The organism is Mycobacterium sp. 1164985.4 (genome assembly GCF_001668575.1).
GTDB lineage: Bacteria > Actinomycetota > Actinomycetes > Mycobacteriales > Mycobacteriaceae > Mycobacterium.
The window spans coordinates 56,533-112,380 of record NZ_LZMD01000021.1; the positions used below are offsets into that span (position 1 = coordinate 56,533).

Consider the following 55,848-nt stretch of genomic DNA (forward strand, 5'->3'; position numbering starts at 1 on the left):
CGCTCGAGAACCCGCGCTCAGTGCTCGACGAGGTGCGTGCAGGCGCGGGCGATCGCAAGCTCCTCATCGGTGGGAACAACTAGCACCGTCGTCCGAGAGCTGTCGGCCGAAATCCGTCGGGCCTTCTTCTCGGGGCTGGCGTTGCGGGCCTCGTCGAGCTCTATCCCCAGCGGTGCCATCCCGCTCAGTGCGTCGCGCCGCACCGCGGCGTCGTTCTCCCCCACCCCCGCGGTGAATGTGATGACGTCGGCGGTGCCGAGCAGCGCCAGGTACGCGCCGATGTACTTGCGCAGCCGGTGGATGTAGACGTCGTAGGCCAGTTGCGCAGAAGCGTCCCCGTCGTCGATGCACTGGTGGAGCACCCGGAAGTCGACCTCGCCACCGAGCCCACGGACCCCGGAGCGGCGGTTGAGCATCTCCTCGATGCCCTCGACGCCCATGTCGGCCGTGCGCCACAGGTAGAACAGGACACCGGGATCGATGTCGCCGGAACGGGTTCCCATCACCAGGCCCTCCATCGGCGTCAGGCCCATGGAGGTGTCGACCGGGCGGCCCCCGACGATCGCCGACGCGGAGGCACCGTTACCGAGGTGTAGCACGATTTGGCGCAGCGACTCCAGGGGCGCCCCGACGAACTCGGCGGCCTGTTGGCTGACGTACTCGTGCGAGGTGCCGTGGAAGCCGTAGCGGCGGATATGCCACTGCTCGGCGACGTCGCGGTCGATCGCGTAGGTCGATGCGGCCGCGGGCAGGTCGTGAAAGAACGCGGTGTCGAAGACCGCGACGTGGGGCAGGTCGGGCAGCGCCTTGCGGGCCTCCTCGATTCCCACCAGCGCGGGAGGATTGTGCAGCGGCGCAAGGGGTGAGAGCTCGTTGATGCGGGCGACCAGAGCGTCGTCGACGAGAGTCGGCTTGTAGATGTCCGGGCCGCCGTGCACGACGCGGTGCCCGACGGCGATGAGGTCGAGTTCGTCGAGGCGTTTGCCCGCCGCGGCCATCTGGTCGAACGCCGACTGCAGGGCCTCCGCGTGATCGCGTACCTGGCCCTCGCCGATGCGTTCGACGATGCCGTCCACCACCATCGTCTCCGAATCCGGTTCGATGACAGCGAATTTCAGTGATGAAGAGCCCGAGTTGAGGACCAGGACGCTGCGGGCCATCAGAGCGTCTGCGCCTGGATCGCGGTGATCGCCACCGTGTTGACGATGTCCTCGACCAGCGCCCCGCGGGAGAGGTCGTTGACGGGCTTCTTCAGGCCCTGCAGCACCGGTCCGATCGCGATGGCGCCGGCGCTGCGCTGCACGGCCTTGTATGTGTTGTTGCCGGTGTTGAGATCGGGAAAGATCAGCACCGTGGCGCGACCGGCCACCTTCGAGTCGGGACGTTTCGACTTGGCGACGGACGGATCCACTGCGGCGTCGTACTGGATCGGCCCGTCGACCAGCAGGTCGGGCTCGCGCTGCATGACCAATTCCGTTGCCTCCCGAACCTTCTCGACATCGGCACCCGTACCGCTGGTGCCGGTCGAATAGGACAGCATCGCAACCCGGGGTTCGATGTCGAAGCTGGCGGCGGTGCGCGCCGAGGAGATCGCGATGTCGGCCAATTGTTCCGCGGTGGGATCCGGCACGATCGCACAGTCGCCGTAGGCCAGCACGCGATCGGCGAGGCACATCAGGAAGATGCTGGACACTGTAGAGACGTCCGGCAGTGTCCTTATGATCTCGAAGGCGGGCCGAACGGTGTGCGCGGTGGTGTGTTTGGCGCCGGAGACCATGCCGTCGACGAGGTTGTTGTGCACGAGCATGGTGCCGAAGTAGGAGACGTCGTGGATGATCTCGCGGGCCTGCTCGACGGTGACGCCCCTGTGCTTGCGCATCTCGGCGTACTGTTCGGCGAACTTGTCGCACAGGTCGCTGGTCTGCGGGTCGAGCACGGTGGCATCGGAGAGGTCGACACCCAATTCCGCTGCGCGCGAGCGGATCGCGGGCTCCTCCCCGAGGATCGTCAGCTCGGCAACGCCTCGGTACAGCAGCCGACCGGCCGCGGCCAGGATGCGGTCGTCGTCGCCCTCGGGCAGCACGATGTGCTTGCGGTCCGAGCGCGCCCAGTCCAGCAGCTTGTAGGTGAACATCTGCGGTGTGACAACCTCGGGGATCGGGATCGCCAGCTGCGCAAGCAGATCGGCGACGTCGACGTGGGCTTCCATGAGGGCGATGGCGGTGTCGACCTTGCGCACCGAGGTCACCGTGACCCTGCCGCGCGCGGACGCCACCCGGCTGGCCGTTTCAAACGTCCGGAATCTGGTGGCGATGATCGGCAACCGCAGCCCGAGGCCGGCCACCAGCGCGGCGATCGAGGGGTGCAGTTCGAGTCCGCCGTTGAGGATGATGCACGACAGCGACGGAAAGCCCTCGGCGGCATGGGCGCTCGCGAGCGCGAGCACGACGTCGGATCGGTCGCCGGCGGCGATGACGGCGACGCCCTCGCTGAGCCGTTCGAGTACGCGTTCGGCCGTCATCCCCGCAACCATGAGGTCCATGGCCTCGCGGGACAGCAGCGCCGGATCGCCGCTGATCAACGTGCCCTCGACGGCATCCTGGAGTTCGGCGACCGACGCCGCGACGAGCAGCGGTTCCTCGGGCAGGGCGTAACACATGGGTTCGAAACCCTTCAGCGCGTCGAGCACCGCGGAGAGTTGGGCGGGATCACAGCGGTTGGCGACGACCGCTGCGGTGTACGCGTGCTGGGTGGCGATCTCGCTGAGGCAGATGTCTACGATCTGCGCGACGTGCTCGGGGCTGCGGTCTTTGGCCTTGACCGCCAGCACTACGGGGGCGCCGAGGTTGGCCGCGATCCGGGCGTTCGTCGACAGCTCGCTGGGCGCGGCGACGTCGGTGTAGTCGCTGCCGACGATCAGCACCGCATCGCACTGGTCGGCGACCCGGTGGTAGCGGTCGACGATCTCTGCCAAGGCGCCATCGGGGTCCTCGTGCAGTTGTTCGTAGCCGACGCCGACGCACTCGTCGTAGGACAGCCCGGCCGTCGTGTGGGTCAGCAACAGCTCGAGGATGTAGTCACAGTCCTCGCCGAGCCGGGTGATCGGCCGAAAGACGCCGACCTTGGCCACGGTGGCCGTCAACCGGTGCAGGATGCCCAGCGCTATCGTGGACTTGCCGGTGTCCCCTTCCGGGGAGGCGACGTAGATGGCGGATGAGCGCTCGCGCGAAGACCCTGAATCAGACGAACGCTCGCGCGGAGGTAGAGAAGTGGTTCTGGGCGCCTTCGACACGCGTCACAGCCTAATCGGACGCCCCGCCCTTCAAATCGCCATCGGGTCCACCGGGATCTCGACGGTAGCGACCAGCCCCCGGTGATCGGACCCACGCACAGCCACGGTGTAGGCCGACGTCGCCGCGCAGTTGTGCAGCAGCACATGGTCGATGCCGACGACCGACGGAACCCACGGTCTCCCCGGGTAGGTGCGAGTGAGGCCGGCGCCGGCCTGTTCGGCGGTGTCTCGGTACCCCTCGTCCAGCAGGAGCCGGAACGGACGCATGTCGTAGGTCGCATTGAAGTCGCCCGCCACGACGACTGCGCCGGATCCCGCGTCGCCCGCGAGCGCCGCAAGCGTCTCGCGCAGCCGGGCGATGTCGTCGGAGAACCAGCTCAGCGGCTGCACCAACGGAGCGGCGAGGTGCACGGCGAGTATGGCGACGTCGAACCTGACGCCGGGAATCCGGATCGAGGCGTTGAGCATCGGCATCCGGTAGCCCTCGATACTGCCTGCGCCCACGATCGGATGGCGGCTCCACACCCCGATCCCATCGGCCATGGCGCGCGGATCGATCGCCCGATGAGGAAAACTGCGGTCCAGCCCGGCCGCCGACATGGCCTCGGCCGCTTGCGGAGTCAGCTCCTGGACGACGAGCACGTCGGCCGCCGCGGACGCCAACTCCACCATCGCCCGCGCGTCCGCGCGACCCATGCCGAGGTTGGCGGTCAGCACCCGCAGCGCAGTCGAGGGAAAGCCGGCCTTCTCGGGTCCGAGGTAGCGCGGCGCGAGAACCGCGAGCAAGACCACACACAGCGTCGCGGCCACGATCGTCGCCACCCAGCGCCGAGCCACCGCGAACAGCAGCATCGCGGCGACGCCGGCGACGGTCAGGTACGGCGACGCCGCGGCGAACGCCAGCACGACCTCGCTGTCGACGGGCAGATAGCGCGACACCAGCCCGGCGAGCGCCAGCGCGAACGCGAGCGCACCAAGCACCGTCGCCGGTACTCGAATCATGTTGTGTCGGAGCGGAGCCCGATCAGCCCAGACGACGCAGACGCGGCTCGAGATCGCGCTTGAACAGTTCGAGGAACCGGCGCTGATCGTGGCCAGGGGCGTGGAATACGAGGTGGTTGAGCCCCCAGTCGACGTAGTCCTTCACCTTCTCGACGGCCTCGTCCGGGGCCGACGCGACGATCCAGCGCTTGGCGACCTGCTCGATGGGCAACTCGTCGGCCGCCTTCTCCATCTCGATCGGGTCGTCGATGGAATGCTTCTGCTCGGCCGTCAGCGACAGTGGTGCCCAGAACCGAGTGTTCTCCAGGGCCAGCTCCGGATCGGTGTCGTAGGAGATCTTGATCTCGATCATCCTGTCGATCTCATCGGCGTTGCGCCCAGCGGTCTCCGCACCCTCTTTCACGGCAGGAATGAGCTTGTCCTTGTACAGCTCCTCGCCCTTGCCGCTCGTGCAGATGAAACCGTCACCCGCGCGGCCGGCGTACTTGGCCACCACCGGACCACCCGCTGCGATGTACACCGGAATTCCGCCTTCGGGCACGTCGTAAATCGAGGCGCCCTTCGTGCGGTAGTACTCACCGTCGAAGTCGACCCGGTCGCCGAGCCACAACTCGCGCATCAGCTTGACCGACTCCCGCAGCCGTGCGAAGCGCTCCTTGAATTCCGGCCAGTCGCCCTCGTACCCGGTGGCGATCTCGTTGAGCGCCTCACCGGTGCCCACCCCGAGGAAGATCCGGTTCGGATACAGACAGCCCATTGTCGCGAACGCCTGCGCGATCACCGCGGGGTTGTACCGGAACGTCGGGGTCAACACCGACGTCCCGAGGATGAGGTCCTTGGTCCGCTCACCGACCGCCGTCATCCACGCCAGTGAGAACGGCGCATGGCCGCCCTCGTGGCGCCACGGCTGGAAGTGGTCACTGACCGTCGCGCTGTCCATCCCGTGCTCTTCGGCCGCCACGGCCAGCTCGACCAGTTCCCGCGGCGCGAACTGCTCCGCCGACGCTTTGTATCCGAGTTTGAGTTCAGCCACGGGTTCGTTTCTACTCCCTTGCCTAGACTTGCGGGATGGCAGCAGCACTGAGCGCCATCACGGACACCGTCCATTTCGCCTACACGGACCTCGTCAACTGGACGCTCGTGACCGACGAGACGGGCGTGATGCTCATCGACACCGGCTTCCCCGGCAACCGCGAGGACGTCCTGCAGTCGCTGCGTGAGCTCGGCTTCGGCGTCGACGATCTGCGCGCAATCCTGTTGACCCACGCGCACATCGACCATTTCGGCTCGGCGATTTGGTTCGCCGAGACGCACGGCACGCCCGTCTACTGCCATGCGGCCGAGGTGGGCCACGCCAAGCGGGAGTACCTCGAGCAGGCCTCTCCAGTCGACATCGCCAAACACATCTGGCGCCCGCGCTATCTCACGTGGTCGGTGGCGATCACCCGCAAGGGCGGCATGCTGCGCGAGGGCATACCCACGGCGCAGGCCCTCACCGAGGACGTCGCGGCGAAGCTTCCGGGCACGCCGATGGCGATCCCGACACCCGGACACACGGGTGGGCACTGTTCGTTCGTCGTCGACGGCATCCTGGTGAGCGGCGACGCGCTGGTCACCGGGCACCCGCTCTCGACGCGCGGCGGCCCGCAACTGCTGCCCGGACTGTTCAACCACGATCAGGACGGATGCGTACGCAGCCTGTCGGCTCTCGGCCTGCTCGACACCGAGGTGCTGCTCCCGGGACACGGGCCGGTGTGGCGTGGGTCGATTCGCGACGCGTCCGAAGCGGCGGCGCGCGCTTAAACCAACTTCTGGTACCCGAGCAGGAACACCGCGGTCAGGCACAGCCCGCAGGCGATCACGATCGTCGGCATCAGGATCATGGCGTCGAGTTCGTCGTCGTCGAGCACGTCGCTCTCGAACCGGCCGAACAACACGCGCGCCAGGCCCGTCCGGCGGAACGTGTGCACCATGATCCGGACGGCCTTGGTCTCACGTCGCCGCCCGATGAACACCCGCGACGCCACCCCGAACAGGAACGTCAGCAGGCCGGCCGCAACCAGCAGCCAGCCGACCATCGTCTGCGAAATCGCCACCATCACCCCCGGCGCCGCGCGGCTTATCGTGCTTGCGCCGACACCGGAGCCCAGCCTATAGGCCTGTCTGAAGGCCCAGGTGATCTCTGAGCGTGGAACCGTTGTACTCGGTGCGGAAACTGCCCCGCTCCTGCAGCAGCGGCACCACCTCGTCGACGAACTCGTCGAGTCCGCGCGGGGTCAGATGCGGCACCAGGATCAGCCCGTCGCATGCGTCGGACTGCACGTGCAGGTCGATCTCGTCGGCGACGTCGGCAGGAGTGCCGACGAACTGCTGCCTGCTGGTCACCGCGATGACGAGTTCACGGATAGAGAGGTGCTCGGCCTGCGCCCGCTCCCGCCACGCTTTGGCGAGGGCCTTGGGATCACCGTGACGGACGCGACCCTGGGTCACGGTCGGATCGTCGGCGGGTTCGACGTCGGGCAGCGGACCGTCGGGATCGTATGCGGACAGGTCGCGCTGCCAGACCTGCTCGAGCATGGTGATCGCGGTCGGGCCCGTGACCTGTTGCAGCCGGATGTGCCGCGCCTTGTCGACGGCCTCTTCGTGGTCGTCCCCCAGCACGAACGTCGCCGCCGGAAAGACCTTCAACTGGTCGGGGTCGCGGCCGAACGACTTCGCGCGGTCCTTGACGTCGGTGTAGTACTTCTGGCCGGCCTCCAACCCCGAATGCAACGTGAACAACGCGTCGGCGTGCTGTGCGCCGAACGTGCGCCCGTCGGCGGAGTCACCGGCTTGTAGCAGCACCGGGTGTCCCTGCGGCGGTGGCGGCAGCGTCGCCACGCCCCGCACGTCGAACTGCGCTCCGGTGTGTTCGACCGGGCGGATCCGGTCGGGCTCGACGTAGACGCCGCGGGCCGCGTCGGCGACCACCGCGTCGGGCGCCCAACTGTCCCAGAATTTCCGCGCGACGGTGATGAACTCCGCGGCACGCTCGTAGCGGTGCGCGTGGTCGAGGAAGCCACCGCGCCGGAAGTTCTCGCCGGTGAACGCGTCCGACGATGTGACCATGTTCCACCCGGCCCGACCGTCGGAGAAATGGTCGAGGGTGGCGAATTGCCTTGCCACCTCGGAGGGTTCGTTGAACGTGGTGTTTATGGTGCCGACCAGTCCCAGCCGGTCGGTGACCGCGGACAGCGCCGCGAGCACCGTGAACGTGTCGGGCCTGCCGACGACGTCGAGGTCGTGGATGCGTCCCAGATGCTCGCGCAGCCGAAGCCCCTCGGCGAGGAAGAAGAAGTCGAACAGCCCCCGCTCCGCCGTCTGGGCCAGGTGCACGAACGAGTCGAACTCGATCTGACTTCCCGAGTCGGGGTCGGACCAGACAGTGGTGTTGTTGACACCGGGGAAGTGGGCCGCGAGATGAATCGGCTTACGTTGCTTGCCTTCCCGCGTGCGCACGGTCACAGGCCCCACCTCTTGGCGATCAATTCGTGTGAGCGCAGCCGGTCGCTGTGCCGGTGGCACACCGAGGTGACCACCAGCTCGTCGGCAGCGGTGGCGCGCTGCAGCGCATCCAACTTCTCGGCGACTTCCTCTGCATCACCGACGAACTGCGTTTCGGTGCGGTCCCGTACGACGTCGAGCTGCGCCGCGGACAAGGGCGTCACCGTGTCGGGATCGGGATACGGGACCGCGCCGTCACCGGCACGGATTGAGTGCACCCAGTGGCCGTAGCTCGACGCCAGATGGTGCGCGGTGGCGGTGTCAACGGCGACCACGATGTCCGCCGAGACCACCACGTACGGTTCGGCGAGCGAGGGCGACGGCCGGAAGGCGGCGCGGTAGGCGTCGACGGCGTCCAGCGCGGTCGCGGGCGTGATGTGGTAGCTGGCCACGAACGGCAACCCCCGTTCCCCGGCCACCCGCGCGCTCTGCCCAGCACTGCTGCCGAAGATCCACGGCGTCAGGCCGGTGCCCTCGCCGGGCACCGCTCGAGCGGCGACGCCGTCGATGAAATACCGGCCGCACACGAAGTTCAGGATGTCGTCGACCTGGCGGTCGAAGTCGGGCGCAACGGCATCGGGCTGCTGAAGTATCGACATCCGCGCGCGTATCCGCGGATTGCGCATCAGCGCGGCAACGTCGAAGCCCGGCGGGATGACGACGCCGTCCCGGTCGCTCCATTCACTGTTCTGCTTTGACTGCGGCGCAGCACCCTTCAGTGCGTCGCGCCGGCGCTGACCGGACCGTCCGACCCCGAGGTCGATGCGACCGGGATGCAGCGCCTCGAGCGTACCGAAGGACTCGGTCACCGCCACCGCGGTGGTGTAGCCGAGTTGTACCGCGGCGGCGCCCACCCGGATGCGTTCGGTGGCCGCGGCGATCTGGCCGATGAGTATCGCGGGCTGTGAGCTCGCGACGGCGACGAAGTGGTGTTCGGCCAGCCAGTAGCGTTTGTACCCCCAATGCTCGGCGTGCTGTGCGAGGTCAATGGTGTTACGCAAAGCCGTTGCGACATCGGAGCCTTCGCTGATCGGCGACAGGTCGAGGATCGACAGTGGAATCGTCATGGCTGCCGCGCCTTCGCATAGCGGTTGACCGCTACCGGCAGCCCCAGCCGGGAGCGCAGATGCTCGCCGTCGCGGTAGGCGGTGCGAAACACGCCCTTGCCCTGCAGTATCGGAACCACCTCGTCGGCGATGATCGGCAGATCGAGCGCGTGGACCGCGGGACGCAGCCGTACACCGTCGAGCCCGCGATCGTGCCAACGCAGGATCAGGTCGACCAGCTCGGTCGGTGTTCCGTCGAAAATCGCCGCGTCCGAGCGGGCGTCGACGACCCCGGAGAACGAGGCGTACACGTCGGCGTACACCTTCAAGTCGCTCCCCGCCACTCGTGCGAGCAGGCTGGACAGATCGGCATCGTCTCGCGGCATGACGAACACCAGATCGGCGTTGTGCGCGGCGAATTCGTATACCTGCGGCGTGTGCGCGAGGGCGGCGACGACGGGCTGGCCTTGCGGAGGACGCGGTGTGATGGACGGGCCCTTGACCGAGAAGTGCTCACCGACGAAGTCGATGTAGTGCAGCTTGTCGCGGTCAACGTACCGGCCCGACGTCACGTCGCGGATCACCGCGTCGTCTTCCCAACTGTCCCAGAGCCGCCGCGTGACCTCAACGGCGTCGGCTGCCTCTCCGAACAGGTCTGCGCCGCGCACGTCGCGGCGGCCGAAGAGCTGCGCCTCGTGGTCCGTACCGCTGACGCGGACCTGCCAGCCCGCCCGACCGTGGGAGATGAAGTCCAGCGTCGCAATGGCTTTCGACACGTGGAACGGTTCGGTGTGGGTCACGGTCGCGACGGGCACGAGGCCGACGTGCCGCGTCACCGGCGCGACCAGGGCGGCGACCATGACGGCGTCGGGGCGCCCGGCCAGCCACCGCGGTTCGATGTCGGGGCGACGACGCCGCTGTGGGGTCAGAGCGTCGTCGAAGGTCGCGAAGTCGAGTAGCCCGCGTTCGGCGGTGAGCGTCGCGCCGGCCCAGTGCCGTCCACTGGTGACCGGTGACCGATCCGGGGTGTGGCGCCATGCCTCCGGATGCCACCCGTAACCGTCGAGTGCGACCGCGAGATGGACGTGCTCGCTCATCGCAGCACCTTGACGAACGCCACCGGAAAGACGTCGCCTTCGGCGGGCAGCGGATCGGCCAGCCTCTCGTAGCCCGCCGATTCGTACAGCGCCTCCGCTTCGGGTTGGCGGTCGCCGGTCGTCAAGTAGACCCGCCGATATCCTCGAGCGACGATCCGGGCCTCGAGTTCGGCGAGCAGCGCCCTCGCCAGACCCTGTTGTCGGTGACGGCTGTCGGTCCAGATCCGCTTGAGTTCGGCGGTGGTGTCGTCGAATCGGCAGAACGCACCGCCGGTGACGGGCCGGTCGTCGAGCAGGCCGACCACCAGGTCGCCGTTCGGCGGGGCGAACTCGTCGGCCGAATGCCCGCGCAGCCATCTGCTCACGGTGTCTTCGGACGGGCCGTAGCGCTTGGAGTACTCGACGGTCAACTCGGCCAGCAGCGGCTCCACCAAGGGGTCGTCCTGGCGTACTGCGACGAACTTCAGCTGGGTCGACACGGGCATCACCTAACTGTCCAACGCGAACCGGTCGCATGCATTCCGGTGCGGCACATCTGCTCACGCTGATCCGAAGAATGCCCACTTCCCCCTCAAACTTGACACGTGTAAAGTTTGGCCGCATGGACAACATCAGGGGCAAGACCATCGCGATCACCGGCGCTGCCCGCGGCATCGGCTACGCGACCGCGAAGGCGCTGCTGGCCCGCGGTGCCCGCGTCGTCATCGGCGACCGTGACGTGTCGTTGCAGGAGTCGGCCGTCGCACAGCTGACGAAGCTCGGCCCGGTGTCGGGCTACCCGCTAGACGTCACCGACCGCGAGTCGTTTTCCACCTTCCTCGACAAGGCCCGCACCGACGGCGGCGGACGCATCGATGTACTGATCAACAACGCCGGTGTCATGCCGATCGGCCCGTTCGTCGACGAGACCGAACAGTCGATCCGCTCGACCCTCGAGGTCAACCTGTACGGCGTGATCGCCGGGTGTCAGCTGGTACTGCCGGACATGATCGCGCGACGCAGCGGACACATCATCAACATCGCCTCGCTGTCGGGACTGATCCCGGTGCCGGGCCAGGTCGTCTACGTCGGCGCGAAGTTCGGCGTGGTCGGGTTGACGGCCGCGCTGGCCGACGAGGTCGCACCGCACAACGTCGACGTCTCGGTGATCATGCCGCCGTTCACCAACACTGAGCTGATCTCCGGCACGAAGAGCGGCGGGGCGATCAAGCCGGTGGAGCCCGAGGATATCGCCGCGGCGATCGTCAAGACCCTGGACAAGCCGAAAACCCATGTGTCCGTGCCGACTCCGCTGCGCTTCACCGCCCAGGCCGCGCAGATGCTCGGCCCGCGCGGGCGTCGCTGGCTCAACAACAAGCTGGGGCTGGACCGAGTCTTCCTCGACTTCGACACGTCCGCCCGCAAGAAGTACGAGGACCGGGCGCGCGCCGCGCAGGGCGTCGTCGAGGACTGAGCTCGCAGCGCTAGACGGGGAACGTCGGCGCCTGGTCACCCAACCGGAAGGCCTCGACGACGTCGAGGCACTCGAACAGCTCCTCGAAGTTGAATTGGTAGTCGTCGGCCGTGCCGACGAAGACCACGTGCGCGACGTCCGCGGCATCGTCAGCGGTCAGCACCACGGTGGTGACGGACACCAGATCCTCGTCCGGCACGTCGGCCTCTGACGGCGGGTAGAACCACAGCGCGGACTCCTCATCGGAGAGCTCGTCGTCGAACACCCAGCCCCGCTCGGTGATTCGCGCGTCGAAGGCCTCCAGCACCGCCGCGGTCGCGGTCTCCTCGGTCAGCGAGTCCATCACGTTGTCGGGCACCCAGCGCTCGTTACGGGCCGCCTGTCGCTTGCGGCGGCGGGCCTTCTTCGCGTCGCTGCGCTTCGACACTTAACGCAGCGCCTGGTCGAGATCGGCCAGCAGGTCGTCGGTTCCCTCCAGGCCAACCGAGATTCGCACTACGCCGTCGCCGAGCCCGATCGCGGCACGGCCCTCCGGACCCACCGCGCGGTGCGTGGTGGTGGCCGGGTGGGTGATCAACGACTTGGCATCGCCCAGGTTGTTCGATATGTCGACGATGCGCAGCTTGTCGAGCACTTCGAACGCTCGCTCCTTCGTTCCGCCCTTGACCTCGAACGTGATAACCGTTCCGCCACCGGTCATCTGGCGCTTGGCCAGGTCGTACTGGGGATGCGACTCCAGGAACGGGTAGCGCACCCAGTTCACGCCGGGATGGTTCTCGAGGAACTCGGCGATCCGCTGCGCCGACGCGTTCTGGTAGTCCACGCGCACCGCGAGCGTCTCGAGTCCCTTGAGCAACGTCCACGCGTTGAACGGGCTCAGCGCGGGCCCGGTGTGGCGCATCAACTTCTGCACCGGCTCGTCGATGTACTGCTCGTCGCCGAGGATCGCGCCGCCGAGCACGCGGCCCTGTCCGTCGATGTGCTTGGTGCCCGAGTACACGACCACGTCGACCCCGAGCGGGAAGCCCTGCTGCAGGATCGGGGTCGCGAACACGTTGTCCAGCACGACCTTTGCGCCTGCGGCATGGGCGAGGTCGCACACCGCCGCGATGTCCACCAGCGACTGCATCGGGTTCGACGGTGTCTCGAAGAACACAGCTCGGGTGGGAACCGAGAGCGCCTCCTCCCACTGCGACAGGTCGTCACCGTCGACGAACACCGTCTCCACGCCCCAGCGCGGCAGGATTTCGTTGCACACCACGAAGCACGAGCCGAACAGGCTGCGCGCGGCGACCAGCCGATCGCCTGCCCCCAGCAACGCACCGAGCGACGTGAACACCGCTGCCATTCCCGTCGCGGTCGCGAAGCAAGCAGGCGCACCCTCGATCAGGCGCAGCCGCTCCTCGAACATCGAGATGGTCGGGTTGCCGTAGCGCGAGTACACATAGCGGTCGATCTCACCAGTGAACGCCTTCTCGGCATCGGCGGCGGAGGCGTAGATATAGCCCGACGTGAGGAACAGGCCCTCGGCGGTCTCCTCGAATTCCGACCGCAGCAGCCCTCCGCGCACGCCGATGGTCGCCTGGCTGACCCCGTCGGGCAGCTCAGCGGGTGTGCGGACCGACGGAATCGAATCTTCAGGACTGGAACTCATGACTGCTTCCAGGGGAGTCCGACGGCCTTCCATCCGCTCCCGCCGCGGTGCCCCTGCTCGTCGAGGTTGCCCTCGAAGCCGTCGAGGACGTTGTACGACGGCGCGATCCCGGCCTCGGTGGCGGCCTCCGCCGCGCCGATCGACCGGTTGCCCGAGCGACACAGGAACACGACCGGCCCCGCCTCCGAATCGCTGTCACCGATCTCGCGGCGCAACTCGTCGACGAACGCGTCGTTGTGCGTGCCGTCGGTGCGGTTCCACTCGATGAACACGACCTCGCGCTGCAGCGACGACAGGTCGGGGACGCCGACGAAGCGCCACTCGGCGTCGGTGCGGCAGTCCACCAGCACCGCATTGGGGGTGCCGGTCAGCAGCTTCCAAGCCTCTTCGGGCGTGATGTCTCCGGCGTAACTCACGGTCGTTGAGTGTCCCACAGCTACCTGGGACCGGGGGAACAGACCTTCCACGCATCGCCGTCGCGGATGAAGGTCATATCGATGATTTTCTTGTCGTCGGGCAACTTGTCGAAGTGGTAGGTCACCTTGGCGGTGGCGCGGTCACCGTCGATCGCGACATCGGTGACGTCGTCGACGAAGCGCTCACCGCGCTGCGCGACGGAATCACGCTGGGCGGCAAGCACTTCGGTCTCGTCGCCGGCGTGCGCCGGGCAGGTGTAGCCACGGAAGTCGGAGTAGTTCTGTCGCTGCAGTGCGTCGTTCTGCCCGACCGCGGCGCGGGCCACCTGCTGGTCGGCGGGCTCGCCCCGGTCGTCGAACAGGTTCAGCAGCCATATTGCGATCACCACGAGCACAAAGATTGTGAGTGCGATCAGGAACGGCGCCGCGGTCTGCCGGTCGCCGGGGGTGGCCTCCGAATCCGACACCGCTACCAGAGCCTGCGCAGCGCGACCGTGACACGGCGGGCGCGGTCACGGGCGACGATCGGATCGGGTGCCGTGGCCAGCGCCACCGCGAGCCGCCGCCTGGCCTCCGTTTCGTCGGGACGGTTGAACAGCGCGACGTCGCTCTCGGCCACCGCGAGCGCCTCAGCCAGCACCGCCTGCGGATCCTCGCCGGCTGCCGGCGTCGCCTCCGCCCCCGCGTAGACGACCTCCGCGGCAGCGGGCGAGATCATGATCGTGTCGACCGGCAGCCCGAGGATCGCACGGGCATGCAGCTCGAATTCCGAAAGTCGCTGCGAGCGCAGTGTGACCAGGCCACTGTCGTGCGGGCGCGGGCGCACGTTGTCGAAGTAGACCTCGTCGCCGCGCACCAGCAGCTCGACCCCGAACACCCCGCGCCCACCCAGCGAGTTCACGATCCGCGCGGCGATCGACTTCGCGGCGTCCAGCGCGGCGGGCGCCAACCGCTGCGGCTGCCACGACTCGAGCACGTCGCCGTCGGCCTGGCGGTGCCCGATCGGCTCACAGAAGTGCACCGCAGGTCCGGTCGCTCCGACCGTGCGGATGGTCAGCAGCGTGACTTCGAAATCGATCTCGACCACCGACTCGACCATCACGCGACCGTGCGGGATCCGGCCGGCGGCCACCGCGCGCTGCCAAGCGGGCTCGACGTCCTCGGCGCGCACCAGCACCGACTCCCCTTCGCCCGCGGCCGACGCGATCGGCTTGACCACCAACGGGAAACCGGCGTGCTGTGCGACCGCGCTCAGCTCCTCGGCCGATCCGGCGAACCAGAACGGAGCGGTCGGCAGGCCCAGGTCGTCGGAGGCCAACCGGCGCAGGCCTTCCCGATCCAGCGACAGCCGGGTGCTGCGCGGGGTGGGAAACACCTCTGCGGCGCCGCGTTCGGCGATTGCGATCAGCGCATCGGCGGCGATGAGGCCCGCCTCGGCCACCACGTAGCGCGGGTTCTCCTTTTCGATGAGCGCGGTCAGTTCCTCCGCGTCGTTCATCTTCGCCACGACCGGCCGGTCGGCGACGCCGTGCGCTGGGGCGTCGGCGTAGCGGTCCACCGCGATGACCTCGGTGCCCAGCCGCTGAAACGCCAGCGCCAACTCTCGGCTCAGTTCACCGGAGCCGAGCAGCATCACCGCCGAGGCGGCGGAGGTGCCGACGACGGGTTCGGGATCGGTCACCGGATCCCCGGCATCGGCCGCGGCGTCAGGGGTATCAGTCATCGGGCATCCAGCCTGCCAGACGTCGTCGCGTACCCGGTAACGCCGTCGAGCCGACGTCGCGCGGACGTGATCTGCTCAGCATGCCGACCAACATACGGGCGGCGGAAAGGAGGGCTTGGCTTCGTGGCTGCATCACTGCTCGCGGTTCTCGTGGTGTCGGTGCTGCTGGCGGCGCTGGCGCGCCGTTTCTGATCTGATCACCGGGCAGCGCTCGACCCGCGCCAGCTACGCCACCCGGCTGCAGGACTTCGCCGTGTGGAAGGCCGTCCAGCTGGTGCTGGAATCGTTCGCGTTCCTGATGATCGGGCTGCAGCTGCCGAAGGTGGTGAGCGAGCTGGCCGGGACCCCGTTCCCCGGCCGGCCTCAGCTGGTGTTCCTGACGTTCGTCGTGGTGGTCGGCACGTTGCTACTGCACGGGCTGACGTTGCCGTGGCTGATCCGTCGGCTCGGGGTGACCGGCGGCGAGGCCGGCGATGTGCTGCGCTCGGTACTGCGCAACCTCGACCTGGAGGAGGCGACCCTCAACTCGAGATAGCGGACCGCTCGAGCTCGTTGCGGAACCGGCGCATGGCTTCGATCAGCGCACCGAACGTGCGATGGGCGGCGGTCAGATCCTCATCAGGCAGGCCGGCCAGCGCGTCGCGCGTGCTTTCCCCCAGTGGGGTGAAAAAGCCGCGGGCGACGTCCATTCCGTGATCGGCCACCCGCAGGATCACCTTGCGGCGGTCACGGGGATCCGATTCGCGCCGGAAGTGGCCCGAGGCGATCATCCGCTCGACGAGGTAGGTGATGGCCGCGGCCGACATGCCCATCCGCTTGCGCAGGTCCCCCGCCGTCAACGGCGCTCCCTCGGTCTCGGCGACCATCACATGGAGCAGCGCGCGAAAGTCGTTGACCCCGACCTCATGTCGGCTCGCGAACAGCCGGCCGATCTCATCGGATTCGGCGTTCATCGCCCGTACGTCGGCGGCTATCGCCGCCTCGAGCGCGTCGCGGTCCTCTGGCACGCCGAAAGCATAGGCCGAGTCGGCGGGGCCGGTTTGATTATTAGTTAAGTTCTTGAAATATTTGTAGGCATGTCCCGCCGACTCTCCTGGATCCTCGCGGTGCTCGTCGTGCTCCTGTCCGGCGCGCTGATGGCGTTGGTCGGCAGCGACGACTCGAGTTCGCGGTCGCCCGTGCCCGTCCCCGACGACGCCGAGTCCGCACGCGTCGACGCGCTGCGAGCGCAGTTCCCCGGCGGCGAGCAGGTTCCCGCGATCGTTGTGATCACGCGCACCGACGGCGCGCCGCTGAGCCCCGCCGACACCGGCGCCGTCGAACGGAAATGGCCCGGCGCGCAGGTGTCCGAGGACGGCGCCGCCGCATTGGCGGTGGTCCCGATGAGCTCCGAACTCACCGGATTCGAGCTCACCGACGAGGTGAAGAAGGTCCGCGCCCAAGCCGCCGAGGGCCTGCCCGACGGCTTGCGCACCGAGGTCACCGGCGGTCCGGCGTTCGGCGCCGACATCGCGAACTCGTTCTCCGGTGCCAACTTCACGCTGCTCGCCGTCACCGCGACGGTGGTGGCTCTGCTGCTGATCGTCACCTACCGCTCGCCGGTGTTGTGGCTGGTGCCGTTGGCGGTCATCGGATTCGCTGACCGGGTGGCCGCCGTCCTGGGGACCGGCGTCGCGCAGGCGGTCGGCATGAGCCCGGACGGTTCCACGTCGGGTATCACCAGCGTGCTGGTGTTCGGCGCGGGCACCAACTACGCGCTGCTGCTCATCTCCCGGTACCGAGAGGAGTTGGGTCGCACCGAGAATCACCACGACGCGCTGAACATCGCGACGCGCCGCGCAGGACCGGCCATCATCGCGAGCAATGCGACCGTGGTGCTCGCGCTGCTGACGCTGGTGTTCGCGTCTTCACCGAGCGTGCGCAGCCTCGGCGTGCAGGCCGCCGCGGGCCTCGTCGTCGCCGCGGTGTTCGTGCTGCTGGTGCTGCCACCGCTGCTCGGGCTGTTCGGCAAGCGACTCTTCTGGCCGTTCATCCCGAAGATCGGCGACCGGGTGCTCACCGACAGCGGCCTGTGGCATCGCATCGCGGAGTCGGTGGCCCGCAGGCCCGGGCGCGTCGCGACCGTCGCGATCGCCGGTCTCGCGTTGCTGTGCATCGGGTTGACGGCCACTCCGATCGGGCTGTCGCAGACCGAACAGTTCCGCGTGCAGGCCGAGTCGGTCAGCGGGTACTCGCGGCTGGCCGGGCACTTCCCCAGCGGTCTGACGGACCCCACCCGCGTCATCGCGTCCACCGATCGCGCCGCCGAGGTGCAACGCGCGATCACCGAGACGCCCGGCGTGGTGTCGGCCGATCCCGCCGGCGAAACCCCCGACGGCCTGACGCAGTGGTCGGTTGTGCTCGACGCCGAACCCGCGTCGGATCGCGCCTTCGAAACCGTTGACGCCCTGCGTGCTTCGGCGCGAGCAGCCGATCCGGAAGCTCTGGTCGGCGGATCCGACGCCACGGCCCGCGATGCCAGCGCCTCCGCATCGCGCGACCGCGCTGTCGTGATTCCGGCCATCCTGATCGTCGTGCTCGCGGTGCTGTACGTGTTGCTGCGCGCCGCGCTCGCGCCGCTGATCCTCGTTGCGGTCACGGTGCTCAGCGCCCTGGCCGCGCTGGGCTTGGGCGGCTGGGCAAGCGTGCACGTGTTCGGCTTTCCCGCGCTCGACAACACCACACCGCTGTTCGCGTTCCTGTTCCTGGTCGCGCTCGGCGTGGACTACACGATCTTCCTGGTCACCCGTGCGCGTGAGGAAACTCCGGAGCACGGCACCCACGGCGGCATCGTGCGGGCGGTTTCGGCGACCGGCGCGGTGATCACCAGCGCGGGCATCGTGCTGGCCGCGGTGTTCTGCGTGCTCGGCGTGCTGCCTCTGATCGTGCTGACGCAGATCGGCATCATCGTCGGCCTCGGCATCCTGCTCGACACGTTCGTCGTGCGCACGGTGATCATCCCGGCGCTGTTCACGCTGATCGGGCCGCGCATCTGGTGGCCGGCACTCAGACAGCAGGACGCCGGTTCAGGCGGAGCCGAAGCACATGGTCGGCACCGCGCGGGGCAGGCCGCCGACCCGGCCTAACGGGTAGCGTCGTGTCATGACGCAAGCACCGGAGCTGCCGCCGCTGCACATGCGTCGCGACGCGTTCGATCCGACCCCGGCGCTGACCGAGATACGCGAGACCACCGGCGTTCGCACGGTCGTCAACTCCTTCGGTATGACCGTGTACCTGGTCACCCGGCACGACGACGTCAAACGGGTGCTGTCCGACCACGAGCGGTTCTCCAACGGCCGCCCGCCGGGCTTCGTCCTCCCGGGTGCGCCGACGCTCTCGGAGGAGGAGCTGAGCAGTTCCCGCGCCGGCAACCTGCTCGGCCTCGACCCACCGCAACACCAGCGACTGCGCCGCATGCTCACTCCGGAGTTCACGATCCGGCGGATCAAGCGGCTCGAGCCCCGCATCGTCGAGATCGTCTCGACGCACCTGGACATGATGGAAACCGCCGGTGCCCCTGCCGATCTCGTCGAGCACTTCGCACTGCCGATCCCGTCGCTGGTCATCTGCGAACTGCTCGGCGTGCCGTACGAGGACCGCGACGATTTCCAGCACCGCAGCGCGCGCCAGCTCGACCTGTCGCTTCCGTTCACCGAGCGCCTCGAACTGCAGCGCGCCGGTCGGGCGTACATGCGGTCGCTCGTCGAGCGTGCCCGGCGCAGACCCGGTGACGACATCCTCGGCATGCTGGTCCGTGAACACGGCGCTGAGCTCACCAACGACGAACTGGTCGGTATCGCCGGGCTGCTGCTGCTCGCCGGCCACGAAACCACCTCGAACATGCTGGGATTGGGCACGCTGGCGCTGCTCCGGCATCCCGATCAGCTCGCCGCCGTCCGCGACGATGCCGATGCGGTCGGGCCCGCGGTCGAAGAGCTGCTGCGGTGGTTGTCGATCGTGCACAGCGCGATCCCGCGCATCACCACCGCCGACGTCGAGATCGCCGGTGTGGTGATCCCGGCCGGTCAGCTGGTGTTCGCGTCGCTGCCGTCGGCCAATCGTGATCCCGACTTCATCGACAACCCCGACGCTCTCGACATCTGCCGCGGCGCCGCGGGTCACCTCGCATTCGGCCACGGCGTGCACCACTGCCTCGGCGCCCCGCTGGCCCGGATGGAGATGCGGGTCGCGTTCCCCGCTCTGCTGCAACGCTTTCCGGCACTGCGACTGGCCGAAGACTTCGACGATGTGCAGTTCCGGTCGTTCCACTTCATCTACGGTCTGAAATCGTTGTCAGTCGATTGGAGGTGACGAGAAGTGAAGGTGCACGCCGACCGCGACGTCTGCATCCAGGCGGGCAACTGCGTGATGTCCGCGGATGCCGTTTTCGACCAGGACGATGACGGCATCGTCGTGGTGCTGGTCGATGAGGTGCCCGACGACGAACTCGACCATGCTCGCGAGGCCGTGAAGCTTTGTCCCTCACAGGCTTTGCGGCTGGTCGACTAACCGGGGCGGTGGCGGACGAGAAGCACGACGCTGACCGCCAACACCCACGCCGGAAAGATCAGCGTCAGCCACATGCTGATGTCGGCGGCCAGCAGCACCCCGACCGCCACGGCGTAGGTGGCTACGGCCAGCCAGCGGGGCATCAACCGGGTGCGCAGCCAGATCGTGGCCAGCGAGATCATGAATACCGCCGCCATGCGGAGCGCATAGGTCTTCGAGATCGTCAACAGCATCATCTGGCCGAACGCGGCCACACCGGGATGCATTGCGGCGCCCCCGCGTTCGAGTCCCACACCCACTGCGACCGCCGAGAACATCATCGCCAGAAACAGCAGGCCGCTGCCGAGGAAGACGGTCGCGAAGAACTTGTCCTCGTAGCGGCCCATCCCGTCGCGCAGGACGCCCATGAACCAAAGGAACGCGATCCCGGCGAACGGCATGAGGACCGCGGCGATCCGCATGTTGATGGTGTGCTGACGCACCCACTCCGAGCCCGGTTCCCCACCCTCGGGCAGCACCACCCGGATCAGCACGAGCGCGGTGGCGAACAACAGCGCGAACGCCACACCGGCCAGCACGGCCGAGCGCGGGGTGGTCAGGCGTCGGGGCCGCTGGTCGGCCTGCTCGGTCGTCACGCCGTGATCGTGACATCGTGATCGCGAAACTGCGGGCGGATCGGGAATTTTCGTCCGCTCACGGACCCGTCAGCGATGCGGCCTCACGGCTGTCCGGCGAGCAACTGGATCATCAACCCGTTCGCCTCGGCGAGCAGGTTGTCCTCGGGGTCGCGCAACTCGGCGTTGACGAACGCCTTGCGCCCCTGGGCTTCACGCAGCCAACCGCGCGCGGTGAGCTGGGTGTCGATCGGGGTCACCTTGCGGTAGTCGACGTGCAGGAAGCCGGTGCGGCTGATCGGCCGGCCCACGGCGTGGATCACCATGCCGAACATCGAGTCGAACAGCAGCGGCAGCACGCCGCCGTGCACCGCGGAGTTTCCGCCGACGTGGTAGCGGCTGAACGTGACCTCGAGTTCGACGCCGTCGGCCTCGAACTTGGTGACCATCCACGGCGGCATCAGCAGGCTGCCCGCCCCCGGCAACGACGGTGTCCGATTGGCGGGGCCGACGCCCTCGCGGGCGCGGTACGGATCGAGCAGCTTGACCAGTTCCTCGACCCGGTCGGCCGCCTCGTCCCAGGTGTCCGGGGCCGGGTCCGCCGAGACGGCGAGGTCCTGCGCTTGGCGCATCGCGGTGAGGAAACGTTCGAATCCGGGACCGGGTTGGGCCGGCTCGTACACCGGGAACCCGCCGTGGCGGTCGTATTCGGGGTCGACTCGCCGCGGGTCGAGCCCGTAGTCGCCGGTCATCCTTCGGTTGCCAGGATGTCGCGGCGCACGATGGTCTGGTCCCGCCCGGGGCCGACACCGATGCACGAAACATGCGCCCCGGCAAGCTCTTCCACCCGCAGCACGTAGTCACGCGCCTTGGCGGGCAGATCGTCGAATTCGCGGGCGCCGGAGATGTCCTCCCACCAGCCGGGCAGCTCTTCGTAGATCGGCTCGGCGTGCGCGATGTCGGACTGGGTCATCGGCATGTCGTCCAGCCGCTTGCCGTTCACCCGATAGCCGACACACACCGGCACGGTCTCGAGGCTGGACAACACGTCGAGCTTGGTGAGGAAGTAGTCGGTGATGCCGTTGACCCTGGTGGCGTATCGGGCGATCACGGCGTCGAACCATCCGCACCGGCGCCGCCGGCCGGTCGTCACGCCGAACTCACCGCCCGTCTTGGACAGGTATTCGCCGTTGGCGTCGAACAACTCGGTCGGGAACGGCCCCGAGCCCACGCGCGTCGTATAGGCCTTGAGGATGCCGAGCACGGTGGTGATCCGCGTCGGCCCGATACCCGACCCCACGGCGGCGCCGCCGGCAGTCGGATTCGACGACGTCACAAAGGGATACGTGCCGTGGTCGACGTCGAGGAGGGTGCCCTGCGAACCCTCCAGCAGTACCGTCTCGCCCTTCTCCAGCGCCGTGTTGAGCAGATAACGGGTGTCGGCGATGCGGTGCTTGAACCCCTCGGCCTGACCGAGCAGGTTGTCGACCACCTCCGCGGCCTCGAGCGCCTTGCGGTTGTAGATCTTCACCAGCACCTGGTTCTTGAACTCCAGTGCGGCCTCGATCTTCTCGGCCAGTAGCGCCGGGTCGAGCACGTCGGCCATGCGAATGCCGATGCGGGCGATCTTGTCCTGGTAACAGGGGCCGATACCGCGCCCGGTCGTGCCGATCTTCTTGCTGCCGGCATAGCGCTCGACCACCTTGTCGATCGCGACGTGATACGGCATCAGCAGGTGGGCGTCGGCGGAGATCAGCAGCCGCTCGGTGTCGACACCGCGATCGACGAGCCCCTGCAGTTCGGTCAGCAGCACGCCCGGGTCGACCACGACGCCGTTGCCGATGACGTTGGTGACGCCGGGCGTGAGGATCCCCGACGGGATGAGGTGCAGCGCGAAGTTCTCACCGGTCGGCAGAACCACGGTATGGCCGGCGTTGTTGCCGCCCTGATACCGCACCACCCACTGGACGCGGCCACCGAGCAGATCGGTGGCTTTTCCTTTGCCCTCGTCGCCCCATTGCGCACCGATGAGCACGATTGCCGGCATGGCTAGGACCTCGCAATTCCCGGCTACTCTTGCACGAAACCTTGTTGTAGCCGGTGAGCCACCCTATCCCAGCCACTTGCGAGGAGCCGAACTTGAACACCGCTGACGTCGTGGTGTTGCGTTTCGGCAAGCGTCGGCTGCCGCGTTCGCTGCGCGGGCTACCGGTCGCCGAAACGCCCGATGCCCCCTGTCGTCGCCTGATCGTTCTCGGCTCCGACGCCGACCTGGCGACGGTGCTGACCGGGCTGCTGCGCACCGGCCGGCTCGGTGTCGAGGTGGCCCACCTGCGGCGTCCCTGGCACGCGCGCCGGGCCCTGCACGGGGGCGCCACCCGGGTGCCGCTGATCCGCGACGACCGGGGAACCGCGCTGGTGGGGGCCGCAATCTGGCTCGGCAAGAGCGGCCTGGAGAAGAATTCGCCGCCGGCCGAGCTGACCGGCGAGGCGGTGGTTGACGACGAGGTGCTGTTCGACGGCGCCGTGACCGGGGTGCGCATCGAGCCGACGGCGACGATGCCGGGCCTACGCGCGAGCGTGCTGTCGCGCCATATGCGGCCACGCCGGTGGGTGACCGGGCGGGCCGCCCAGCTCGGCAGCACCGGCGCATTCGTGGTCCGCGACGGGGTGATGGCTCCGCGTCCGGTCCGGCGCTCGACGTTCTACCGGCACACCGAAGGCTGGCTGCGGGTCATCTGACCTCCGGTAGCGTCGACGCGTGAGTGTTCGTCCGCTGCATCAGTCGGTGCGGCCCAGCCCCGTCTTCCTGGCCATCGTGGCGGCCACCGTCGCCGGTGGTGTGATGGCGTGGACGTGCACGACGGACACGTCGCGGCCGCTCGCCTACGTGGGGGTGTTCACGTTCGTGATCGCGGGCTGGTTGGTGTCGCTGTGCGTACACGAGTTCGCCCACGCCTACACCGCGTGGCGGTTCGGCGACCGGGACGTCGCCACCCGGGGCTACCTCACGCTCAACCCGCTCAAGTACTCCCATCCGCTGTTGTCGATCGGGTTGCCGGTTTTGATCATCGCGATCGGCGGGATCGGCCTGCCCGGTGGCGCGGTGTACGTCCGCACCGGCTGGATGACCCCGCGGCAGCGCAGCGTGGTCAGCCTCGCCGGGCCGTTCACCAACCTGGTGTTCGCGGCACTGCTGCTGATCCTGACGAGCGCGCTCTCCGACCCCGCGCACGGCGTCTTCTGGGCCGGCATGGCGTTCCTGGGCTTCCTCCAGGTGACCGCGTTCGTGCTGAACATGCTTCCGGTGCCCGGGCTCGACGGATACGGCGCACTCGAGCCGCACCTGAGCCCGCAGACGCAACGAGCCGTGGCCCCTGCCAAGCAGTGGGGGTTGCTGGTCCTGCTCTTGCTGCTGTTCAGTCCCGGCTTGAACCGGTGGTTCTGGCAGCTGGTGCTGTGGTTCTTCGACTTCTCCGGCGTGGCGCGCCCGCTGGTGTGGCTGGGCAGCGATCTGACCCGCTTCTGGTCGGCCTGGTTCTAGGCACCCGCGACGCGGGACGCACACCCTTGCGACATATGCGGACTTGCGCATAGATTGCTGGCATGGGCGCCGGCCATGATCACAGCAGACGCGACACCCGCGTCAGCCGGATGGTCGTCGCCGCGGGGATCCTCACCGCCTTCTTCGTGGTCGAGCTCGTCACGGCGCTGCTCATCGACTCCATCGCGCTGTTGGCCGACGCCGGGCACATGCTGACCGATCTGGTCGCGATGTTCATGGGTCTGACCGCGGTCCTCCTCGCCCGCCGCGGCAGCGCCTCCCCGGCGCGCACCTACGGCTGGCACCGCGCCGAGGTGTTCACCGCCGTCGCCAACGCCGTGCTCCTGCTTGGCGTTGCGGGGTTCATCCTGTTCGAGGCGATCGAACGGCTCGGCCACGCGCCCGAGGTGCCCGGTGTGCCGATGATCGTCGTCGCCCTGGCGGGGTTGGCGGCCAACGCCGTCGTGGTGCTGCTGCTGCGGTCACACTCCGAGAAGAGCCTGGCCGTCAAGGGCGCCTACATGGAGGTCGTCGCCGACACCGTCGGCAGCATCGGAGTGCTGATCGCGGGCATCGTGACGGTCACGACGCACTGGCCGTACGCCGACGTCGTGGTCGCGGTGTTCGTCGCGCTGTGGGTGTTGCCGCGGGCGTTCTCGTTGGCACGGGCTGCCCTGCGGATCCTCTCTGAATCCTCACCCGCCCACATCGACGTGGAGGAGCTGCGGAGCGCGCTGTGTGCGGTGGAGGGTGTCACCGACGTGCACGACCTGCACGTCTGGACGCTGGTGCCGGGCAAGGACATGGTCACCGCGCATCTGACCAGTGACCGCGATTCGGCGCTGGTGCTCGACGATGCGCGCGCCGTGCTGACCGAACGCGGGCTGGACCATGCGACGGTTCAGGTGGAACCGGGCGACGGGGCCGGGGACTGCAACTGCGAGGCGGAGTAGTCAGGCGAGCCCGAGTTCGGCCCGCGCCGACGGATCGCAGTCGTCGAGCAGATCCAGGCAGCGCTGGTTCTCGTCGGTCTCCCCGATCGCGTCGGCCGCCCGGGCCAGAGCGGCGACACAGCGCAGGAAACCACGGTTGGGCTCGTGGCTGTAGGGCACCGGACTGAAGCCCTTCCAGCCGTTGCGGCGCAACTGATCCAGCCCGCGGTGGTATCCGGTGCGCGCATAGGCATACGCGGTGATCGCCCTGTCTTCCTTGAGCGCCTCCTCGGCCAGCGTCGCCCATGCGACCGACGCCGAAGGATGCGCGGCCGCCACGATCGCGGGCTTCTCGCCCGATGCGAGTTCGGATTCCGCCTCGCTGTCGCCGGGCAGCCGTACCGGATCCGGCCCGAGGAGATCACCCATACCTGTCATGACCCCCATTGTGCCCGTGCGAGTCAGCACCGCCGGCACGGCACCGGTCCGAGCGCGCACGCCCGAGCGATGACTAAGCTTCGGCCCGTAGCGTCGTAAGGGAGGACCGCAGCGGGCATGTCGAATCCATCAGGGCCTGATCAGCCGGAAGAGCATCCGGAGGGATCGGACGCCTCGGACGTTCACGCCTCCGAGAACCCCGAAAGCGACGACGCTTCGCCTACGGAGGAGACGCAGGACGGGGCCGAACCGGCCACCGAGGTGATCGAACCGCACGCCGATCACGAACCCGCGACCGAGGTGATGTCGACCGCCCCACCCCCGACCGAGCCGGCGCTGGCCATCGACGAGGGCGAGCGCCGGTTCACCGCACCGTCCGGGTTCGACGCGGGCACGACGCAGCGGATCGACACCCCGACCGAACCGGCGACCGAGGTGTTCGCGCCCCCCGGCCAGAAACCCATTGCCCCGCAGGTCATCCCGCCACGCGGCGAAGCGCCCAGGCCGCCGCAGCAGCGTCGCAGCTGGGGTTGGGTGGTGGCCGTCGTGCTGGTCATCGCCGCGCTCGTGGCGATCGCGGTGCTGGGCACGGTGCTGTTGACCAGGGATTCGACGCCGAAGGCGTCGCAGGAGGAGATGGTCCGCAACACCATCTCCGAATTCGACACCGCGATCCAGAACGGCGATCTGGCGAAACTGCGCAGCATCACCTGCGGAAGCAAGCGGGACAGCTACGTCAGGTACGACGACAAGACCTGGGCGGAGATCCACGAACGAGTCGCGGCCGCAAAGCAGTATCCGGTGGTCGCGAGCATCGACCAGGTGGTGATCAACGGCGACCACGCCGAGGCGAACGTCACTGCCTTCATGGCGTACGCCCCGCAGACCCGCTCGACGCGCAGCTTCGATCTGGAGTTCCGCGACGACCAATGGAAGATCTGCCAAGCGCCTGAGTGATTTCGGTGCGCTACCGATCGCTGAGCGACGGTTAGCGCACCGAAATCACTTGGACGCGGTGACCGAACGGCCGGCGCTGTGCAGATCCCGGCACGCCTCGACGACGCGTTCGGTCATCGACGCCTCGGCCTTCTTCAGATAGCTGCGCGGATCGTAGGCCTTCTTGTCCCCGACCTCACCGTCGATCTTCAGCACGCCGTCGTACTTGGTGAACATATGCGCCGCGACCGGTCGGGTGAACGCATACTGAGTGTCGGTGTCGACGTTCATCTTCACCACGCCGTAGCGCAACGCGTCCTCGATCTCTGACTTGAGCGAACCCGAGCCGCCGTGAAAGACGAAATCGAAAGGCTTTGCGTCCGAATCCAATCCGAGCTTCGCTGCGGCGACCTTCTGCCCCTCGTCGAGGATCTCGGGCCGAAGTTTGACGTTGCCCGGTTTGTAAACGCCATGCACGTTGCCGAATGTGGCCGCCAGCAGGTAGCGGCCGTGTTCGCCCGCGCCCAGCACCTCGACGGTCTTCTCGAAATCTTCGGCCGTCGTGTAGAGCTTGTCGTTGATCTCGTTGGCGACGCCGTCCTCTTCACCGCCGACGACGCCGATCTCGATCTCCAGCACGATTTTCGCCGCCGCGGCGTCCTTCAGCAATTCGCGTGCGATCTCGAGGTTTTCGTCGAGCGGGACCGCCGAGCCGTCCCACATGTGCGAGTGGAAAAGCGGCTGCCCACCGCCGGAGACCCGTTGTTGCGAAACCGCGAGCAGGGGGCGCACGTAGGTGTCGAGCTTGTCCTTGGGGCAGTGGTCGGTGTGCAGCGCCACCGTGACCGGATACTTCTCGGCGATGACGTGGGCGAACTCGGCCAGAGCGACCGCACCGATGACCATGTCCTTGACACCGAGGCCGGACGCGAATTCCGCTCCGCCCGTGGAGAATTGAATGATCCCGTCACTACCGGCGTCGGCGAAGCCTTTGATGGCGGCGTTGACGGTCTCCGACGACGTGCAGTTGATCGCGGGAAAGGCGTAACCGTGCTCCTTTGCCCGGTCGAGCATTTCCCCGTACACCTCGGGCGTTGCGATGGGCATGAGCCCTCCTCTTGCCGGTTTCGGTGATTATCCCACCGCGGCGGCCGATTCACATGGTCAAGACCATGCGGTACCGCGCGCGACCTTCCTCCATCGCGGCGAAGGCCTCGGCGGCCTCGGCCAGCGGCCGTTCCTCGATCCTGGCGCGCACCCCGCTCTGCACGGCGAAGTGCATGGTCTCCTCGACGTCGCGCGAGGTGCCCGACGGATGACCGCTGACGCTCAACCCATCGTTGATCAATTGGATCGGGGCGATCGGCAGCGGGTCGGCCGTGACGCCGATGATGACCAGCTCACCCTGGGGCGCCAGGCCGCCGACGGTGTCGGCCATCGCCTGCGAATTGGCGGCAGTCGCCAACACCACCGCAGCCCCACCGAGGTCCTTCAGCGCCGCGGCGACATCGACAGCCCTCGAGTCGATGTAGTGGTGGGCGCCCAGTTCGCGGGCGTCTGCCTCCTTGTCGGCACCTCGCGCGATTGCCACGGTCTCGAAGCCCATCGCCCGTGCGAATTGCACGCCGAGGTGGCCGAGGCCTCCGACACCGAGCACGGCCACCAGGTCGCCGGACTTGGCCCTCGACTGGCGCAGGCCGTTGAAGGTGGTGACGCCCGCGCAACCCATCGGCGCGGCCTCGGCGAACGACAGTTCCTCGGGGATGCGCGCGAGCGCGGTGACGGGCGCGACCATCGATTCCGCGTATCCGCCCGGATAGTGCCAACTCGGCACCTGCATGCGTTCGCACTGCATGAACTGGCCCTTGCGGCAGGGCACGCAGCGGTTGCAGTTGCCGCCGAACCATCCGACGGCGACGCGATCACCGACGGCGAAGTCCTCGACGTCGGGGCCCACCTCGGCGATGGTCCCGGCGACCTCGTGGCCCAACGTGATGGGCCAGTTCATGTTGGGGAAACCGCCGGCGACGAAACCGTGGTCGGTGCCGCACACTCCGCAGGCCGCGACGGCGATCCGCACGTGCAGCGGCGGCGGCGGCGTTGTCTCGACGACGGAGAGGGTGAGAGGACCGCCGGCGGATTCGACGAGAACCGCCTTGTGAGTGGGCATAGACAGACATTAGTGACGAACGACGGCCGGGCGCACCCCCTGCGCGCGGGCGGGACCGTGGTCGCGACGCCGGTATCTTGGTGAGCCATGACCACCTCGGCCCTCGCGGCGACCGACCAGCTGGCGCTCATGCCGGACTTCCTCGATCCGATGACCTTGCTCGGTTATTTCGGCACGTGGGCACTGGTCGGGCTGCTGGTGGTCATCTTCGTCGAGTCCGGGGTGCTGTTCCCGGTCCTGCCGGGTGACTCGCTGCTGTTCATGGCGGGCATGCTGGCCGCGGGCACGGCCGCGCTGGCCGAGGGTGGTGGCGACGTCATCAACTTCCAGCTTTGGCAGTTGCTGGTGTTCATCCCCCTCGCCGCGATACTGGGCGGTCAGGTCGGGTACTGGATCGGGCGCAACATCGGCACCGCGATGTTCAAGCCCGACGCCAGATTCCTCAAGCAGAAGTACCTCGACGAGGCGCACGTGTTCTTCGAGCAGCGGGGACCGTTCGCGATCGTCATTGCGCGCTTCGTGCCGATCGTGCGCACACTCGCGCCGATCACGGCAGGCGCGGCCAGGATGAGCTACCCGGCGTTCACGTTGTTCAACGTGATCGGCGCGGTCGTGTGGGGCGTCGGCCTGACGCTGCTCGGCTATTGGCTCGGCCGGTTCGAGATCATCCAGAAGCTGCTCGAGCCGATCGTGGTCGCGATCGTCGTGGTCTCGGTGCTGCCGATGTTCATCGAGTGGTACAAGCGGCGGCGCGCGGCGAAACGAGCCGGCATCGCGACCCCCCCGCTGGAAACCGGCGAGCAGGGTTAACGACCTGGTCGGCTGTTCTCGAGCGCGCGGATCAAGCTGGCCGCATCCCACGGACCCTTGTGCCGCTTGCCGTTGACGAAGAACGTCGGCGTCGAGTTCAGGTCCATCAGCTCCGCATCCTGCGCATCGTCCTGGACGTGGTGCAGCACCGTTGACGGGTGCACGCGCACGTCCTGGTCGAACCGCTCGATGTCGCAACCCGCCGCCACGGCGTAGCGGTACATGTCCGACCACTCGAGGTCGTCCTGGTGGCCGAACAGTTCGCGGGCCATCTCCCAGAACCTGTCCTGCAGCGAGGCGGCCTCGCTCGCACGGGCGGCATCGAAGGCCCGGGGATGGGCGCGCTCCAGCGGTAGATGACGCCACACGTAGCGCAGCTCGTTGCCGAAGTGCGCCCGCACCTCGTCGATCGCCCCGGTCGCCCGGCTGCAGAACGGGCACTCGAAGTCGCCGTATTCCACCAGCGTCAGCGGGGCGTCGGGCTCACCCTTGATGTGGTCGCGGTCCGGATCGATCGGCCTCAGCAGCTTCAGTCCGACCGGCTCCGGCGGACTGAGCCAGTCGGTGAGACGGAAGATCAGCCAACCGAGCAGGAACGCCACCACCGACGCGATCAGCACACCGATGATCGCCTGCTCTTTGCGACCAGGATCGTCGATCGCGATGTCGACGATGAAAAGTGAGATGGTGAAGCCGATTCCGGACAGCGCGGCACCGCCTGCGATCCGGCGCAGGGCCAAGCCGGGCGCCAGTGCACCCAACCCGGTGCGTTGCATGAACCATGTCGCGCCGGTGATGCCGACGAACTTGCCGAGCACCAGGCCGGCGACGATGCCCCACGTCAACGGCGAGCGCAGCGCCGCCGAGACGCTCTCGGCGTCGAGTTGGACGCCGGCGTTGACGAGGGCGAACAGCGGCAGGACCAGAAACGAGACGTACGGGCCGACGCCGGTCTGCAGCCGTTCGTTGATCGAGATCGAGTCGCGCAGACCGCGAGTCACCTCACGGGCATAGCGCGAGTTCGGCGACTGCCGGAACGCCCGGATACGCGCGACGACCTCCTCGACCTGGCTGCGTTCGGGCGAGTACACCGGGATCAGCAGCGCCACCGCCACACCGGCCAGCGTCGGGTGCACTCCGGCCATGTACATGCTCACCCACAGCGAGAAGCCGAGCGCGGCGTAGGCGGGTCCGCGCGCGGCGGGCAGCAATCGCACCAAGGCGATGGCCGCAATGAGGGCAATCGAAATCACCAGCGGCACAACGTCGATGCGGTCGGAGTAGAACAGCGCGATCACGCACAACGCGCCGACGTCGTCGACGACGGCCAGCGTGAGCAGGAACGTCCGCAGGCGCGACGGGAACATCGGCTTGATGATCGCCAGTGCGCCGATCAGGAACGCGGTGTCGGTCGAGATCACGACGCCCCAAGCTTGCGCGTTCTCCCCGGAGGGATTGAACAGCAGGAAGATCGCGGCGGGTACCGCAAGACCGGCGATCGCCGCCACCACCGGCACCGACGCGCGCGCCCGATCGGTGAGCTCGCCGATGGCGAACTCGTGTTTGACCTCCAGACCGACGATGAAGAAGAAGAACGCCATCAGGCCGTCGTTGACCAGGTGCTTGACGGTCAGCTCGAAACGGCTTTCGGCGAAGGTGAACCCGACGTGTGTGTCGAGCAGCATCCAATAGCTCTGTGCCCAGGGCGAATTCGCCCACAGCAGCGCGGCGAGTGTGAACAGCAGCAGCAGACCGGCCGCGGTGTTCTCGTTCGTCTTGGCGGATTTGGCGTCGCTGGTGAACCGAGCGGGCAGCAGGCGTGCGATCCGCGGGCCGGTCTCTGTGCTCACGCCCCGGCCACCGCGTGCGCGGCTTCCATCAGCATCCACCCCGACAGCTGCACCGACAGGTCGCGCTCGGGCACCTCCGAGGCGTTGACCGCTCCCTCCACGAACTGCGCCTGCCCTCCGGCAGCGGTGGGGATCTCGGCGGTGCGGTCCCAGAACGCGCCGAACAGCGGCATCCCGTCGACCACCTGACGGTTCTGCCATGCGGCCTCCGCCGAGGCCAGCACCAGCGAGCGGGCGGTGTCACGCGCCGCGGAATCCTCGTCGCCGTTCTGCGGCAGCGTGGTGGCCGTCAGCGCGAGGTAGCGGGCCAGGATGCCGTTGAACAGGCCCCCGTCTCCGCCGCCCGCGCCCTTGATGACGCCGTCGGTCGTCATGTTCTCGGCGATCGCGGCCACCAGGCGGTGCACCCGCGTGGCGTGCTCGGCGTCGTCGGTGCGCGCCGCGAGTTCGGTTTCCAGGCCGAGCACCACGCCCTGGCAGTAGGTGTACTGCGCCCGCACGAGCGAGCCGCCCTTGATGCCGTCGAACACCAGATGGGTCTCGGGGTCGATCAGGGTTTCGTCGATCCAGTCCGACATCTGCTGCGCGCGGCGCAACCGGTCGTAACGCGCCAAAAAGATCGCGGCCGGTCCGTTGGCGGGCGCGTTGAAGAACTGGTCCTGCTTGCGCCAGGGGATGCCGCCGCCGTCCTCGGGCACCCACGCGTTGACGAACTGGTCGCAGAGCTTCTTCAGCGCCTTGGGCCGCTCGACCGACGCGAGCGTGGCCGCCCGTTCCAAGGCCAGCGCCAGCCAGGCCATGTCGTCGTAGTAGCTGTTGACCCAGGACAGGTTGTTGCGCAACCGGTGTGCGCGGATCTGGCGCGCGATCGCCTTCTGGCGTTCGGGACGCGGATCGCGCACTTGGGCGTCGACGAGATTGTCCAGCAGGTGCGCCTGCCACCAGTAGTGCCATGTACCGAACAGCCGGTGCTGCCGCGTGGCCGGCCAGGCGACGACGCCCAGCTGGGTGCCCGGCAGGCCCCAAAGGCGTCTGACGTGTCGCTTGGCGACCGCGGCCTCAGCGCTGGCTGCGCGATTGGCCCAGAGCTGATCCATGGTGTCGATCCTGCCCTACCAGGCCGCGGAAAGGTCCCCGTGTTGGGTGATCCAGGTGTGCATGGCGATGCCCGCGGCGACGCCGGCGTTGATGCTGCGCGTGGAGCCGAACTGGGCGATGGACACGGTCATGGCCGCACCCGCCGTCGCCTCGGGCGTGATCCCCGGCCCCTCCTGGCCGAAGACCAGCAGGCAATTCCGCGGCAGCGGAGTGGTCTCGAGGCGCACGGCCCCCGGCACGTTGTCGACGGCGACGACCGTCAGCCCCGCGTCGGCGGCGTACGCGAGCAGCGCGGCGGTGGTGTCGTGGTGGCGCAGCCGTTGATAGCGGTCGGTGACCATCGCGCCGCGGCGGTTCCACCGCCGCCTGCCGACGATGTGCACGGTGTCGACCGCGAACGCGTTCGCGGTGCGCACCACCGCGCCGATGTTCGCGTCGTTGCCGAAGTTCTCGATCGCGATGTGCAGCGCGTGCCTGCGAGTGTCGATGTCGGCGACGATCGCGTCACGCCGCCAATAGCGGTATGCGTCAACGACATTGCGGGTGTCGCCGTCGCGGAGCAGGTCGGGGTCGTAGCGCGGGTCGTCGGGCGTCGGCCCCTGCCACGGGCCGACGCCGGGCCCCTCGCCCCATTCGGTGGGCCCCGGTTCCAGTGGTTCAGTCATCCTTCGTCCACAGCGCGGCGTGGGTGCCGATGAGCGAAACCGTCGCGTACAGCAGCGCGTTGTTGATCTCGCCCTGGGTGCACAGCGATGCCTTCACCTGCACGGAGTCACGGGAGGCGTCGGGAAGCACCAGGATCGAGGCGCCGTAGACGTCGCACGCGTGGCTGAGCCCCGGCGGGGGCAGCGTCGGGGCGACCAGCACCATCGCGGGGCCCCCGCGCTGCTGCGAGACCTCACGGTATTGCTCTGCCAGCCCGCTGATTTCGAGCCCGAGCAGCATGTAGCCGTTGCCGGTGAACGCGCCCGGGTCGCCTAGGGCCGTGGGGTCGAGCATGGCGCCGTCGCCGCGGAAGGCGTCGAGGCTCGTGGTGCGCAGCGACAGTCCGGTGTCGTTGTCCCTGACTGCGGGCAGCCCGACGGGGAACGCGGCGGGATGGGCGACGGTGGTGCCCGGTGTCCGGTCGCGTGGCGAGTACGCGTATACGCCGCGTACCTGCACCTGGTCGCGCGCCGGTCCGATGCACACGGTGCCGGTGAGGCGATCGGGGGCGGGGGCCGAGAGTGGTTGAAGGTCAAGGTTTGTCACGTCGCGACAGCTGCCGAGCGCGTTGGCCTCGATCGGGTGCGCGAGGGCCCCGTACAAGCCGAAGCGGATGTCCTCGGGTTTGGCGTGCGTCCCGCCGGCCTCCGATGGCGAGGCGTCGACGTCGAAGAGCGCGTAGTCGCCCTCGAAGCGAAGGTTCGACACCGACATGTTCCAGCCCAGCGTCGCCAGCGATTCGCCGATGGTCGCGGTTTGCGCGGCGTAGGGATGGGCCGACGCGTCGTCCTTGGAGCATGCGGATGCCGCGATGACGAGGACCGCGGTCAGCACCGCGATCAGCGTGCGCACGTATTCGGTGCCCTAAGTCCGGCCACGGCCCCTACCCACGATTTTGGTCATGGCGCGCACCAGGTTTCGCGGCACCACGCGGCCGCCGGTGGTGAGCACCTTGTACTGGACCCCGGGCACGATCACGACCTTGCCTTTGGCGACGTCGGCCATCGTCTCTCGGACGACGTCGTCGACCTCGAGCCAGAACCACGACGGCGTGCCGTCCATGTCGATGCCCGCACGCTGGTGAAACTCGGTGCGGACGAAGCCCGGGCAAAGGGCGTGAACCCCGACCCCGGTGCCGCCCAGGCCGTTGGCGAGGCCCTCCGAGAACGCGATCACCCACGCCTTGGACGCCGAGTACGTCGAACCACGCCCGGGCAGCAACCCGGCCACGCTGGCCACGTTGATCACCGTGCCGCGCCCGGCGTCCAGCATCGGGGGCAGCGCAGCATGCGTCAGCTGCATGACGGCGGTGACGTTGACATCGAGCTGCGACTGCAGCAGCGAGAAGTGCGAGCTCCAGAACTCCCCGGAGGTGCCGAACCCGGCGTTGTTGACCAGGACCTGAACGCCCTCGGCGAGCCGGTCGGCCACCTTCGCCCGGTCGGAGGCCTCGGCCAGGTCGGCGGTGAGCACCTCGACGGCCGCTCCGGCTTCATCGTGCAGTTCGGCGGCCAGGCGCTCGAGCCTGGCGCCGTCGCGGGCGACGAGAACGAGATCATGACCGTCGCGGGCGAACCTGCGCGCGAAGCCCGTACCGATGCCGGACGTCGGTCCGGTGATCAGGGCGACGGGGCGAGACATGGGTTCAGGGTACTTCCCCCGGTCGCGAGCCCCCGCGCCGCCGGAAGGGAGCGATTACCGCTGGTAGTGCGGCGACTGCCGGCCGTTTCGCGACGGCGGTTGCCGCCTGGCGTCCGGGCGAGGAGGGGGTTGCTGCGGATAACGTGCGGCTTCGGGCCGTGGCGGAGCGTCGGGCGCCGGCTCCCCGCGGCCTGCCGCCGGGGTGAGTGGACGGCTCGGCGATCCGCTTCGCCGGGCCAACGCGCCCTGGCTGCTCTGGCTGGCCATCGCCTGCGGCGTCGGCGGCAGCACGCGCAGCAGATCGTTGAACTGACGCACGGTGCGCAGACCCTCGTCCCACTGCGCGCGGGTGCTGGTGACCGGCATCGAGACCAGCGTCCAGTGCTCCTCGTTCCACATGATCTCGGCGCAGTCCGGTGCGGTGTGGGCGAAGGTCACCATGCGCCGGTCGCACGCGCGCCGCGCCGCGTCGAGGTTGGTGGAGTACACCATCCGCGGGCCGATCGCGCCGAGCAGCCAGATGTCGTTCTCGCGCGGCTCCTTGATGCCCTTGAGCCGCAGGTCGACGACCACATTGGTGCCGACCTTGCGGTGCAGCGCGATCACCGTCGCGACGTCCTCGAGGTCGAAGATGAACACCGCCTCGCCGCGGATCTGGCCGAGCACGACGTTCTTGGCGCTGACGTCGCCGACGGTCGACATCACCCCGCGCTTCCAGCGCTTGACGATGTCGTGCGATTCGTGTTCGTAGTCGAAGCCGTGCGACTTCGCCCACGACTTGCGCCGGCGGCCCAGCCCGCGTCGACGGTCGATGTCGACATACAGCAGCACGGCCGCGCCGACGAAGCACAGCGCGGACAGCGTGAACCAAAGCGGGACCATTGCGTCCTAGCCTACTTGCAGGTAGCCCTCAAATCCGAACTCGAGCGGATCACAGCCCCATCACATAGCGTCCAACGGCCCCGGGCCGGCCCGCGACGCCGCGCTCAGCCGCCGGGGAAGCTGGCCGCGGCCAACTCGAGGATCTCGGCGCGGTCCGCGGCCAGGATGAAACCCTCCTCGATCGTCTTGTCCAGCGCCGCGGTGAAACGTTCGAGGTAGTCGGCCCTGCCGCCGGGATAGAGCCTGCCCAACACCCCGTCGCCGAAGACCTCGCCCGAGCCGAAGATGAACGACATCGGACTCTCGTCGGGGGCGAGCCCCGAGAGGCGAGCGGTCGGCACGTCCACCCAGGGCGTGCGGACGCCGCCCCTGGCAAGACCGTTGGTGTCGAGTTCGGGCGTCACCGGGTCGGATCCGGTCAACGCGATCGGCGGTGCCGAGGGCGCGGGCCTGCCGGTGCGCACCCAGTCGTTCAGGTGGACGACCGCGGCCTGCAGCACATAGTGGTGCTGTGGCCCGAAGTTGATGTTGTACGAGAGCTTCGCGCCCATGAGCTCGTCGGTCGGCGCGAATGCCGCCGCGAGGTCGGCCAGCGGTGCACACCCGCTGTCCATGAAACTGCCGATGATCGTGTAGTTGTCCGCGTGGGCGGCGCCGGGTATCTCCCATGTCCGCAGCCGGTCGTGATCGGGTTGGCGCACAGCGTGATACCCCACCCGGAAGCCGCCGACCAGGTCGGTCTCGGTGATGAACGCCAGGACCGGGACGCGGGGGTCGGGCCGGAACGGGACGGCTTGCTGGGTTGACTCGTCCCCCTCGAACAGGTTCGCGCCATCCAGCGGCGCGCTGGTACCGAACCGCGAGTGCACGAGGAATCCGTCGTACACGGCGGCGTCCGGATCGATCTCGTTGATGTAGGTCGACAGGAAGACGGCCGATTGCGACTCACCGACGCCGAGCACGGTCTGCGGGCGCAGCCCGTCGATGGCACCTTCGCGGACCAGGCGCCCCACCTGCGTGTAGATGTCGTAGGAGTACTCGTCTCCCGGATGATGCAATTGCGAATAGCGTTCGGGATCCTGTGTTTTCAGCGACATGTCGATGCCGACCAGGCTCGTGCCGCCCTCGACGCCGACCCGTTGGGCCGACACCCCCACGTAGGCGTAACCCGAGCGGGCGATCTCGCGATGCGCCATCGACCACACCGCGGGGGTATCCAACCCACCGCTGACGTTGAGCCATTCGACGATCACGGCGCCGTTGAACAGCGCGGGATCGACCGGGACCAGGACCACGATGCGGGTGGTGTAGTCGGCCGTGGCGTCGGTCGCATACGACCTGGCGGTGTCGGAGACGAAGAACTCCTCGGCGCCGTAACCCAGCGTGGCCAGGTCGTAGGCGCCGAGGAGCAGGTTGGGCTTACCGGGAACGGATGTGATCACGTCCCCATCTTGCGGCTTCGGCGTGCTCGTTCACGTCAAAGCGAACGAGCACGCCGAAATCCCTTCTCAGCCGAGGACCAGCGAGTCGCCGTCCGGGCTGACGTTGACGGGGACGATGTCGCCGTCGTGCACGTCGCCGGCCAGGAGCAGCTTGGCCAGCTGGTCGCCGATGGCCTGCTGGATCAACCGGCGCAGCGGGCGGGCGCCGTACTGCGGGTCGAATCCGCGCTGTGCCAACCACCGCTTCGCGGGCAGCGACACCTCCAGGGTGAGGCGTCGCTGCGCCAGCCGTTTGGCCAGCTGCTCGAGCTGGATGTCGACGATGTGGACCAGCTCTTCGGGGTTGAGCCCGTCGAACACGATCACGTCGTCGAGGCGGTTGATGAACTCGGGTTTGAAGGCCGCGCGCACCGCCGCCATCACCTGCTCCTCGGTCCCGCCCGCGCCCAGGTTGGACGTCAGGATCAGGATCGTGTTGCGGAAGTCGACCGTACGGCCCTGCCCGTCGGTCAGCCTGCCCTCGTCGAGCACCTGCAGCAGCACGTCGAACACGTCCGGGTGAGCCTTTTCGATCTCGTCGAACAGGATCACCGTGTACGGACGCCGGCGCACCGCCTCGGTCAGCTGACCGCCCTGGTCGTAACCGACGTAGCCCGGAGGCGCACCGACCAGGCGGGCCACCGAGTGCTTCTCGGCATACTCGCTCATGTCGATGCGGACCATTGCCCGCTCGTCGTCGAACAAGAACTCCGCCAGCGCCTTGGCCAGCTCGGTCTTACCGACACCGGTCGGGCCGAGGAACATGAACGAGCCCGTGGGCCGGTTCGGATCGGCGACACCGGCGCGGCTGCGGCGCACCGCATCCGAAACCGCCTGCACCGCCTTTTTCTGGCCGACGACGCGCTTGCCGAGCTCGTCTTCCATCCGCAGCAGCTTGGCCGTCTCGCCCTCGAGCATCCGGCCCGCCGGGATACCGGTCCACGCCTCCACCACCTCGGCGATGTCGTCGGGCCCGACCTCCTCCTTGAGCATCAGATCCTCGCGAGCTTCGGCGTGGGGCAGCGCGGCGTCGAGTTTCTTCTCGACCTCCGGAATGCGGCCGTACCGCAGTTCGGCGGCCTTCTCCAGGTTGCCGTCGCGTTCGGCCCGGTCGGCCTCGCCGCGCAGCGCCTCGAGCTGCTCCTTGAGCTCGCGGACCACGTCGATCGCGTTCTTCTCGTTCTGCCAGCGGGTGGTCAATTCCGCGAGCTTCTCCTTGTGGTCGGCGAGCTCGGCGCGCAGCTTCTCGAGGCGCTCCTTGGAGGCGGCGTCCTCTTCCTTGGCCAGCGCCATCTCCTCGATCTCCAGCCGGCGGACCAGCCGTTCGACCTCGTCGATCTCGACCGGCCGCGAGTCGATCTCCATGCGCAGCCGCGACGCGGCCTCGTCGACCAGGTCGATCGCCTTGTCGGGCAGGAAACGGGCTGTGATGTAGCGGTCGGACAGCGTCGCCGCCGCCACCAGCGCGGAGTCGGTGATGCGCACACCATGGTGCACCTCGTAGCGGTCCTTCAGCCCGCGCAGGATGCCGACGGTGTCCTCCACCGACGGCTCACCGACGAACACCTGCTGGAAACGTCGTTCCAGCGCGGCGTCCTTCTCGATGTACTTGCGGTACTCGTCGAGCGTCGTGGCACCGACCAGGCGCAGCTCGCCGCGGGCCAGCATCGGCTTGATCATGTTGCCTGCGTCCATCGACCCTTCGCCGGTCGCGCCCGCACCCACGATCGTGTGCAGCTCGTCGATGAACGTGATGATCTGGCCGGCCGAGTTCTTGATGTCGTCGAGCACGGCCTTGAGCCGCTCCTCGAACTCGCCGCGGTACTTCGAGCCGGCGACCATCGAGCCCAGATCCAAGCTGACGACGGTCTTGTCGCGCAGGCTTTCCGGCACGTCGCCGGCCACGATGCGCTGGGCCAGGCCCTCGACGATCGCGGTCTTACCCACGCCGGGTTCACCGATCAGCACCGGGTTGTTCTTGGTGCGCCTCGACAGCACCTGCACGACACGACGAATCTCGTTGTCCCGGCCGATGACCGGGTCGAGCTTGCCCTCCCGCGCGCGGGCGGTCAGATCGGTCGAGTACTTCTCCAGCGCCTGGTAGGTCCCCTCGGGGTCCGGGCTGGTGACACGGGCACTGCCGCGCACCTTGACGAACGCCTCGCGCAGGGCCTGCGGGGAGGCGCCGTGGCCGGTCAACACCTTCGCGGTGTCGGAGTCGCCAGTGGCCAGGCCGACCATCAGGTGTTCGGTCGAGACGTACTCGTCGTCCATCTCGGTCGCGAGGTTCTGGGCGGCGGTGATCGCGGCCAGTGCCTGCGGAGAGAGCTGCGGCTGGGAGGCCGCGCCGCTGGCGCTGGGCAGTCGGTCGAGGAGCCGCTGCGTCTCCGCGCGAATGGTCGCGGGTTCAACGCCGACGGCCTCGAGAAGGGGTGCGGCAATGCCGTCGTTCTGCGTCAGCAGTGCCATCAACAGGTGGGCGGGGGTGATCTGCGGGTTGCCCGCGGCCGTGGCGGCCTGCAACGACGCGGTCAGCGCCGCCTGAGTTTTGGTCGTCGGGTTGAACGAGTCCACGACACCCTCCCTTTCTTAGGTACGTGAGCTTGGCAAAAATGCTTGTCGCATAGATCAACGTCGTCAATCTTGAGTCTGTTCCGCTCAAGTCTAATCAAATTCTCCCGCCTCCCGCACGCACTTCTCGAGAGGCCGTACAACACGCCGCGCAGCTGTCACAACTTTCACAGCTGTATCAGCGAGGCTGGACGCATGCGTCGGCTTGTCGCGATACTCGCGGGCTTCGCGGTGAGTCTGAGCGGGGTCGCACCGACGGCGTCGGCCGTTCCCGCGGCCTCGGTCAGCGACGAGGATCAGGTCCGGGCCGTACTCGACGGGATGAACGGCGCCTACAACCGCGAGGACTTCGCATCGTTCGCCGCGCACGTCTGCGCGCCGATGCGCCTGTCCGCGGGCTTCGCGGCCGAGTGGTACGCCAACCGGCGGGCCGACGGTCCGACGCAGATCACCGTGAGCTCGGTGAGGGTCGCCGGCGAGCCCAGCCTGACGGCCGCGGCCACCGTTCGGTTCGCGGCCGCCAACAAAGCCGAGGCCAAGATCTTCGACATCGACTTCCTGCGCGAAGGCAGCGAGTGGAAGGCCTGCCGGTACCACCCGGCGCGAGCCATCTGATCGTGACGGATGGCGACACCGCCGCGACGGTCATCATCGGCCAGCGGGTCCGTGCCGGTAAGGATGCGGCGTTCGAACGGTGGCAGCAGGACCTCAACCGCGAGGCTTCCCGATACACCGGCTTCCTCGGCGCCGAAATCCGCTCGCCCACCGCCGTTCAGCCGGAATGGGTGGTGATCTATCGCTTCGATTCGACCGCCCATCTTCAAGCGTGGATCAACAGCGCCACGCGGCAGAGCCGGCTGACCGCGGGTGCGGAGCTCTTCGACGGCCCGGCCACCCAACAGGTCGTCGGCGGCCGCGCCGCAGACAGCGATGCGCTGGTGACCGTCGTCGTCAGCCACCGGGTCCGCGCCGATCAGGTAGATGAGTTTCTCGCTTGGCAGGACCGGCTTCGCCTGGCCGAGAACGAGTTTCCCGGCTTCCGCGGCAGCGAGCTGTTCCGCCCGGTGGCCGGAGTTCAGGATGAGTGGACCGCCATGTACCGCTACGACACCGCAGCGGACCTCGACCGGTGGTTGGTCTCGAAGAAGCGTCGCGACCTCCTCGCCGAGGGCGAGCAGTTCTCCGATTTCAATCTGCGCACCATCGACCACTCCTTCGGGAGCTGGTTCGCCTTCGACGAGCATGGCAAGCAGGCCCCACCACCGACGAACCTCAAGACGTCCATCGCGGTGTGGGTCGGGCTGTACCCGACAGTCATGCTGCTCACCATCGCGCTGTCGCCGCTGAGGCTGCCGCTGTGGTTGAACATGCTCGTCGGAAACCTGTTGTCGAGCCTGCTGATCAGCTTCATCGTCATGCCCTACTACGTGAACCCGCTGCTGAAGCACTGGTTGCGCCCACCGCCGAACGTGCCCGTCGCACGGACCAACCTTCGGGGCGTCGGCACCATCGTCGTCGCGATGTTGTTCTGGGCGCTGATATTCCACCTCGCGTCGGTCGTCTTCTGAGACGCCACTGAGTCAGGAAACAGCGACGCGCGGAGTGCATGCGGCGTAAGAACCGCCCCGGCAGCGGGCATTCCGCTATGTTCGGCCTCGTGGACAAGGGATCGTTGCTCACCGAACTGATCCCGTTGGCGTTGGTGGTGGCGCTCTCACCGCTGTCGATCATCCCCGCGGTGCTGGTACTGCACACCGCGCGGCCCCGCCCGACGAGCCTGGCCTTTCTGGCCGGATGGCTGATCGGGTTGGCGGTGCTGACGAGCATCTTCCTTCAGGTGTCCAGCCTGCTGGGTGGCCGCGAGGGCCGACCACCGGGATGGGCGTCATGGCTGCGGATCGTGGTCGGCGCGGCGCTCATCGTGTTCGGGTCGTATCGCTGGTTCACCCGCAACAAGGCATCGCACAAGCCGCGCTGGATGGAGGGCGTGAGCACGCTGACCCCACTGCGCGCGGGCGGCACCGCGATGCTCTTGACCGTCGCCAATCCGAAGGTCCTGTTCATCTGCGCCGCAGCGGGTTTGGCGATCGGAACCGCCGGCGGTCCCCGCGACGACTGGGTGGCCGTCGCCTGGTTCGTGATCGCGGCCGGTTCGACGGTCGCGCTGCCGATCCTGGCCTACGCGGTCTCCGGCGACCGACTCGACCAGCCGCTGGCCCGGCTCAAGGACTGGATGGACCGACAGCACGCCGTCCTCATCGCGGGCATCCTCGTCGTGATCGGTCTCATGGTGTTGTACAAGGGCATTCACGGGTTATGACCCGCCGAGCTCCGGCAGCCCGAGCTCCGCGGCGTCGGCCGTCAGGTACCGCGTCACCGTCGGCGCGAGCAGCCGAACCAGGTCGTCATCGGGCAGCGTCGCCAACGGCGGGATCTTCATGACGAAGCGCAGCACCGCGGTGCCCACGAGCTGACTCGCCGCCAGCAGCGCTCGCAGCCGGGCCTCTTCCCCTCCACCGAGCTCAGCAGACACCGCGCTCAGCACGTGATCCTGCATGAACCCGCGGAACGCCTCGTGCGCGTCGGGGTTCGAGGTGGCCGACTGCAACATCGCGACCATCGTCGGGCCCGACTCCGGTGACTGCCAGATCCGCAGGTACGTCCGCACCATGCGGGTGCCGATGTCGGGGTCGTCGTCCGGGCCGCCGGCGAGCGCGGAGACCAGCGCACCGGGGGTGACGACGAGGTTGAGCGACTCGCGGAACAGCTGGGCCTTGGAGCCGAACAGATAGAGCACCATCGACGGGTCGACATGGGCGTCGCGGGCCACCGCACGCAGGGTCGTCTTCTCGTATCCCTCGGCACCGAAGCGCTTGCGCGCCGCCGCGAGCACCGCGTCGCGCGAAACCGGCTCGCCCTGTCGCCGGCCCCTGCGCCGGACTGTTTTGGCTGGTGACGCCATACCACGAGGCTATCATTTCAATGGGTGTTGAAATTGTCACGACGCGGCGTTACTCTGCCCGTACGCAGAAATTCAACGTCGAATGAAAAGGTGCGGATCATGACTACCGAAACCCCGGAAAGGGCCCCCCACCACGCTTCACCGGTTCACGAGCCCCCCGCCGCGGTACGCGCGACGGGCGTGGTCGTGGTGCTCACCGTCGTCATCGCGATCGTCGCGCTGGCCTTCGCGCTGCCCGCCGCTCGCAGCGGTCCACATAACGTGCCGATCGGCGCGGCCGGACCGCAGGCGGCAAGTGGCCAGGTGGTGGCGACCCTGGACCAGCAGGCACCGGGGGCGTTCTCGGTCACCTACTACCCCGGGGCCGACGCCCTTCGCGAGGCGATCCGCAACCGCGACGTGTACGGCGGCATCGCGTTCGGGCCCGAGGGACCCACGCTGATGACCGCGACCGGCGCCAGCCCGATGGTCGCCCAGATGTTGTCCCAGATCGGCAACGGCATCGCGCAGAAGACCGGCACGCAGTTGCACGTCGAGGACCTGGCGCCCCCGACCGCCGACGATCCGCGCGGCGCCGGCCTGGCCGCCTCTGCCCTGCCCATCACCCTCGCCGGGCTGCTGCCCGCGATCGCCTTGATGTTCGCGCTCAAGCGGGAGGTGTGGACCCGCTTCACCGCCGCCGTAATTTTCGCGGGCGTGGCCGGGCTGTCCATCGCCGCGCTGCTGCGCTGGGTGATGGGCTCGATCGAGGCGAACTTCTGGGGAGTCGCCGGTGCGCTGACGCTGGGTGCCCTGGCCATGGGGTTGACGCTTTTGGGCCTGGGGTCGCTGTTCGGGCGGGTCGGCCTCGCGCTGGGGGCGGCGCTCGCGCTGCTCGTCGGCAACCCGCTTTCGGGTCTGACCAGCGCCCCCGAAATGCTGCCGAGCGGGTGGGGCGAGTTCGGGCAGTTCATGCCTCAGGGCGCCAACGCCACCCTGCTGCGGTCGGCGGCCTTCTTCGACGGAGCAGGCGCCGCAGTACCGGTCCTCGTGCTGGCCTGCTGGACGGCCGTCGGAGTGGCGCTCATTGTGGTGGCGGCGCTTCGGCAGCGAAGGGTGACCCCCGGCTGACATACACTCGGGCCGCGTGGGACTCGACGACCGTGACGCGCTGAGCATGCTGCGCGACGCGGTCGATCCCGCGTCCGGCTCGGACCTGATCCGCAGCTTCTACACCCATTGGTTCGCGATCGACATCTCGGTGCGCGACCTGTTTCCGCCGGACATGGACGAGCAGCGTCAGCGGTTCGGCCACGCCGTCACCTGGGTGCTGGGCGAACTCGTCGCCCAACGGGCCCGGGAACCGGTCGCGTTCCTCGCTCAGCTCGGCCGGGACCACCGTAAATACGGTGTCCTGCAACGGCATTACGACAGCATGCAAACCGCGCTGTACGCCAGCTTCCGTAATCACTTGGCAGAGAACTGGGACGACAGGCTCGCCGAGACCGCACACGACGTCGTCGCGTTGATGATCGGGGTGATGCGCGGGGCCGCCGACGCGGAGCAGGGGCCGCCGTTCTGCGACGGCACGGTCATCGAGCACCTGCGGGTCACCCGCGACGTCTCCGTCGTGCGATTGCAGCTGGATCGTCCGCTGTTCTACCACCCGGGCCAGTACGTGACCGTTCAGGTTCCGCAGTGGCCGCGCCGGTGGCGGTATCTGAGCCCGTCGATTCCGACCGAGCCCTCCGGCGCCATCGAATTCCACATCCGCTCGGTGGCCGGGGGCATGGTGAGCACCGCGATCGTCGCGGAGACGAAACCCGGTGACCGGTGGCGGCTGTCCAATCCGCATGGCGGGCTGCACGTGGACCGCGACGGTGGCGACGTGCTGATGGTGGCGGGCAGTACCGGGCTGGCGCCGCTGCGGACGCTGATCATGGATCTCACCCGCTGGGGCGTCAATCCGCGGGTCCACCTTTTCTTCGGCGGACGGTATCCGTGCGACCTGTACGACCTGCGTACGCTGTGGGAGATCGCGTCGCAGAACCCGTGGCTTTCGGTCACGCCGGTCTCGGAGTTCAACGTCGACCCACCGTGGGCCACCGACTACCCGGACGTACGACCGCCGCGCGGTCTGCACGTGCGACAGACCGGCACGCTCGCCGACGTGGTCACCCGCTACGGCAACTGGGGCGATCGACAGATCCTGATCTGCGGCAGCCCGAACATGGTGACGGCGACCAAGGCGGCGCTGCTCGCCAAAGGAGCACCGGCCGAACGCATTCAGCACGATCCGCTGAGCTCCTGAATCGCGCGGCGCGACGGCGGTCGTACCCACTGAATTGTGCATCCGACGGCGGTTTCGTCGCGATGAGCGCAGCTGGTTTCACAAATCGCGCAGGCACGCGCTGTCGTGGCTTCATCTGAGCCCGGCGTGCGACGATCGTCTGGTGGTTGACTTCGATGCCGTCACGCTGAAGGACCCGTCGTCGGACCTGACCGCGACTTTCGTCCCGGCTGCCGGGATGATCGGCACGTCGCTGGCCGAGTCGGGCGACGAATTCCTCGGTCAGCGCCGCGGCTTGACCGCCTACGTGAACAACGGCAAGACGATGGGCATCCCGATCCTGTATCCGTGGGCGAACCGGTTGAGCGCCAATACCTATGAGGTCGACGGGTCGGTCGTCACCCTTACCCCGGGCGCAAACGGGGTCCGCACCGACGAGCACGGCGCGCCGATTCACGGTGTGCTCGCCGCCTACCCGGGGTGGAAGGTCACCACCCGCACCGAGAACGTGCTGACCGCCGAACTCGACTACGGCGCCGACGCCGAACTGCTCGCGTCGTTTCCGTTTCCGCACCTACTCACCCAACACGTCACGCTCGGCGATCGCACGCTCACCATCGAGACGACGGTCGCGCCCACTTCGTCGGCGGACGTGCCGCTGTGCTTCGGCTACCACCCGTACCTGAAGATCCCCGGCGTCGCGCGCGAGGAGTGGACGCTGAGCACCCCGGCGATGCGCCACCTGCCGGTGGACGACAACGGCATCCCCACCGGCGCTCACGAGCAATGGCCCGGCGGCGCAGAGCAATTGAAGGTCACCGCCTACGACGACGGTTTCGACCAGGTCCCAGAAGGCGCGGTGTTCACCCTCGCCGGCGGTGAGCGCCGCATCGAGGTCCGGTTCGAAACCGGTTATCCCGCAGCGCAACTGTTCGCCCCGCCCAATGACGACCTGATCGGCATCGAGCCGATGGCCGCGCCGACGGATTCACTGAGAAGGGGCGGATACCGAAAAGCGGCCCCCGGCAAGCCGGAGACCGCTCGGTTCTCGATCATTGTTTCTTGAGGAGTTTGTTACTCCGCCTGACGTCGCCGCCGAGCGGCTCCAGGTTGCCATACCACGACCGCGGTGCTCTTCGGCATCACGGCCAGATCGCGGCGCTGAGACCCGCGCAACGCCTCCAATTCGTCGGTCAGCTCCCGAACCCTCGCCTGCAGCGCCTCGACCTGGTTGGTCAGCTCGATGATGCGTTTGATCCCGGCGAGGTTGACACCCTCGTCCTGGCTCAGCCGCTGCACCTCGCGGAGAAGTTCGACGTCGTGCTGCGAGTAACGCCTGCCGCCGCCCGAGGTGCGTTGCGGGCGCACCAGGCCGAGCCGGTCATAGGTGCGCAGCGTCTGGGCGTGCATGCCGGCCAGCTCAGCGGCGACGGAGATCAGGAACGTCCGCGCCTCGTCGTTGGGCCGTTTCGCTGCCATCACGCACCTGCCCATCCAGCCCGCGGATCGAAGCCGCTGGCCCGCTCCGCCTTCGCATAGGCCTCCAACGCCTCGGCCGCCTCACCCTCGAGGTTGGGCGGCACCGCGACCTTCACCGTCACGAGCAAATCGCCGTGTCCGCCGGAGCGTTTCGGCACACCACGGCCGCGCACGCGCAGGATGCGTCCGTCCGACGTGCCCTTGGGCACCCGCACACCGACCTTGCCCTCGAGCGTCGGCACCGAAAGCGTTGTGCCAAGCGCCAACTCGTGGAAGCTGACGGGTACGGTGACGGTCAGGTCGTCACCGTCGCGGCCGAACACCTTGTCGGGCCGCACGTGGACGGTGACGTACAGGTCGCCCGACGGTGCACCGCGCAGGCCCGCTTCGCCCTGGCCGGCCAACCGGATTCGTTGTCCGTCCTCGACGCCCGGCGGGATCCGCACGTTGATCGTGCGGGTGCGGGTGGTCACGCCGGTGCCCTTGCACTCCTGGCAGGGGTGCTCGATGATCGAGCCGCTGCCACGGCATTCCGTGCACGGCTCGGAGAACCCAAACGCGCCCTGGTTGCGGTTGATCACCCCGGACCCGTTGCAGTTCGGGCACACCTTCGGGCTGGTGCCGGGGCGTGCGCCGCTGCCGTGACAGTTCGTGCACGGTGCGGGACTGGTCAGCCGCAACGGCATCGCCACACCCTTGGTGGCTTCCAGGAACGACAGCTCCGTCTCGGTCTCGAGGTCGTTGCCACGGCGTGGCCTGCTGGGCCGCGGCTGCTGGGCGCCACGGCCGAAGAGCCCACCGAAGAGATCGCCGATGTTGGCGCCGCCGGTCTGGCCGGCCGCATCGAAGAGGTCGTTCAGGTTGAACTCGGCGCCGTCGCCGCCGCCGAATCCGCCGAAGCCGCCACCGCCGCCGAATCGGCCGCGGCCGAAACCGCCGTTGGCGAACAAGCGCCGGGTCTCGTCGTACTCCTTGCGTTTGGCCGAATCCGTCAGCACCTCTTTGGCCTCGGAGACGGCCTTGTACCGCTCCTCGGCGGCCGAGTTCCCCGGATTGCGGTCGGGATGGTTCTCGGCGAGCAGCTTTCGGGCCGCCCGCTTGATTTCCTGTTCGCTGGCGTCAGAGGAGACGCCGAGCTCCTTGTAGAAGTCCTTCTCGACCCACTCACGCTGGGCCATACCGCGTCACCTCCTTCCGCTCTTGTCTGTTTATCGCAGTCTCATTCCGATTTTGATGGTTGACGACGAATCGCGCCGGATTAGTCGTCGCCGCCGAGTCGAAGGTGGCGCAGAATTCGCCCGTTTCGGCTATTCCGCGCCACCTTCTCATCAGGCTTCGGCTTCCGGCGAACCGTCACCGGCGGCGCCGTCACCGCCGTCGGCGGCCTCGCCCCCGTCGGGGACCGTGTCCACCACGCCGACCAAGGCGTGGCGCACGACCTGATCGCCGACCTTGTAACCGCGGCGCATCACGGTGCCCAAGACGGGGTGAGTGCCCTCACCCTCGTGCTGCACGGCCTCGTGGAGTTCGGGGTCGAACTCATCGCCTTCGGCGCCAAACGCCGAAAGGCCAAGCCCTTCAAGGGTGTTGACCAGCTTGTCGGCCATCACCTTGAGCGGACCGCTCTCGAGGTCCCCGTGGCTACGCGCGCGGTCGAGGTCGTCGAGAATCGGCAGCAGCGCCGAGATGACCGAGGCCTTCGCCCGGTCGGCCGCCACCTGCTGATCGCGCAACGCCCGCTTGCGGTAGTTCGTGAAATCGGCCTGTACCCGCTGCAGGTCGGCCAGCAGTTCGGAGGCCTTGTCGGCCTCCTCCCCTGCCGCCTTCTGTGCGGGCGCGTCCGGCGCCGGCTCGCCGGGGCTTGATGCCGCCCCGGCCTCACCGGCCGCCGAACCCGAACCTGCTTCTCTCACTTCACCGGTGACCGGATCGATGCGCCGTTTGTCGGTGACGGTCACCGGCTCGTGCGGATCGTTTCCTGTCACTTGTTCTCCTTGTCAGCGTCCTCGTCGACGACCTCGGCGTCCACGACGTTGTCGTCCGCCGGACCGGCGTCGGCGCCGCCGCCCGCGGCCTGCTCGGCCTGGGTGGCCTCGTAGATGGCCTGGCCCAGCGCCTGCGATTCGACGCCCAGCTTCTCCATCGCCGACTTGATCTCACCGATGTCGGTGCCTTCCAGCGCCTTCTTGGCATCGGCGATCGCGGAGTCGACCTTGGCCAACGTCTCCTCGGGGACCTTGGAGCCGCCCTCGCCGCCGCGCTGCTCGGAGACGAACTTCTCCGTCTGGTAGACCAGCGACTCGGCCTGGTTACGGACGTCGGCCTCCTCGCGACGCTTGCGGTCCTCCTCGGCGTGCGCCTCGGCGTCCTTGATCATCCGGTCGATCTCTTCCTTGGACAGGCCGGAGCCCTCCTGGATGCGGATCGTGTTCTCCTTGCCGGTGCCCTTGTCCTTCGCGGTCACGTGCACGATGCCGTTGGCGTCGATGTCGAAGGTGACCTCGATCTGGGGCACACCGCGCGGAGCCGGCGGGATACCGGTCAGCTCGAAGCTGCCGAGCAGCTTGTTGTGCGCCGCGATTTCGCGCTCGCCCTGATAGACCTGGATCTGCACCGACGGCTGGTTGTCGTCGGCGGTGGTGAAGGTCTCCGACCGCTTGGTCGGGATCGTGGTGTTGCGCTCGATCAGCTTGGTCATGACGCCACCCTTGGTCTCGATACCGAGGGACAGCGGCGTGACGTCAAGCAGCAGAACGTCTTTCACCTCACCCTTGAGCACACCAGCCTGCAGGGCGGCGCCCACCGCGACGACCTCGTCCGGGTTGACGCCCTTGTTGGGCTCTTTGCCGCCGGTCATCTCCTTGACCAGATCCGACACCGCGGGCATGCGGGTCGAGCCGCCGACCAGGACCACATGGTCGATATCGGACACCGAGATGCCGGCGTCCTTGACCACCTGCTGGAACGGCTGACGCGTGCGGTCGAGCAGATCCTGGGTGATGCGCTGGAACTCGGCGCGGGTCAGCTGTTCGTCGAGGAACAGCGGGTTCTTGTCCGCGTCGACGGTGATGTAAGGCAGGTTGATCGACGTGCTCTGGCTCGAGCTCAGCTCGATCTTGGCCTTCTCTGCGGCCTCACGCAGCCGCTGCATCGCCATCTTGTCCTTGGTCAGGTCGATGCCGGAGGTGCTCTTGAACTTGTCGACCAGCCACTCCACGATCCGGTCGTCCCAGTCGTCGCCGCCCAGGTGGTTGTCACCGCTGGTGGCGCGCACCTCGACGACACCCTCGCCGATCTCCAGCAGCGAGACGTCGAACGTGCCGCCGCCGAGGTCGAAGACCAGGATCGTCTGTTCCTTCTCGCCCTTGTCCAGGCCGTACGCGAGCGCTGCCGCGGTCGGCTCGTTGACGATGCGCAGCACGTTGAGCCCGGCGATCTGGCCGGCCTCCTTGGTGGCCTGACGCTGGGCGTCGTTGAAGTAGGCGGGCACGGTGATGACCGCATCGGTGATGTCCTCACCGAGGTAGCTCTCCGCGTCCCTCTTCAGCTTCTGCAGCGTCCGGGCGCTGATCTCCTGCGCCGTGTACTTCTTGTCGTCGATCTCCACGGACCAGTCGGTGCCCATGTGCCGCTTGACCGAACGGATGGTCCGGTCGACGTTGGTCACCGCCTGGTTCTTGGCGGGCTGGCCGACCAGCACCTCTCCGTTACGCGCGAACGCGACGACGGACGGCGTGGTGCGGGAGCCCTCGGAGTTCGCGACCACAACGGGATCGCCACCCTCCAATACCGCAACGACGGAGTTGGTGGTCCCGAGGTCGATTCCGACCGCACGAGCCATGTTTGTTCCTCCTGGATAGTCCTGCTAGGTGGGGTCTGAGTGCACCGCACTCAAGCCTGCGCCGACGAACCCTACCCTGTCAACCCAGACTTGAGTCCGTTTCACTCAAGTATCGATAGGCTCAACGGGGCCGCCGCAAGTTTTGTTCCCGGATTGGTCCCCGGGCCGGTATGTGGGACCGCGACATATCCGCTGCGAGCTTTCGTCACGCCGGCACAAGCGAACGCGACGTGCGGTCGCCGACTCTTGTCCGGACCGCACGGCCGACCTGCTGCGCGGAGGAAGCGAGTCACCATGTCGTCGTACGCGTCGGCCGTTCTGATCTTCCTGCTCACACTCTCGCCGGTACTGATCCCGGCGGCGATCACCGCGGGCCACGCTCTCGGCGCGGCACGGAAGCACCTCACGAACCCGGTCGCCTGAGCGATGCCCACACGGCAGAGGCGCCGCGCCGGTACCTGGCTGGCCGCGCATTCGGCCCAGCGCCTGCTTCCGCTCGTTCCTACCCCGCGCAGTTTCCGGTTCACCTCGCGCCACATCGCCGGGCCCGGCCGCATCAACGTGCCCACCCGTCACGGCAGCGTCGGCTGCCTGATCTACCAGCCACATCCTGCGGCGCCGTTGGCCGATGCGAGCGGTGGTCCGCCCGTCACCCTGCACCTGCACGGCGGCGCGTTCATCGTGCGCAACCCGCGGCAAGAGGAGTACCTTGCCGAATACATCGCGGCCGAGGTCGGCGCCGTGGTGGTACTGCCCGACTACGCCACCGCCCCCCAGGTTCAGTACCCGGTGGCAGAGCAACAGTGCTATGACATCGCACGGTGGTTGCGCCATGAGGGCTCCCACTACGGCTGGGACACCTCACGCATGTCGCTCTCGGGCGCGAGCGCAGGCGCCAAGCTGGCGGTGAACGTGTGCCAGCAATCACGCGAAGACGATGAGCTGAATTGGCGGGCAGCACTTCTGACGTTTCCGGTCACGGACCTCTCGCGCTTCGATCGAACGTCGGCGAAAAAGCGGGCGCGGATTTCCCCGACGATTCAACGCCTGGCCATCGAGGCCTACGTCGTCGACCCGAGCGTCCGGCGCGAACCACTGGCCTCCCCGGTGTTCGACACCGCCCTCGCCGAAGCCATGCCGCCCAGCCTGGTCATGACCGGCGAATTCGACACGCTCGGACCCGAGGGTGACGCGCTGGCATCAGAACTCGCTCGCCGAGGTGTAGCCACCACCCACCGCCGCTTCCCCGGCATCGACCACGGCTTCACGAGATCGCAAGCGGATGCTGCTCGCGAAGCCATGGCCCTCATCGGCGCTCATCTCATTCGGTACCTGACGTGAGAGGCGCCAGGATGCGTACCATTGTCGTTGCCCCACAACGGACAAGGGACAAGTTGGCGGGTTCGCACGAGCGATCCACGACGCCACGGCCATAACGTGGTCGGCATGCCTCGATCGATCTCCCGACTCAGAACCGCAGACCTCACCGACCGGGTGGCGGTGATCACCGGCGCGGGCAGCGGCATCGGCCGCGAGCTGGCGTGGCTGTGCGCCGAACGCGGCGCCCACCTCGCACTGTGTGACATCGACGACGCCGGTCTGGCCCACACCGCCGATGCGGCCCGAAGCTGGGGAACACAGGTGCTGACCCGCCATGTCGATGTGTCCGACGCCGAGGAAATGTCCGCGTTCGCCGACGCCACGTTCGACCGCTTCGACGGGGTGGACTTGGTGGTCAACAACGCCGGCGTAGGACTGGTCGGCGGGTTCCTCGACACCAGCGCCAAGGACTGGCAGTGGCTGGTCGGCGTCAACCTGATGGGGGTCGTGCACGGTTGCGACGCCTTCCTGCCCACCATGATCGAGTCCGGCCGCGGCGGCCACGTCGTCAACCTCTCCTCGGCCGCCGGCCTGTTGGCTAATCCACAGCTGAGCGCCTACAGCGCAACGAAATTCGCCGTCCTCGGATTGTCGGAAGCTCTACGGATGGAGCTCAGGCCACACCGCATCGGTGTCACGGCGGTGTGCCCGGGCATCATCGACACCGCCATCACGCAGAACAGCCCGATCCGCGGCGACGGCGACTCCGACGAGCGCCGCGCCCGGCTCGCGTCGACCTACCGCAAGCGCGGGTACTCACCCGAGCGCGTCGCGCACAACACCCTGCGCGCAGTCGACCGAGGCCGCGCCGTGGCGCCGATCGCCGCCGAGGCGCACGCCATGTATGCGCTCTCGCGCTGCGCTCCACCGCTGGCGCGGTGGGTCGCCGCCCGGACCGCCGAGATGACGAAATGACGCAGCTGGCGGGTCGACACGCCCTGGTCACCGGAGCAACGGGCGGAATCGGCCACGCGATCGCACAAGAACTCGCCGCCCGCGGCTGTTCGCTCACGGTCACGGGCCGACGCGAGCTGGAGCTCAAGCGGTTGGTCGGCGAGCTGGGACCGGCCGCCCGGGGGCTTACCGCCGACCTCACCGACCTCGACCAGGTGCGCGACCTGATGGACCGCGCGGGCCCAGTCGACGTGCTCGTCGCCAACGCAGGCGTCGGCATCCCGGAAGACCTGGCGATGCTGAGCGACGCTGAGATCGCCGATGCCATCCACGTCAACCTTCTCGCTCCGGCGGCCCTCGCACGAGCGGCGGTGGTGCCGATGAAGCGACACGGGCGCGGGCACATCGTGTTCATCTCCTCGGGAGCGGGCCTCATCGCGACCCCTGGCAACGGCTCGGTCTACACGGCGACGAAGTGGGGCCTGCGGGGCCTCGGCCTGGCCCTGCGGCACGAACTGCACGGAACGGGCGTCGGGGTCTCGACCGTCTTTCCCGGACCGATCCGGGACGCCGGAATGTTGGCCAACACCGGCGTCACCCTTCCGCGCGGATTCGGCACGAGCACACCGCAGGACGTCGCGCGAGCGGTGGCCCAGGCTGTGGAGCGGGATATACCGGAGACGACGGTCGCGTCGGTCGGCGTGCGACTGCTGGTCGGATTTGGCGCTCTCGCACCGGTTTTGATAGGCGAGGTCGCTCGGCTGGGCGGCGTCGGGAGGGTGCGCGACGCGATGCTCACTAGGTGACCAGCTCAACGAGGGCGAGTGCGGCGCGCAACTCGAGGGTGCGCTTGTCGACCGGACGCCCCAGCAGTTCCTCGGCCTGACGGATCCGGTAGGCGACGGTGTTCTCGTGCACGTGCAGCCGTTTGGCGGTCCGTCCGCGGCTGCCGTTCTCCTCGAGGTAGGTCCGCAGCGTCGCAGCCAGCCGGCGGGTCGCCTCATCCGTCGCTCCCAGCTTGCCGAGTTCGCGTCGCACGAACGCCGCTGCCTGGTCGGCGTCGACTGTGGCAAGCGCACGTAGCGAGACGGTGTGGTAACGCGTGACACTGCCCGCCGGGCGCCCGGTTAGCCGGGCGACCCGTTGGGCTTCAAGCGCCTCGACGTGACTGCTCCGGAAACCCGCGATGCCGCGCGCGGGCTCCCCGACCGCGATCCGTACCCCTGGCGCCGTGACGGTGCGGAAGCGCAACTCGTCGAGCACTTTCGACGGAACCTCGCTGTGCGAGCCGATCCACGCCGCGGCCGAGAGGATGCCGAGCGGGTGCACCAATGGCTTCTGGTCACCGATCGCCGCGGCGATGTCGCGGATGGCTGACTCCAGCAGTGCTTGGGTGTTGCGGCCCTCCTCATGCGAGTCCAGCCAAGCGATCGCCGCGACGTGCACTCGGCGGACGTCGTGGCGCAACCGCCTGCTCGCCACCTCGGTGTCGATCGGCGCGCCGGCCAGGATGGTGCCGATGGTCTCGGCCTGGCTCGCGGCAGCACTGCGCAGCCATCGGTCACGCTCTGCCGTGTAGACCTCTTCCACCAAACACAGCGCGGCGTCCACATAGGCGAACATCCACTCCGAACTCAATTCCGTTGCCAGGATCAGCTCCTCGGCGTCGCGCGCGTGGGTTTCCAGGATCGAGGTGAAGTGCTGGGCGGTCGCGGCGTGTGCGAGCCGGTAGCTGCGCATCAGGGTGGCCAACGGGATGGCGTGTTGCGCACCGTCCTGGGCGTAGGCCAGCGTAGGCGATGCCAGCCGGGCCGCCTCGCCGGGATCGGCACCGGCCAGCAACACCTCGGCGAAATCTCGGATACTGGCCTCGGTGCTCGCCCGGTTCACTTCGAGCGCCTCGGCGCTGGCGAGCAGTTCGGGGAGCCGCTCGCTGGTGAAATCGTTGACCACAGCAGAGATCTCATTGGCCCGCGCCGCGAGTTCGGTGGCCGCAGGACACAGCACCGACGACCACACCCGACATCGGTCCTCACCGCGCGCGCCCGCCCAGGCCGGCTCCATGCAGAGCACGGTATCGCCGGCGGCCAACCGCTGATACGCAAATTCCACAACGGCCGGGCACAACGTTGGCGCGCGCAGACAAGAAAGCCGGGGCCCGCCCGGACGACCATCGTCGTATGCGACAACTGACCAGCCTCGACGCCCAGTTCCTGGCCATGGAAAACGATCGCGTGCAGGGCCACGTCAGCGTCCTCGGTGTCTACGAGTCGCACACCGCGGCCGGCCTGCCGTTGGATGCGGAGCTCGTCCGAGACGTCATCGGCAGCCGCTTGCATCTGTTGCCGACCTTCCGCTGGCGGCTCGCCCAGGTCCCGTTCGCTCTGGACTACCCGTACTGGGTCGACGACGGCACTTTCGACATCGAGTACCACGTGCGTGAACTCGCGCTCCCGTCACCGGGTGACGCGCGCCAGCTCGCCGAGCAGGTGGCTCGCATCATCGGCCGCCAACTCGACCGGGCCCGCCCGCTTTGGGAGGTGTACGTGATCCACGGCCTCGCCGACGGCGGTGTCGCGGTGCTGACGAAGATGCACCACGCCGCGGTCGATGGCGTGTCCGGCGCCGAGGTGATGAGCATCCTGCTCGACGACACGACGGGTCGCGAGCGCAAACCCGCGCCGGAGGTCGTCGCCGAGAGCTTTCCCTCGGAGGTGGAAATGCTGGGCCGCGGCCTGGTGGGCCTGCTGCGCCAGCCGCTTCGGATACTGCGCGCCGGCCCGACAGCGTTGCCGCACCTCGACGATGTGCCGACCATTCGGCACCTGCCCGGCGTGAAGGCCGTTGCGCGCGGCAGCCGGTTGGTCAAGCGCGCGTTGCGGGGCGGCGCCGGCGGTGCGACTTTGCGGGGCAGCGACATCTCCGCGCCGCGCACCCGGTTCCAGGCCCGCGTGTCACCGCACCGCCGCGTCGCCTTCGGCTCGTTACCACTCGGCGAGGTCAAAGACGTCAAGAACACGTTCGGGTGCACCGTCAACGACGTCGTCCTGGCCATCTGCACCGCAGGTCTGCGGTCCTGGCTCGGCGACCAGTCCGAGCTGCCCGACGAGCCGCTGGCCAGCTTCATCCCGATGTCGGTGCGAACCCCGGAGCAGCGCGGCACCTTCGGCAACCGGGTCTCGGTGATGTTGACCGCCCTGCCCACCGACGAGGCCGATCCGGTTGTGCGGCTACGCCGCATCAACGAGGCGATGAGCGACGCCAAGGAGCGCCACCGCGCGCTGCCCGCATCGCTGCTGCAGGACGCCAACCACTTCATCCCGCCGGCGCTGTTCGCTCAGGCGGCCAGGGCGACGTCGCGGCTGGCTGGCCTGCGCGGGCTCAATCAGCCTGCGAACGTGATGATCTCGAATGTTCCGGGCCCGTCGGCCCCGCTGTACCTCGGTGGTGCCCGCCAGCGCGCGCAGTTCCCGGTTTCGGGGGTGCTGGACGGAATCGGCATCAACATCACCGTGATGAGCTACCAGGACTCGCTCGAGTTCGGCATCGTCGTCGACCGCGAACTCGTCGGCGACCC

Annotated in this window: 57 protein-coding genes and 1 pseudogene (2 of these 58 cut by a window edge); 23 read left to right on the forward strand and 35 right to left on the reverse strand. The window is 68.1% G+C overall.

Annotated features, from left to right (window positions below):
- Positions 1 to 83 carry the end of an STAS domain-containing protein gene (locus A5650_RS02820; protein ID WP_067286055.1) on the forward strand. Its footprint begins 364 nt before the window's first position, so 83 of the gene's 447 nt are visible here — the last part of the coding sequence; its start codon lies beyond the left edge, outside the window; its stop codon occupies positions 81 to 83.
- Here the strand turns inward: A5650_RS02820 and A5650_RS02825 are convergent.
- The 4 genes from A5650_RS02825 to fgd form a co-directional block, all read right to left on the reverse strand.
- Positions 18 to 1,160, reverse strand: coding sequence for an acetate kinase (locus A5650_RS02825; RefSeq protein ID WP_067286057.1), 1,143 nt, complete (start codon positions 1,158 to 1,160; stop codon positions 18 to 20). The two genes, A5650_RS02820 and A5650_RS02825, sit on opposite strands and share 66 nt — an antisense overlap.
- Complete coding sequence (pta, locus tag A5650_RS02830) at positions 1,160 to 3,208, reverse strand: phosphate acetyltransferase (RefSeq protein WP_067286185.1); 2,049 nt, start codon at positions 3,206 to 3,208, stop codon at positions 1,160 to 1,162. Before pta ends, A5650_RS02825 begins: the two co-directional genes overlap by 1 nt.
- 114 nt (positions 3,209 to 3,322) lie before the next feature.
- The gene (locus A5650_RS02835; protein WP_067286060.1) at positions 3,323 to 4,294 is read right to left on the reverse strand and encodes an endonuclease/exonuclease/phosphatase family protein; all 972 of its coding nucleotides are present in this window, start codon (positions 4,292 to 4,294) and stop codon (positions 3,323 to 3,325) included.
- A 22-nt stretch (positions 4,295 to 4,316) separates the two neighbouring features.
- Positions 4,317 to 5,327 carry a glucose-6-phosphate dehydrogenase (coenzyme-F420) gene (fgd, locus tag A5650_RS02840; RefSeq protein ID WP_067286062.1) on the reverse strand — a complete coding sequence of 337 codons (1,011 nt, stop codon included), beginning with the start codon at positions 5,325 to 5,327 and terminating at the stop codon, positions 4,317 to 4,319.
- A 35-nt stretch (positions 5,328 to 5,362) separates the two neighbouring features.
- Between fgd and A5650_RS02845 the strand changes: the two genes are divergently transcribed.
- Positions 5,363 to 6,097 carry an MBL fold metallo-hydrolase gene (locus tag A5650_RS02845; RefSeq protein ID WP_067286063.1) on the forward strand — a complete coding sequence of 245 codons (735 nt, stop codon included), beginning with the start codon at positions 5,363 to 5,365 and terminating at the stop codon, positions 6,095 to 6,097.
- On the opposite strand, the gene A5650_RS02850 is transcribed toward A5650_RS02845, so the two are convergent.
- The 5 genes from A5650_RS02850 to A5650_RS02870 form a co-directional block, all read right to left on the reverse strand.
- Positions 6,094 to 6,372, reverse strand: a complete 279-nt coding sequence (locus A5650_RS02850; RefSeq protein WP_502687039.1) for a hypothetical protein — start codon at positions 6,370 to 6,372, stop codon at positions 6,094 to 6,096. The genes A5650_RS02845 and A5650_RS02850 overlap by 4 nt on opposite strands.
- A 73-nt stretch (positions 6,373 to 6,445) precedes the next feature.
- Entirely contained in the window at positions 6,446 to 7,792 is a 1,347-nt protein-coding gene (locus A5650_RS02855) for an NtaA/DmoA family FMN-dependent monooxygenase (RefSeq protein ID WP_067286187.1), read from the reverse strand.
- A gap of 2 nt (positions 7,793 to 7,794) precedes the next feature.
- Positions 7,795 to 8,904: an LLM class flavin-dependent oxidoreductase gene (locus A5650_RS02860; protein WP_067286067.1), complete on the reverse strand. Its 1,110-nt coding sequence runs from the start codon at positions 8,902 to 8,904 to the stop codon at positions 7,795 to 7,797.
- Positions 8,901 to 9,980: an LLM class flavin-dependent oxidoreductase gene (locus A5650_RS02865; RefSeq protein WP_067286069.1), complete on the reverse strand. Its 1,080-nt coding sequence runs from the start codon at positions 9,978 to 9,980 to the stop codon at positions 8,901 to 8,903. Before A5650_RS02865 ends, A5650_RS02860 begins: the two co-directional genes overlap by 4 nt.
- Positions 9,977 to 10,465, reverse strand: coding sequence for a GNAT family N-acetyltransferase (locus tag A5650_RS02870; protein WP_067286071.1), 489 nt, complete (start codon positions 10,463 to 10,465; stop codon positions 9,977 to 9,979). Before A5650_RS02870 ends, A5650_RS02865 begins: the two co-directional genes overlap by 4 nt.
- Before the next feature lie 116 nt (positions 10,466 to 10,581).
- On the opposite strand from A5650_RS02870, the gene A5650_RS02875 reads away from it, so the two are divergent.
- Positions 10,582 to 11,433, forward strand: coding sequence for an SDR family oxidoreductase (locus A5650_RS02875; RefSeq protein ID WP_067286073.1), 852 nt, complete (start codon positions 10,582 to 10,584; stop codon positions 11,431 to 11,433).
- A gap of 10 nt (positions 11,434 to 11,443) precedes the next feature.
- Here A5650_RS02875 and A5650_RS02880 read toward each other — a convergent pair whose 3' ends face one another.
- Genes A5650_RS02880 through purT form a run of 5 tightly spaced genes read right to left on the reverse strand, consistent with a single transcriptional unit; the run spans position 11,444 to position 15,226 of the window.
- Positions 11,444 to 11,860, reverse strand: a complete 417-nt coding sequence (locus A5650_RS02880; protein WP_067286074.1) for a hypothetical protein — start codon at positions 11,858 to 11,860, stop codon at positions 11,444 to 11,446.
- On the reverse strand, positions 11,861 to 13,087 hold the full coding sequence (locus A5650_RS02885) for an O-succinylhomoserine sulfhydrylase (protein WP_067286076.1): 1,227 nt from the start codon (positions 13,085 to 13,087) through the stop codon (positions 11,861 to 11,863).
- Positions 13,084 to 13,503 (reverse strand): rhodanese-like domain-containing protein, encoded by a 420-nt coding sequence (locus A5650_RS02890; protein ID WP_067286078.1) that lies wholly within the window; start codon positions 13,501 to 13,503, stop codon positions 13,084 to 13,086. Before A5650_RS02890 ends, A5650_RS02885 begins: the two co-directional genes overlap by 4 nt.
- A gap of 20 nt (positions 13,504 to 13,523) precedes the next feature.
- Positions 13,524 to 13,979, reverse strand: a complete 456-nt coding sequence (locus tag A5650_RS02895) for an Rv0361 family membrane protein (protein ID WP_067286084.1) — start codon at positions 13,977 to 13,979, stop codon at positions 13,524 to 13,526.
- Positions 13,973 to 15,226 carry a formate-dependent phosphoribosylglycinamide formyltransferase gene (gene purT, locus A5650_RS02900; RefSeq protein WP_067286086.1) on the reverse strand — a complete coding sequence of 418 codons (1,254 nt, stop codon included), beginning with the start codon at positions 15,224 to 15,226 and terminating at the stop codon, positions 13,973 to 13,975. Before purT ends, A5650_RS02895 begins: the two co-directional genes overlap by 7 nt.
- Before the next feature lie 184 nt (positions 15,227 to 15,410).
- Here purT and A5650_RS02905 point away from each other — a divergent pair.
- Positions 15,411 to 15,680, forward strand: a pseudogene (locus A5650_RS02905) (hypothetical protein); the annotation flags it as partial.
- Between the two features lie 67 nt (positions 15,681 to 15,747).
- Here the strand turns inward: A5650_RS02905 and A5650_RS02910 are convergent.
- Positions 15,748 to 16,179 carry a MarR family winged helix-turn-helix transcriptional regulator gene (locus A5650_RS02910; protein WP_067286189.1) on the reverse strand — a complete coding sequence of 144 codons (432 nt, stop codon included), beginning with the start codon at positions 16,177 to 16,179 and terminating at the stop codon, positions 15,748 to 15,750.
- A 123-nt stretch (positions 16,180 to 16,302) separates the two neighbouring features.
- Between A5650_RS02910 and A5650_RS02915 the strand changes: the two genes are divergently transcribed.
- The 3 genes from A5650_RS02915 to A5650_RS02925 are packed head-to-tail and all read left to right on the forward strand — an operon-like array spanning position 16,303 to position 19,774.
- Positions 16,303 to 18,351: an MMPL family transporter gene (locus A5650_RS02915; RefSeq protein WP_067286090.1), complete on the forward strand. Its 2,049-nt coding sequence runs from the start codon at positions 16,303 to 16,305 to the stop codon at positions 18,349 to 18,351.
- Between the two features lie 16 nt (positions 18,352 to 18,367).
- A complete protein-coding gene (locus A5650_RS02920; protein WP_067286091.1) occupies positions 18,368 to 19,576 on the forward strand; it encodes a cytochrome P450 in 1,209 nt (402 codons plus the stop codon).
- A 6-nt stretch (positions 19,577 to 19,582) separates the two neighbouring features.
- On the forward strand, positions 19,583 to 19,774 hold the full coding sequence (locus tag A5650_RS02925; protein ID WP_064402107.1) for a ferredoxin: 192 nt from the start codon (positions 19,583 to 19,585) through the stop codon (positions 19,772 to 19,774).
- Here A5650_RS02925 and A5650_RS02930 read toward each other — a convergent pair.
- The 3 genes from A5650_RS02930 to A5650_RS02940 form a co-directional block, all read right to left on the reverse strand.
- Positions 19,771 to 20,409, reverse strand: coding sequence for a hypothetical protein (locus tag A5650_RS02930; protein ID WP_231992507.1), 639 nt, complete (start codon positions 20,407 to 20,409; stop codon positions 19,771 to 19,773). The two genes, A5650_RS02925 and A5650_RS02930, sit on opposite strands and share 4 nt — an antisense overlap.
- An 83-nt stretch (positions 20,410 to 20,492) precedes the next feature.
- Positions 20,493 to 21,140 (reverse strand): PaaI family thioesterase, encoded by a 648-nt coding sequence (locus A5650_RS02935; RefSeq protein ID WP_067286093.1) that lies wholly within the window; start codon positions 21,138 to 21,140, stop codon positions 20,493 to 20,495.
- The gene (locus A5650_RS02940; protein ID WP_067286095.1) at positions 21,137 to 22,435 is read right to left on the reverse strand and encodes an adenylosuccinate synthase; all 1,299 of its coding nucleotides are present in this window, start codon (positions 22,433 to 22,435) and stop codon (positions 21,137 to 21,139) included. Before A5650_RS02940 ends, A5650_RS02935 begins: the two co-directional genes overlap by 4 nt.
- A 92-nt stretch (positions 22,436 to 22,527) precedes the next feature.
- Here A5650_RS02940 and A5650_RS02945 point away from each other — a divergent pair, with 92 nt between their 5' ends.
- From A5650_RS02945 to A5650_RS02955, 3 genes are all read left to right on the forward strand, one after another.
- Positions 22,528 to 23,130, forward strand: a complete 603-nt coding sequence (locus A5650_RS02945; RefSeq protein WP_067286097.1) for a peptidase M50 — start codon at positions 22,528 to 22,530, stop codon at positions 23,128 to 23,130.
- 19 nt (positions 23,131 to 23,149) lie between these two features.
- Complete coding sequence (locus A5650_RS02950; RefSeq protein WP_067286099.1) at positions 23,150 to 23,932, forward strand: site-2 protease family protein; 783 nt, start codon at positions 23,150 to 23,152, stop codon at positions 23,930 to 23,932.
- Positions 23,933 to 23,994: 62 nt separating this feature from the next.
- Complete coding sequence (locus A5650_RS02955; protein WP_067286101.1) at positions 23,995 to 24,885, forward strand: cation diffusion facilitator family transporter; 891 nt, start codon at positions 23,995 to 23,997, stop codon at positions 24,883 to 24,885.
- Here the strand turns inward: A5650_RS02955 and A5650_RS02960 are convergent, their stop codons facing one another.
- Entirely contained in the window at positions 24,886 to 25,302 is a 417-nt protein-coding gene (locus tag A5650_RS02960) for a DUF3151 domain-containing protein (RefSeq protein WP_067286193.1), read from the reverse strand.
- A gap of 117 nt (positions 25,303 to 25,419) precedes the next feature.
- On the opposite strand from A5650_RS02960, the gene A5650_RS02965 reads away from it, so the two are divergent.
- Positions 25,420 to 26,259: an Rv0361 family membrane protein gene (locus A5650_RS02965; protein ID WP_067286102.1), complete on the forward strand. Its 840-nt coding sequence runs from the start codon at positions 25,420 to 25,422 to the stop codon at positions 26,257 to 26,259.
- A gap of 45 nt (positions 26,260 to 26,304) precedes the next feature.
- Here the strand turns inward: A5650_RS02965 and fbaA are convergent, their stop codons facing one another.
- A complete protein-coding gene (fbaA, locus tag A5650_RS02970; protein ID WP_067286104.1) occupies positions 26,305 to 27,345 on the reverse strand; it encodes a class II fructose-bisphosphate aldolase in 1,041 nt (346 codons plus the stop codon).
- A gap of 49 nt (positions 27,346 to 27,394) precedes the next feature.
- Positions 27,395 to 28,408: an alcohol dehydrogenase catalytic domain-containing protein gene (locus A5650_RS02975; protein ID WP_067286106.1), complete on the reverse strand. Its 1,014-nt coding sequence runs from the start codon at positions 28,406 to 28,408 to the stop codon at positions 27,395 to 27,397.
- 87 nt (positions 28,409 to 28,495) lie between these two features.
- Between A5650_RS02975 and A5650_RS02980 the strand changes: the two genes are divergently transcribed.
- Positions 28,496 to 29,218 (forward strand): DedA family protein, encoded by a 723-nt coding sequence (locus A5650_RS02980; protein WP_067286108.1) that lies wholly within the window; start codon positions 28,496 to 28,498, stop codon positions 29,216 to 29,218.
- Here the strand turns inward: A5650_RS02980 and nhaA are convergent.
- The 8 genes from nhaA to clpB form a co-directional block, all read right to left on the reverse strand.
- Positions 29,215 to 31,068, reverse strand: a complete 1,854-nt coding sequence (gene nhaA / locus A5650_RS02985; protein WP_067286110.1) for a Na+/H+ antiporter NhaA — start codon at positions 31,066 to 31,068, stop codon at positions 29,215 to 29,217. The two genes, A5650_RS02980 and nhaA, sit on opposite strands and share 4 nt — an antisense overlap.
- On the reverse strand, positions 31,065 to 32,165 hold the full coding sequence (locus tag A5650_RS02990; RefSeq protein WP_067286112.1) for a glycoside hydrolase family 76 protein: 1,101 nt from the start codon (positions 32,163 to 32,165) through the stop codon (positions 31,065 to 31,067). Before A5650_RS02990 ends, nhaA begins: the two co-directional genes overlap by 4 nt.
- A 15-nt stretch (positions 32,166 to 32,180) precedes the next feature.
- The gene (locus A5650_RS02995; RefSeq protein ID WP_067286114.1) at positions 32,181 to 32,831 is read right to left on the reverse strand and encodes a TrmH family RNA methyltransferase; all 651 of its coding nucleotides are present in this window, start codon (positions 32,829 to 32,831) and stop codon (positions 32,181 to 32,183) included.
- A complete protein-coding gene (locus tag A5650_RS03000) occupies positions 32,824 to 33,723 on the reverse strand; it encodes a hypothetical protein (RefSeq protein ID WP_067286116.1) in 900 nt (299 codons plus the stop codon). The genes A5650_RS02995 and A5650_RS03000 overlap by 8 nt, the downstream gene beginning before the upstream one ends.
- Positions 33,724 to 33,735: 12 nt before the next feature.
- Positions 33,736 to 34,512, reverse strand: a complete 777-nt coding sequence (locus A5650_RS03005; protein ID WP_067091863.1) for an SDR family NAD(P)-dependent oxidoreductase — start codon at positions 34,510 to 34,512, stop codon at positions 33,736 to 33,738.
- A 54-nt stretch (positions 34,513 to 34,566) separates the two neighbouring features.
- Positions 34,567 to 35,394, reverse strand: coding sequence for a trehalose monomycolate transport factor TtfA (ttfA, locus tag A5650_RS03010; RefSeq protein WP_067091865.1), 828 nt, complete (start codon positions 35,392 to 35,394; stop codon positions 34,567 to 34,569).
- Between the two features lie 104 nt (positions 35,395 to 35,498).
- Complete coding sequence (locus A5650_RS03015; RefSeq protein ID WP_067286118.1) at positions 35,499 to 36,836, reverse strand: alpha/beta hydrolase domain-containing protein; 1,338 nt, start codon at positions 36,834 to 36,836, stop codon at positions 35,499 to 35,501.
- Positions 36,837 to 36,902: 66 nt separating this feature from the next.
- Positions 36,903 to 39,449: an ATP-dependent chaperone ClpB gene (gene clpB / locus A5650_RS03020; RefSeq protein WP_067286120.1), complete on the reverse strand. Its 2,547-nt coding sequence runs from the start codon at positions 39,447 to 39,449 to the stop codon at positions 36,903 to 36,905.
- A 192-nt stretch (positions 39,450 to 39,641) separates the two neighbouring features.
- Here clpB and A5650_RS03025 point away from each other — a divergent pair, with 192 nt between their 5' ends.
- From A5650_RS03025 to A5650_RS03035, 3 genes are all read left to right on the forward strand, one after another.
- Complete coding sequence (locus A5650_RS03025; protein WP_067286122.1) at positions 39,642 to 40,061, forward strand: Rv0361 family membrane protein; 420 nt, start codon at positions 39,642 to 39,644, stop codon at positions 40,059 to 40,061.
- Positions 40,061 to 41,014, forward strand: a complete 954-nt coding sequence (locus A5650_RS03030; protein WP_067286195.1) for an antibiotic biosynthesis monooxygenase — start codon at positions 40,061 to 40,063, stop codon at positions 41,012 to 41,014. The genes A5650_RS03025 and A5650_RS03030 overlap by 1 nt, the downstream gene beginning before the upstream one ends.
- An 89-nt stretch (positions 41,015 to 41,103) precedes the next feature.
- The gene (locus tag A5650_RS03035) at positions 41,104 to 41,766 is read left to right on the forward strand and encodes a GAP family protein (protein WP_231992509.1); all 663 of its coding nucleotides are present in this window, start codon (positions 41,104 to 41,106) and stop codon (positions 41,764 to 41,766) included.
- On the opposite strand, the gene A5650_RS03040 is transcribed toward A5650_RS03035, so the two are convergent.
- Positions 41,761 to 42,408, reverse strand: a complete 648-nt coding sequence (locus tag A5650_RS03040; protein WP_067091873.1) for a TetR/AcrR family transcriptional regulator — start codon at positions 42,406 to 42,408, stop codon at positions 41,761 to 41,763. The genes A5650_RS03035 and A5650_RS03040 overlap by 6 nt on opposite strands.
- Before the next feature lie 99 nt (positions 42,409 to 42,507).
- On the opposite strand from A5650_RS03040, the gene A5650_RS03045 reads away from it, so the two are divergent.
- The 3 genes from A5650_RS03045 (at position 42,508) to A5650_RS03055 (ending at position 45,743) form a co-directional block, all read left to right on the forward strand.
- The gene (locus A5650_RS03045) at positions 42,508 to 43,518 is read left to right on the forward strand and encodes a hypothetical protein (RefSeq protein WP_067286126.1); all 1,011 of its coding nucleotides are present in this window, start codon (positions 42,508 to 42,510) and stop codon (positions 43,516 to 43,518) included.
- Positions 43,519 to 43,534: 16 nt separating this feature from the next.
- Positions 43,535 to 44,698, forward strand: a complete 1,164-nt coding sequence (locus tag A5650_RS03050) for an FAD-binding oxidoreductase (RefSeq protein ID WP_067286128.1) — start codon at positions 43,535 to 43,537, stop codon at positions 44,696 to 44,698.
- A 142-nt stretch (positions 44,699 to 44,840) separates the two neighbouring features.
- Positions 44,841 to 45,743 (forward strand): aldose 1-epimerase, encoded by a 903-nt coding sequence (locus A5650_RS03055; protein WP_067286130.1) that lies wholly within the window; start codon positions 44,841 to 44,843, stop codon positions 45,741 to 45,743.
- Between the two features lie 8 nt (positions 45,744 to 45,751).
- On the opposite strand, the gene A5650_RS03060 is transcribed toward A5650_RS03055, so the two are convergent.
- The 4 genes from A5650_RS03060 to dnaK all read right to left on the reverse strand — a co-directional run bounded on the left by A5650_RS03060 (position 45,752) and on the right by dnaK (position 49,997).
- The gene (locus A5650_RS03060) at positions 45,752 to 46,156 is read right to left on the reverse strand and encodes a heat shock protein transcriptional repressor HspR (protein WP_067286132.1); all 405 of its coding nucleotides are present in this window, start codon (positions 46,154 to 46,156) and stop codon (positions 45,752 to 45,754) included.
- Complete coding sequence (gene dnaJ, locus A5650_RS03065) at positions 46,156 to 47,334, reverse strand: molecular chaperone DnaJ (RefSeq protein WP_067286134.1); 1,179 nt, start codon at positions 47,332 to 47,334, stop codon at positions 46,156 to 46,158. Before dnaJ ends, A5650_RS03060 begins: the two co-directional genes overlap by 1 nt.
- Before the next feature lie 150 nt (positions 47,335 to 47,484).
- Complete coding sequence (gene grpE / locus A5650_RS03070; RefSeq protein ID WP_067286136.1) at positions 47,485 to 48,141, reverse strand: nucleotide exchange factor GrpE; 657 nt, start codon at positions 48,139 to 48,141, stop codon at positions 47,485 to 47,487.
- Positions 48,138 to 49,997, reverse strand: coding sequence for a molecular chaperone DnaK (dnaK, locus tag A5650_RS03075; protein WP_067286139.1), 1,860 nt, complete (start codon positions 49,995 to 49,997; stop codon positions 48,138 to 48,140). The genes grpE and dnaK overlap by 4 nt, the downstream gene beginning before the upstream one ends.
- A 294-nt stretch (positions 49,998 to 50,291) precedes the next feature.
- Between dnaK and A5650_RS27485 the strand changes: the two genes are divergently transcribed.
- From A5650_RS27485 to A5650_RS03090, 4 genes are all read left to right on the forward strand, one after another.
- Complete coding sequence (locus A5650_RS27485) at positions 50,292 to 50,420, forward strand: hypothetical protein (RefSeq protein ID WP_286150351.1); 129 nt, start codon at positions 50,292 to 50,294, stop codon at positions 50,418 to 50,420.
- Positions 50,421 to 50,423: 3 nt separating this feature from the next.
- Positions 50,424 to 51,338 carry an alpha/beta hydrolase fold domain-containing protein gene (locus A5650_RS03080; RefSeq protein WP_067286141.1) on the forward strand — a complete coding sequence of 305 codons (915 nt, stop codon included), beginning with the start codon at positions 50,424 to 50,426 and terminating at the stop codon, positions 51,336 to 51,338.
- 105 nt (positions 51,339 to 51,443) lie between these two features.
- Positions 51,444 to 52,292 carry an SDR family NAD(P)-dependent oxidoreductase gene (locus A5650_RS03085; protein ID WP_067286197.1) on the forward strand — a complete coding sequence of 283 codons (849 nt, stop codon included), beginning with the start codon at positions 51,444 to 51,446 and terminating at the stop codon, positions 52,290 to 52,292.
- A complete protein-coding gene (locus A5650_RS03090) occupies positions 52,289 to 53,077 on the forward strand; it encodes an SDR family NAD(P)-dependent oxidoreductase (protein ID WP_067286143.1) in 789 nt (262 codons plus the stop codon). Before A5650_RS03085 ends, A5650_RS03090 begins: the two co-directional genes overlap by 4 nt.
- On the opposite strand, the gene A5650_RS03095 is transcribed toward A5650_RS03090, so the two are convergent.
- Complete coding sequence (locus A5650_RS03095; RefSeq protein WP_067286199.1) at positions 53,070 to 54,335, reverse strand: PucR family transcriptional regulator; 1,266 nt, start codon at positions 54,333 to 54,335, stop codon at positions 53,070 to 53,072. The genes A5650_RS03090 and A5650_RS03095 overlap by 8 nt on opposite strands.
- 116 nt (positions 54,336 to 54,451) lie before the next feature.
- Between A5650_RS03095 and A5650_RS03100 the strand changes: the two genes are divergently transcribed.
- A protein-coding gene (locus A5650_RS03100) for a WS/DGAT/MGAT family O-acyltransferase (RefSeq protein WP_067286145.1) crosses the window boundary here: on the forward strand, positions 54,452 to 55,848 show its 5' portion. 121 nt of this gene lie beyond the right edge of the window; only the first 1,397 of its 1,518 coding nucleotides appear in the window; its start codon is at positions 54,452 to 54,454; its stop codon lies off the right edge, out of view.

Coding starts and splice junctions, on each gene's coding strand:
- A5650_RS27485 (WP_286150351.1), top strand. CDS start 50,292: ATGTCGTCGTACGCGTCGGCCGTTCTGATCTTCCTGCTCACACTCTCG.
- A5650_RS03040 (WP_067091873.1), bottom strand. CDS start 42,408: ATGGCGTCACCAGCCAAAACAGTCCGGCGCAGGGGCCGGCGACAGGGC.
- A5650_RS03080 (WP_067286141.1), top strand. CDS start 50,424: ATGCCCACACGGCAGAGGCGCCGCGCCGGTACCTGGCTGGCCGCGCAT.
- ttfA (WP_067091865.1), bottom strand. CDS start 35,394: ATGGTCCCGCTTTGGTTCACGCTGTCCGCGCTGTGCTTCGTCGGCGCG.
- A5650_RS02835 (WP_067286060.1), bottom strand. CDS start 4,294: ATGATTCGAGTACCGGCGACGGTGCTTGGTGCGCTCGCGTTCGCGCTG.
- A5650_RS02850 (WP_502687039.1), bottom strand. CDS start 6,372: ATGGTCGGCTGGCTGCTGGTTGCGGCCGGCCTGCTGACGTTCCTGTTC.
- A5650_RS02875 (WP_067286073.1), top strand. CDS start 10,582: ATGGACAACATCAGGGGCAAGACCATCGCGATCACCGGCGCTGCCCGC.
- A5650_RS02980 (WP_067286108.1), top strand. CDS start 28,496: ATGACCACCTCGGCCCTCGCGGCGACCGACCAGCTGGCGCTCATGCCG.
- A5650_RS02960 (WP_067286193.1), bottom strand. CDS start 25,302: ATGACAGGTATGGGTGATCTCCTCGGGCCGGATCCGGTACGGCTGCCC.
- A5650_RS03025 (WP_067286122.1), top strand. CDS start 39,642: ATGCGTCGGCTTGTCGCGATACTCGCGGGCTTCGCGGTGAGTCTGAGC.
- A5650_RS03060 (WP_067286132.1), bottom strand. CDS start 46,156: ATGGCAGCGAAACGGCCCAACGACGAGGCGCGGACGTTCCTGATCTCC.
- A5650_RS03090 (WP_067286143.1), top strand. CDS start 52,289: ATGACGCAGCTGGCGGGTCGACACGCCCTGGTCACCGGAGCAACGGGC.
- A5650_RS02975 (WP_067286106.1), bottom strand. CDS start 28,408: ATGCCCACTCACAAGGCGGTTCTCGTCGAATCCGCCGGCGGTCCTCTC.
- A5650_RS02860 (WP_067286067.1), bottom strand. CDS start 8,904: ATGACGATTCCACTGTCGATCCTCGACCTGTCGCCGATCAGCGAAGGC.
- dnaK (WP_067286139.1), bottom strand. CDS start 49,997: ATGGCTCGTGCGGTCGGAATCGACCTCGGGACCACCAACTCCGTCGTT.
- purT (WP_067286086.1), bottom strand. CDS start 15,226: ATGACTGATACCCCTGACGCCGCGGCCGATGCCGGGGATCCGGTGACC.
- A5650_RS03005 (WP_067091863.1), bottom strand. CDS start 34,512: ATGTCTCGCCCCGTCGCCCTGATCACCGGACCGACGTCCGGCATCGGT.
- A5650_RS02935 (WP_067286093.1), bottom strand. CDS start 21,140: ATGACCGGCGACTACGGGCTCGACCCGCGGCGAGTCGACCCCGAATAC.
- A5650_RS02825 (WP_067286057.1), bottom strand. CDS start 1,160: ATGGCCCGCAGCGTCCTGGTCCTCAACTCGGGCTCTTCATCACTGAAA.
- fbaA (WP_067286104.1), bottom strand. CDS start 27,345: ATGCCCATCGCAACGCCCGAGGTGTACGGGGAAATGCTCGACCGGGCA.
- A5650_RS02965 (WP_067286102.1), top strand. CDS start 25,420: ATGTCGAATCCATCAGGGCCTGATCAGCCGGAAGAGCATCCGGAGGGA.
- A5650_RS02990 (WP_067286112.1), bottom strand. CDS start 32,165: ATGGATCAGCTCTGGGCCAATCGCGCAGCCAGCGCTGAGGCCGCGGTC.
- A5650_RS02845 (WP_067286063.1), top strand. CDS start 5,363: ATGGCAGCAGCACTGAGCGCCATCACGGACACCGTCCATTTCGCCTAC.
- A5650_RS02885 (WP_067286076.1), bottom strand. CDS start 13,087: ATGAGTTCCAGTCCTGAAGATTCGATTCCGTCGGTCCGCACACCCGCT.
- A5650_RS02940 (WP_067286095.1), bottom strand. CDS start 22,435: ATGCCGGCAATCGTGCTCATCGGTGCGCAATGGGGCGACGAGGGCAAA.
- A5650_RS03095 (WP_067286199.1), bottom strand. CDS start 54,335: ATGGAGCCGGCCTGGGCGGGCGCGCGCGGTGAGGACCGATGTCGGGTG.
- A5650_RS02865 (WP_067286069.1), bottom strand. CDS start 9,980: ATGAGCGAGCACGTCCATCTCGCGGTCGCACTCGACGGTTACGGGTGG.
- A5650_RS03045 (WP_067286126.1), top strand. CDS start 42,508: ATGACTACCGAAACCCCGGAAAGGGCCCCCCACCACGCTTCACCGGTT.
- A5650_RS02870 (WP_067286071.1), bottom strand. CDS start 10,465: ATGCCCGTGTCGACCCAGCTGAAGTTCGTCGCAGTACGCCAGGACGAC.
- dnaJ (WP_067286134.1), bottom strand. CDS start 47,334: ATGGCCCAGCGTGAGTGGGTCGAGAAGGACTTCTACAAGGAGCTCGGC.
- A5650_RS02995 (WP_067286114.1), bottom strand. CDS start 32,831: ATGACTGAACCACTGGAACCGGGGCCCACCGAATGGGGCGAGGGGCCC.
- A5650_RS02955 (WP_067286101.1), top strand. CDS start 23,995: ATGGGCGCCGGCCATGATCACAGCAGACGCGACACCCGCGTCAGCCGG.
- A5650_RS02910 (WP_067286189.1), bottom strand. CDS start 16,179: ATGAACGCCGAATCCGATGAGATCGGCCGGCTGTTCGCGAGCCGACAT.
- A5650_RS02920 (WP_067286091.1), top strand. CDS start 18,368: ATGACGCAAGCACCGGAGCTGCCGCCGCTGCACATGCGTCGCGACGCG.
- A5650_RS02915 (WP_067286090.1), top strand. CDS start 16,303: ATGTCCCGCCGACTCTCCTGGATCCTCGCGGTGCTCGTCGTGCTCCTG.
- A5650_RS03085 (WP_067286197.1), top strand. CDS start 51,444: ATGCCTCGATCGATCTCCCGACTCAGAACCGCAGACCTCACCGACCGG.